Origin of the sequence: Amycolatopsis sp. (assembly GCF_036008905.1) — a bacterium.
In the GTDB taxonomy this organism is placed as follows: Bacteria; Actinomycetota; Actinomycetes; order Mycobacteriales; family Pseudonocardiaceae; genus Amycolatopsis.
Genome location: NZ_DASYMU010000007.1, coordinates 1 through 57,671 on the forward strand (window position 1 = coordinate 1; position 57,671 = coordinate 57,671).

Genomic DNA, 57,671 nt, shown 5'->3' on the forward strand with positions numbered 1-57,671 from the left:
GAACGCACCGGCGAGCAACATCACCGGCCGTCTTCTTTCGGTCGTGACATCAGGTGTGGGGTCCAGGGTGATCCTGATCATCACACTGACGACGGCGCCGATGGCTCCGGCGACCAGGCACAGGACCAGTTGGGAATTCACGTCGCCTGAGGCTTCTTCACCAAGCCGGTAAGGAAACGACTTCACGGCCATGATGAGGCCGAACCCCAGCAGAACGCCGATAGGCAGTCCCCAGAGATAAGACGTGAGCGCGGAGTTCCTCGCCGCCGTGGTGGCGAACTCCCTCGCGTGCCGGATGTCTTCCTCGGCGGCGGCGGTTTCTTCGTCCAGACGTTTTCTGGCCAGTTCCTGATCGAGTGGTTGCCCGTCGGGAGCATTGCTGATCAGATCGAGAACACTCAACAGGTGGACGATCACGTTGTAGATGCTCTGCGCGAAGATCTCTTGGGCTTTCCCGCGGAGCAGTGCGGAATTCTGCCGCTCCTCACGACGGGCGGACCGGAGCATCAACGCGAACCGTGGTTCCGCGATCGTGCTGTCGTAACTGAGCGAGATCCGGCAGACGCTCTTCCACTCACGGAAGAAGAATCGTTTTTTCGTCCGGACGAGCACTGCCGCGGCCGGTGTGCGTGGCGCGTAGTATTCGTCGATGATTTCTCCGGTACTGTTCTCGAAGTTTTCCCGGATATCGTTGAAGTCCGGTTGACCGGGCGTGTGGAATTCCGTGCGCAAGCGGAGTACCGAAGGTCGTTTCGGGAAATTCTTGTCCGGCGCGCGCTCTTTGGACTGCTTCTTGACAAGATCCAGCACGATGAATCCCCTCCCCAAGGGCTTTCCTTACCTTCTTTAGGTCGGGTATCCGGCGGTTCGCGTTAGTGCGGTTACCCCGAACGGCCTACTGGTCTCCTGGGGTCAGAGCCGGAGTTGCAGCTGGGTGAGAAGGCGTTGTGCGGGGTCGTCGAGGTCGATCCCGGAGACCTCCGACGCGCGCCGGACGCGGTACCGCAGGGTGTTGGGGTGGATGTTCAGTCCGCCCGCCGCGCGCCGGACGTCGCCGAACGCGTCGAGATACGCCAGCAGGGACGGCACGAGAACACCGCCGTGTTCGGCGTCGTGCGCCACGAGCTCGGTCAGCCGGGGATCACGGATCCGGGGCTGCTCCCCGAGAAACGCGAGCACCTCCGACAGCAGGACCTCGGCGCGGACATCGGCCAGCGATGCCACGTCGTCCGGCCAATGCCCGCGCGCCATCGTCTCCAGCACACGATCGGCGTCCGCGCGAGAAGCGGCGCTCTCCGAGAGCCGGGGCACGACACCGCCCAGCGCGGCCCGCACGGGGACGTCCAAATGCCGCTTCGCCGCGCCCACGATGTCCTTCGCCAGCGCCAAAACCCGCGCCTCGCCGTTCTCGGGCAGGTCCGGCAGCAGCGCGTAGACCCGCCCGCCGATGACACTCACCAGCGCGCTCCGGCGGTAGGCCGCTGTGTGCACCGAAATGATGTTGACCAGCTCCGCCCGCCTGAGCTGACGTCCGGCGTTGACGCCTTCACGGGCGAGCGCGAACGCGACGACCAGCGCCGGGCGCGCCGGGTCCGCGCCGATGTCGTCGGCCACCGACTCGCTGTCGAGCCGCCCGTCGAGCAGGCTGACCAGCAGGTCTTCGCGCAACCGCAGCTCGGGGCTCGGCAGCGTCCGATGCCGGATCAGCTGCGGTGCCAGCGCGCGGCTCGCGCCGAGCAACGCGACCTCGGCCTGCTCTGTCAGCGGTGTCGAGCCTTCCTGGACCCAGATCGTGCCGAGCGGCTGCGACCCCGCGTGGATCCCGGCCGCGATCCGGCGCCGGATGCCCAGATCGGGCCGCTCGTCGATGCGGACGATGCCTTCGCCCGCACGTAACCGCTGGTAGACGCCCCATTCGCGGAGCATGGCGAGATAGCGCTCCGGTCCCTCGCGGCCGAGGATCGACAGCCGTCGCAGCTCGTCGACCTCGTCGCCCGCGCGCGAGTACGCCAGTACACGGCTGGCCGTGTCCTCGATGCTGACCAGCCCGCCGGTGAGCGTCGCGATCGTTTGCGCCAAGGAAAAGAGGTCACCGAGCAGTTCGCCAGTCTCCGCCTCACCGCCCACACGGGCCGCGTCGACGACACCGCGTGCCAGTGCTTCGACCTGCTCCCAGCGCGCTTCCGGGCGGACTTCGAGCAGCGCGACCCCCGCTTCCGTCGCGGCCTCTACCAGCCCTTTGCCGCCCTTGACCGCCACCGCGGCGGCGTTGCTGCGTCCGGCGGCGCGGATGGCGGGCACCGCGGCCCGGCCGCGCGCGCCGATGACCAGCACGAGATCACCCGAATGTGCGTCGGGGGCGTCCTCCGGGTCGAGGATGACCACGTCCTCGACCGTGACACCCAGCCCCATCGGCGCCGTCAGCACCTCGACCAGCGGTTCGCCGAGGGTACTGAGGATGTGCCGGAGCGAGGTCGACATGTCTCATCTCTTTTTGTCCGTTTTAGAATGCGGCACTGTCCAATCAGACAACTGGTGGACCTCAAGACTAGCCTCGCGGACAAATTCTCGGCTTGCTTCGCGGCCTACCGTTCGGGGTAACCAGTAGGTTCAGCCGTGTCGAGGAGCCGCAGTGGACGCAGTGACCCAGACCCCCGCCCCCAAGAACGAGCCGGTGCTGAACTACGCGCCCGGCAGCGCTGAGCGCGCTGAACTCGAGGGCGCGCTCAAGCAGCTGGGCAGTGCCGACCCGATCGACCTGACCGCGACCATCGGCGGCGAACAGCGCGCCGGCGGTGGCGAGCTCATCGAGGTCGTCCAGCCCCACAACCACCGCCACGTGCTCGGCCACCTCCACGGCGCCACCGCGCAGGACGCGACCGACGCCATCGCCGCGGCCAAGGAAGCCGCCCCCGCGTGGCACGGCCTGTCCTACGACGACCGCGCGGCCATCCTGCTGCGCGCCGCCGACCTCCTGACCGGCCCGTGGCGCGCCAGGATCAACGCCGCCACCATGCTCGGCCAGTCGAAGACCGCCATCCAGGCCGAGATCGACGCCGCCTGCGAGCTGGCCGACTTCTGGCGCTTCAACGTCGAGTTCGGCCGCCGCATCCTCGCTGAGCAGCCGTCGAGCTCCGCCGGGATCTGGAACCGCATGGAGCAGCGGCCGCTCGAAGGTTTCGTCTACGCGATCACGCCGTTCAACTTCACCGCGATCGCCGCGAACCTGCCGACCGCGCCCGCGCTGATGGGCAACGTCGTGCTGTGGAAGCCGTCGCCGACGCAGAGCTTCGCCGCGCACCTCACCATGCGCCTGCTCGAGGAAGCCGGTATGCCGCCGGGCGTCATCAACCTGCTCCCGGGTGATGGCAAGGCCGTCTCCGAGGTCGCGCTAACCCACCGCGACCTGGCCGGGATCCACTTCACCGGCTCGACGGCGACCTTCCAGCACCTCTGGGGCACCGTCGGCAAGAACATCTCCGGCTACCGCGGCTACCCGCGGATCGTCGGCGAGACCGGCGGCAAGGACTTCGTGCTCGCGCACCCGTCGGCCGACGTCGACGTCCTGCGCACCGCACTCATCCGCGGCGCTTTCGAGTACCAGGGCCAGAAGTGCTCCGCCGCGTCGCGCGCCTACGTGCCGCGCTCGCTGTGGGCCAAACTGCGTGACGACCTCGTCGCCGAGACCAACGCGCTGACCGTCGGCGACGTCACCGACCTGCACAACTTCGCCGGTGCCGTGATCGACCGCCGCGCGTTCGACAAGCACGCCGACGTCCTGCTGCGCGCCAAGTCCGACCCCGAGCTGGAGGTCATCGCGGGCGGGACCTGCGACGACTCCGTCGGCTACTTCGTGCGGCCGACGATCCTGGTCTCGGACAACCCGACGCACGACGTGTTCAGCACCGAGTACTTCGGCCCGATCCTGGCGATCCACGTCTACGACGACGCCGATTACGACAAGGTGCTCAAGCTCGTCGACGAGACGGCCGCCTACGCCCTGACCGGCGCCGTCATCGCCAACGACCGCGCGGCCGTCGCGAAGACCATGGACGCGCTGCGGTTCGCCGCGGGGAACTTCTACATCAACGACAAGCCGACCGGTGCCGTCGTCGGCCAGCAGCCCTTCGGTGGCGCCCGCGCTTCGGGCACCAACGACAAGGCCGGCTCGATCTTCAACCTGCAGCGCTGGACGAGCCCGCGCTCGATCAAGGAAACCTTCGTGCCGCCGACCAGTGTCCGCTACCCCCACCAGGGCTGAGTCTTCTCGAAGGAGTTCGCCATGTTGCGTTCACCGCTGCTGGCCGCGGCCCGGTCCTCCCGGATGCGGTCGCTGATCGAAACCGTGCCCGCGACGCGTTCGGTCGTGGGCCGGTTCGTCGCCGGTTCCGCCACCGAGGACGCCGTGCGGGTCGCCCGGGAGCTGACCGAGGACGGTCTCCGAATCAGCCTCGACCACCTCGGCGAGGACACGACCGACGCCAAGCAGGCCGAGACGACCGTCCTTGCCTACTCGGCGATGCTCTCCGCGCTCGCCGCGGAAGGCCTCGCCGAGGGCGCCGACGTCTCGGTCAAGCTTTCGGCCGTCGGCCAGTCCCTGCCGGTCGACGGCGAGAAGATCGCGCTGGAAAACGCGCGGAAGATCTGCGTCGCGGCGGCCGAGGTGGGCGCCACCGTCACCCTCGACATGGAGGACCACACCACCACGGATTCCACGCTCGGGATCCTGCGCCAGCTGCGCGTGGACTTCCCGTGGGTCGGGGCCGTGCTGCAGGCGTACCTGCGACGCACCGAGCAGGACTGCCACGACCTGTCCGGCGAGGGTTCGCGCGTGCGGCTCTGCAAGGGCGCGTACTCCGAGCCGGAGCCGGTCGCCTTCCAGGACAAGACCGACGTGGACAAGTCGTACGTGCGCTGCCTGAAGATCCTCATGGAGGGCAAGGGCTATCCGATGGTCGCCACCCACGACCCGCGGATGATCGCCATCGCCGAACGGCTCGTCATGGACACCGAACGCGTCCCGGGCGACCACGAATTCCAGATGCTGTACGGAATCCGCCCCGAGGAACAACGCCGCATCGCCGGCGCGCGCCAGACCATGCGCGTCTACGTGCCCTACGGCGACGAGTGGTACGGCTACTTCATGCGCCGCCTCGCGGAGCGCCCGGCGAATCTCACGTTCTTCCTGCGTGGTTTGGTCACCAAGGGCTAGGCCGTGTCTGTTCGTGAAGGAGGCCTTCACGGCTTTTGGGTTGGTCGCGCCGGGGTGGGTTGGGCTGACCGTGGGTACGTCGGTTCGTCCCTGGCTTTGCCGTGCAATGAACGGACCGTTCCTTGCGGTATTTGGTAGGAACGGTCCGTTCATAGCGGTCTTGAGGTGTGCGCGGCATCGTCACTGGAGACGCTAGGCCTTCACGTCTTTAGCGGGGCGGAGGTGACGTGGTGCTGGAGTTGGGGGCCTGGCGGCCGTACTTGACACCGGACCAGTAGATGGCGGTGAAGGCCGCCAGGCGGTCCGGCTCGACGCGGATGACGGAGAAGTCGCTCGTGTACGTGGTGCCGTCGTCGCGAAGGCCCAGCAGGTGCAGAACGGCTGTCGTGGGCGAATTACCGCCGGTGTGGTGCTCGAAATCGACGACGGTGGGGGCGAGTTTCCCCGGCTCGTGCTGTGTGATGAGTAGGTGCTCGCACATGTTCTCGACCGCGGCGAGGTTCTTGCAGATGCCGTGGACGTCGCCGGATTGCGCGAGCCGCACGGTCTCCTGGAGCAGAGCCTCGGCTTCGGCGCGCGGGATCGGGCGGCTCAGGTCCGGCCGCGGTGTCGAATCGTGCCGCGCGACGACCACCGCCGCGACGCCGAACGCCCCGGCGGTCATGACGACCACCAGGGCGATTCCGTTCCATATGTTCTTCAAGTCGTACCCCCCCCCGGGGCACGACCTTACTCGGCTTCGGCGGCCTGCTTCTTCAGTTCGTCGACGTCGATTTCCCTTGCCTTCTGGAGCAGGGCTTCGAGCGACGAATCGGGAAGCGCGCCGGGCTGGGCGTAGATCACCGTCTGGTCGCGGATGACGGCCAGGGTCGGGATCGAGCGGACGTCGAACGCGGCGGCCAGCTGCTGCTGGGCCTCGGTGTCGACGGTCGCGAAGACGATGTCGTCGTGCTTCTCCGCGGCGCGCTCGTAGACGGGGGCGAACTGGCGGCACGGGCCGCACCAACTCGCCCAGAAGTCGATCACCACGAAGGGGTTTCCGGACACGACCTCGTCGAAGTTGTCGGTGGTCAGCTCAACAGTGCTCATGTACCTGTCAACACCTGAGCGGTCCGCGCACATTCCCGGCCCACGGCGTACCGTCGAGCCGGACCAACACAGGAGGAAAAATGGCCGACGGTGAGATCCTCAGCCGCATCGACGAGCTGATCGCCGAGGAGCACGAACTGCGTTCCCGAGCGACCGGCGTCGGACTGACGGCGGATGAGCAGGGAAAGCTCGGCTTGCTGGAACAGCGACTCGACCAGTGCTGGGACCTGCTGCGTCAGCGCCGCGCGCGCGTCGAGTTCAACGAGAACCCCGGGGGCGTCGCCGCGCGTCCCATCAGCGAAGTCGAGTCCTACCGGCAGTAGCGCCCCGAAAAATGTGACATGAACGGACCTTTCATCTCGAAAGTCGAGATGAAAGGTCCGTTCATGTCACGGGTCAGGCAGGGCAGAGCGTCCCGTCGTTCGGGACCTTCCCGTCCACCAGGAACCCCCGCATCGCGTCCGTGACGCACGGCGAGACGCCGAGCGCGCCGTGCCCGGCGCCCTGCCAGGAGATCTTCACCGCGCTGGGCATCTGGTCGGCGGCCCGCGCGGTGCCCGCGCCGGGGGTCACCGGGTCGGTTTCGGTGCTCGCGACCAGGATCGGTGGCGCGCCGGGCGCGCCTGCCGCGGGGAGCGCCTCGGTCCGGACCGGCCACGGGCTGCACCAGGCCAGCTGCTGCGCGACGAGGCCGCCGAACACCGGGTACTTCTGCTGCAACGTCTGCGCGACCTGCGCGATCTGGTCGGCGGGCAGCCGGGTGGCACTGTCGTTGCACTTCGTCGCGATCAGGCCGTCGAGCCGGGACGGGCGCAGCCGCGTGTCCTGGACCAGCGGGTCGACGAAAACGAGCAGTTTCGTGGCATCACCGGCACGCGCGGCCGTGATCGCGTCGGCCAGCTCCGGCCACCGCGAGCGCTGGGCGAGCCCGGCGGCGACGGCGTAGAGCGCGATGCCGGGGCCGATCTCGTCGCCGTCCTCGGTCACCTGCGGCGCGCTTCGCAGCGTGTCCGTGAGCGCGGTGACCGAACCGCGGGCGTCGGCGCCGAGCGCGCAACCCCGGCTGGCGCAGTCGACCCCGAAAGCGTCCATTGTGGACTGAAGGCCGGCCGCGACGGTGTCCAGCACAGCGGCGGTGTCGGCACCCGGGTCGGGGACGCCGTCGAGCGCGAACCGGCCGACCTGGCCGGGGAAGCGCACGGCGTACTCGCTCAGTACTTTCGAACCTTCACCGTGGCCGAGCGCGCTGAGCTTGGCGACACCGAGCTGCTGCCGGAGCTCTTCGAGATCCCCGGCCGCGCGCCAGCTGTCGATCGCGTTCTGGGTGCTGTCGAGCTCGATCGCGCACTGCTGCCCGGCCTTCCTCGCCGAGTCGATGACCGTCTCGATGGTGTCCGCGCCCGGGTCCTGTCCCACCAGCTCCTGGCGGACCCCGCCCGGGATGCACTGCGCGGGCATCGACTGGCCCGTTCCGCGCCGGTCCACGCCCACCAGCGAGAACCGCTGCATCAGCTCGGGCGGCAGCACCGACGCGAGCCGCGCGGCGTACAGCGTGCCGGGCTCACCGTCGACGTCGTTCAGCACGACCAGCGGGATCGTGCCCGTGCCGACCTTCAGCACGGAGATCCGCGCGACACCGCGATCGGGCAGGTCGGGGGCGTCCAGCGTGGTGGGGATCCGCGCGCACGAAAAGCTCAGGGTGTCGGGGACCGGGGGCTGGCCGAGCCGGTTGCGGGTGTCCTCGTCGCATTCGGTCCACCGGACCGACGGCGAACTCGGCTCTTCGAGCGGGGGGAGCGGCACCTCGCCCGCGTTCACCGGCGCCCGGTTCGGGGCGGGGCCGTCGTTGACGACCACCTCCGGCCGCATCGACGGTCCCGTGGTGCAGCCCGCGAGCGCGACCGAAGCCAGCGCGACGGCCACGAGCAGTTGAGGCCTCCGGGGAAGACAGGTGAAACCACGGCGGCGCACGGGCGGGTCCTCACTTTCCAGGCACGATTCGTTTGAGCCTCGCACGTCGGATGTAGGACCTCAGTTAGCCCTCTCGTCGCCCTCCACCACCCTCAACGGAGACGCTTCGCGCCGCTAACTTCAATCCAATCGGACTACTTCCCCACGGAACACCGCGTCCAGGTCGTACCGCGCGACCTCGTCGAGCTGGGTGTATCCGCACGACGACGCCTCCCGGTCCGGCCGCCACCGCAGGAACTGCGCGGTGTGCCGGAAGCGCCCGGGATGGCCGCCCTCGGTGTGCTCGTAGGCCACCTCGACGACCCGTTCCGGTCGCAGCGGCACCCACGGCTGCTCGGTGGACCGCCACCGGTTGATCCCGCCCGGCAGCCGCTGGCCCTCGACCGTCGCGTCGCCGAGCCAAGGGTGCTCGCCCTCGGTGATCAACGGCTTGAGCTCCTCGGCCAGCTCACGGCGCCGCGTCACCGGAAACGAGCCCACGACACCGACGTGGTGCAGCACGCCCTTTTCGTCGAACAGGCCGAGCTGGAACGAACCGACCATCTCCCCGGGCTCGCCGTCGATGTGCCAGCGCAACCCGGCGAGCACACAGTCCGCCGTCCGCGAATGCTTGTACTTGAACATGATCCGCTTGCCCGGCGAGTAGGGCTCGTCGAGCGGTTTGCCGATCACGCCGTCGAGCCCGGCGCCCTCGAACAGCTCGAACCAGCTGCGCGCGACGTCGGCGTCCGTGGTCGCCGGGGTCAGCCGGATCCCTTCGGTGGCAAGCTTTTCCAGCCGGACGCGACGACCGGACGTCGGCTCGTCCACCAGCGACTCGTCGCCGAGCGCCAGCAGATCGAAGGCGACGAACACCGCCGGCGTCTCCTTCGCGAGCAGCTGCACCCGGCTGTCGGCCGGGTGGATCCGCTCGCTCAGCGCGTCGAAGTCGAGATGCCCGTCGCGCGCGACGACCAGTTCGCCGTCCAGCACGATCCGCTCCGGAAGCGACGCCTTCAGCTGCTCGATGACCTCCGGGAAGTACCGGTTCAGCGATTTCCCGGACCGCGATTGCAGGGTCAGTTCGTCGCCGTCGCGGAACACCAGACAGCGGAAACCGTCCCATTTGGGCTCGAACAGCAGCCCGCCGGAGTCCGGGATCTTCTTCACCGGACGGGCGAGCATCGGCTTGACCGGCGGGTTCAGCGGCAGCGACATGGCGATCATTCTGCCCCAGAAGGCCTCAGAGGACTCGCTGTTTGTTGCCACTTTCGAGCTCGATCCGGACCGCGGTGGGCAGCACTTCGATGCCGAGCGACTCCCGCGCCCGCCGCAGGACGCGTGTGTCCAGCTCCTCCCAGACCTGCCGGACGTCGGTGCCCTCACGCAGCCACAGCGTCAGCCGCAACGCCGGATGTTCGCTGTCGCCCACGGCCCGCGCACGGGCCCGGCTCACTCCGCCGACGGTTTCCGCGTCGGCCTGCACGGCGTTGGCGATCGCCGAAGACGTCACCGTCACCGGGTTGTCCGAACGGTCCAGCTCCAGGTCCGGCCGCCCTTCGGGCCGCAGCGACCGGAAGAACCACCGCAGTCCCAGCACGAACAGCACCAGGCCCAGCACGATCGCGACGATCCTGGACAGGTTCGTGTGCCCGCCGAGCCAGTCGACGGCGAGCGGGTCCAGCAGCGCCCGCTGCGCCCGGAACTCGCCGAATACGCCGAAGCTGACGACGAACACCGCCGCGGCACCGAGCACCGCGACGAGTCCGACCACGAAGGTGAGCGTGCGTTCGGTGCGGTAGGACCGGGCCAGTGCCCGGGCCGACGTCGATCGCTGGTTCATCGGCGGTCCTTCGGCGAGTCGACGACCACGGAAACCTTGGGGCGCTTGAGCAGCGGCACCTCGTCGAGCAGCGACGAGACGGCCTCCAGCAGCCGCGGCCGGATCTGGTTCTCCTCTTCGAGACGGCTCGTCGCGCGCACGCGGATTTTCTTCGCGCTGGCCGTCACCGACGCGCCCGTCACGTTGTCCTGCGCGCGCACCTGGTGCCCGACGAGCCGGGCCAGCGAACGCGGCGACGTCGTGACGCTGACCTCGGTGACCGGGTCGTGCAGCCGCACATCGCGGCGCCGGGCGGACAACGACATCAGCAGCAGGATCAGGCCCGCGCCGGCGGCGATCCCCGCGGTCAGCCGCACCACGTACGAATCCCAGCCGACTTCGGCGAGCCGGTCGCGCCACTGCGGCCACGGCACGAGCAGCGGCGCGTCCCCGGGCCGCCACCAGGCCCAGCCGACCTCCACCGCGAGCAGCAGCCCACCGGCGGCCACCGCCAGCGCCAGCAACGTCGAAAGCAGACGGACGAACACACGCACTGTTGGCTCCTGGGTTCTATCGCACGCGGGGCGGGATGTCGGGCAGCAGCGCGGACACCGTCACCGCGACCGAACGCACCCGGTACGAGGTGATGTGCTCGACCTCCTCGGTGACCTTCGCGCGTACGTCACCGACCACCGTCCGCACCGGCGCCGGGTAGTGCAGCGCCAGGTCGAGCGCCAGATCGACGTCGTTGTCCCGGCCGGAGACCTTCGCCGTGGCGCCCTGGACACCCACGCCGAGCCCGGCGATCTTGCGTTCGACGGTCGCGGTGCCCGGCACCTGGTCCGCCGCGCGCTGGGCGACCTTGCGCACCACGACGTGGTCGATGGTGAGCGTTCCCCGGTCTTCGACGGCGGGGAGTTCGGCCGTCACCGGTCACGGCCCTTGCCGAACAGGTCGCTGAGGTCGAGCGCGCCGTCGAGCACCCGGCCCACGACCAGCCCGATCACGCCGACCGCCAGGGTGATCAGGAAGGCGATGAAGCCCTGGGTGGCCGCGAGGCCGAGGACGAGGCCGGAGATGATCCCGGTCTGCGTGGCGTTCATGCTCTCACTCCTTGTTGTCATTGCACTCGGGTCACTGCACCCGGGGCGGCCGTCGCCGCCGGTCCCGCCAGCGGCGGACCCGGCCGACGACCCCCTTGGGGTTCACCACGAACGTCACCGGCGCGTCGAACCGCGGGGAGTCCTCCCACGGTGGTCCGTCCTGCTGACGCCGGAGTTTCTCCAGCCCGGCGATGAACTCGTCGGGGTCACCGCCGACGTCCGGGTGGTGTTCCCGGACGAACGCGCGATAGGCCGCCCGCGCGGCCTCCTCCTCGGTCACTCGACCCGCGAAACTTCGCCTTCGCGGTCGTCTTCCGGCAGATGGATGTCGTTGACCGCGATGTTCACTTCGATCACCTCGAGCCCGGTGATCTGCTCGACGGTGGTGATCACGTTGCGGCGTACCGAGCGGGCGACGTCGACGATCCGCGCGCCGTACTCGACGACGACGTCGAGATCGATCGCGGCCTGCTTCTCGCCGACCTCCACCGAGACCCCGGACGTGGTGACCGTGCCCGAGCCCGGGATGCGTTCCTTGATCGCGCCGAACGCCCGCGAAACCCCGCCGCCGAGGGCGAACACCCCGGACACCTCGCGGGCCGCGATCCCGGCGACCTTCTGCACGACCGCCGAAGCGATGGTGGTCTTGCCGTGCGCGCCCTCCTCGTTGAGTGAGGTGACCGTGCCCGCCCGCGTTTCGATCGGCTGCCCCATGGTTTCTGCTTCCTCTCCCTTGTCCTGCGCTTGGTATGACGTCACTGCCCGCCGGTGTGGTGCGCGACACCACCCGAACGGGTTTTAGTTCGGATGAACGTCCACGATGTGCACGTGGACCGGTGGTGCCGGCGCGCCGAGCTGGTCGCCGATGCCAGCACGAAGTCGCGTCCTCAGGAGCGCGGCGGCTTCGTCGGCCGCCACGCCGTAGCGCACGGTGATCAGGACTTGCAGACCGTCGGCTTCCAGCGCTACCGCGGAGACGTGCACGCCGTCGAGTTCCCGGGCGAGTTCCGCCCCGAGCCGGCGCGCGATCAGCACGACCACTCGCTCGCTCACGCGCAGCTTGCCGCCTTCGAAGGGGATGTCGATCGGCGCCGACAGCAAGTGCCCGCGGAGTCCTCGCACCGACTGAAGCACCCGGTTGACGAGACCCGGCGGCGTGGAGACGGTGGTCCGGGCCGCCGCACGGACGAGTTCCCACCGCGGATCGTCCCTGGGGTCGTCCTGCCGTTCGCCTGTGGTCAACGCAGCTCCCTGAGTTTCGCGAGCAAGGCAACCCTTGCGCGGTGCAGCCGGGAGCGCAAGGCGGGCACGCTCACTTCGAGTACTTCGGCGATCTCCTCATAACTGAGGCCCTCGAATTCGCGGAGCACGAGCGGGACCCGCTGAGCGACGTCGAGCCCGGCGATCGCGCGAAGCACCGCGTCGACCTGTTCGGCCCGGACGAACTGGCCTTCCGGGTTGGCTCGGTTGTCCGCGAGGACGCTGGTGTCGAGCAGTTCCCGACCGCCCGAAGACAGCGCCGCGTCGAGGGAAACCGTGGGCTTGCGGCGTCTGACCTGGGCCAGCGCGGCGTTCGTGACCACGCGGTAGAGCCAGGTCGACACCGCCGACTCGTGCCGGAACCCGGCGAGCGAACGCCACGCGGCGAGCCACGCCTCCTGCACGACGTCCTCCGCTTCGGCGGCCGTCCCGGTGATCCGCAGCGCCACGCGGTACATCTGCGGGGTGTGCGTCCGGACGAGGGCGTCGAAAGCGGCGGGGTCGCCGTCGACGGCCTTGCCGACCAGTTCGGCGGGGTCGCCCATCAGCCGGCGCCTCGGCGGTAGCGCAGCATGGTGAACCCGTCCTCGTGCAGAACGGAGGCGAGCTCCATCCTGCGGGCGGCACCCGACAGCCGTCCGGCGGAGATCCGTCCCGCGCCCGCGCCGGCCAGCAGCGGGGCGACGGTGAGGCAGAGCTGGTCCACGAGGTTTTCGGCGATCAGCTCGCCGAACAGGTGCGGGCCGCCTTCGCAGTTGATCCGCCGCAGGCCGCGCTTCGAGAGTTCCTCCAGCGCCACGACGAGGTCGACGGTCCGATCACCGGCGAGCAGCAGCTCCGCACCGGCGTACGCGAGCCTGTCGAGACGCTCTCGCGGCGCGTTCCGGGGCGCGATGACGATCGGCGGGACCTGGGTGTCGGTCAGCAGCGGGCTTTCGGGGTCGATCGAGGCGCTGTTGGTGACGACGGCGATCGGGGGCACCGCGGAGAGGCCGTGGCGGGCGCGGCGTTCCACGTTCACCTTGGCACCGCGGTACTTCTCGGTGCGAGCCGTGCCCGCCCCGACCAGGACGACGTCGGACAGATCCCGGCCCAGCCGGAAGATGCGCTTGTCCGCCGGGTGCGAGAGACCTTCGGACCGGTCGTCCACGGTGACCGCGCCGTCGGCCGACGACACGAAGTTCGCCTGGACCCACGGACGTGTCAACTGCTCCGGATAGCCGTAGACGCGTTCGAGATCGGCGTCGGTCAGCTCGGCTTCGGGTGGGGTTGGCCACAGGCTCTGCACACCGACCATCCCAGCACGCCGCGAAACCCGCCCCGACCGGGGGATACACGTTTCTCGGCCGGGCGACGACGAGGTGACTCCCCGGATATCCTGTCCCTCATGCCGTCTCCAGCTCATCTCACCGATCGACGTCCCGAGATCGGCGCCGACGAGCTGATCTCCGCCCTCGTGCCGCCGCCGCGCTTCGACGCCGTGCGGTTCTCGACGTACGTGCCGAACCCGGAAGAACCGAGCCAGGCCGCGGCGGTCACGGATTGTTCCGCTTTCGCCGCCCGCGTGGGTGAAGCGGCGGCGAAGAAACCGAAGTCGAAGCTGCGCTCGCTGTTCGGTGGCGACACCGCGGACACCGGCCCGATGGGTATGTACCTCGACGGCGGATTCGGCGTCGGCAAGACCCACCTGCTCGCCTCGACGTGGCACGCGGCGCCGTCCCCGAAGGCCTACGGGACGTTCGTCGAGATCACGAACCTGGTGGGCGCACTGGGTTTCCACGAAGCGGTGAGCCGGCTTTCCCGGCACCGGATGCTGGCCATCGACGAGTTCGAGCTGGACGACCCGGGTGACACCACGCTCGTCGCGCGGTTGCTCGGTGAGCTCACCGAAGCGGGCGTCTACGTCGCGGCGACGTCGAACACACTGCCCGACAAGCTGGGCGAAGGACGGTTCGCCGCCGAGGACTTCCTGCGGGAGATCCAGACGCTGTCGCGGCGGTTCAGTGTGGTTCGTGTGGACGGCCCGGACTACCGCCACCGCGGCCTGCCCGACGCACCGCCGCCGGTGAGCGCCGAAGAACTCGAAACCTCGGCCGAGACGCACGCCGGGTCCACAGTGGACGATTTCGACGCGTTGTGCCGCCACCTCGCGAGCCTGCACCCGTCGCGCTACGGCCGGATGCTGGAAGGCGTCTCGATGGTCCACCTGCGGGACGTGCGCCCGGCGCCCGACCAGACCGTCGGCCTGCGGCTCGTCGCGTTCGCCGACCGGCTCTACGACAGCGCGATCCCCGTTGTCGTGTCGGGGGAACCACTGCCGACGCTGTTCACCGAGGAGATGCTGAACGGCGGTTACCGCAAGAAATACCTGCGGGCGATCAGTCGCTTGACCGCTCTCGCGAGGGACGCGGCGAAAGTCGGCCAATAAGGATTCGCAGTGCGAAAACCACTGCCACCGCGAAGAAAGTGCCACCGGCGATATCGGTGAAGTAGTGGTAGCCGAGCTCGATCATGCCGACGGCGGCCGCGATGAGCAGGATCGCGCCCATCGCGGAGATGACCGCGGTGGCCGGTCCCGGCCGGGCGAGCAGCGCCAGCACGGCGAGTGTCGACACCAGACTGACGGTGTGTCCACTCGGGTAGGCCAGCGTGCCTTCGATGCCGAACCCGATGCTTTGCCGGTCGAACAACGGTTTCAAGATCCAGGTGTTGGCCGAGACGCTCACGGCGGGGCCCAGCAGCGCGAGCAGCGCGTCCCGCCGCCGACCCAGCACGAGGCAGACCACGATGACGAGCAGGATCACCGGGATGAGCACGTACGGCTGCGTCGAAAGCACCAGGAACGTCAGCAGATCCCGGCTTCCGGCGAGGTGGGTGTCCAGCGAAGCCTTGATCGAGGCGTCGAAACCGCGCGGCCCGGTGTCGCCCGCGTAGTAGAGCCCTATCGCGAGCGTGGCCAAGGCGCAGAGCACCGCCACGACGGCGAGCTGCCGCTGTGCCGGTGGGCGCGTGCGCTGATCGACCAAGGTCCCTCCCCGTTTCCGAGAGTACGTGAAGCACTTGTCTCAATTGACTCGCGTATCCGGGCCGGATCGGGAACCATGCGCGAGTGGGGTTCCTCGAAGCCAGCTCGCTGGCGTATCAGCTCAATGACGGCCGCCGGCTCTTCGACGACGTTTCGTTCCGCGTCGGACCGGGCCAGGTGGTCGCGCTCGTCGGCGACAACGGCGCCGGGAAGACGACACTCCTGCGCATCCTCGGCGGTGAGTTGACGGCGCTGCGGGGATCCGCGCAGGTACAGGGCGGCTTGGCGGTGATGCCGCAGTTCATCGGCTCGGTCCGCGACGGCCGTACCGTCCGCGATCTGCTGCTGGCGGTGGCGCCGCCCGCTCTGCGCGCCGCCGCCGAGGAACTCGACGCCGTCGAACTCGCGCTGATGGAAACCGACGACGAACCCACCCAGATGAGGTACGCGGAGGCGCTGACCGCTTGGGGTGAAGGCGGCGGTTACGAGGTCGAAGTGCTGTGGGACACCGTCACCGTGGCCGCGCTCGGGATCCCGTTCGAACGCGCGCGTTTCCGCGATGTCGGCACTCTTTCGGGTGGGGAGCAGAAGCGGCTCGTGCTGGAGGTGCTGCTGCGCGGGAGCGAGCAGGTCCTGCTCCTCGACGAGCCGGACAACTATCTCGACGTCCCCGGCAAGCGCTGGCTCGAAGAACGGCTGGCGGAGTCGGGCAAGTCGATCCTGCTCGTCAGTCACGACCGTGAACTGCTCGCCGCCGCCGCGACGCACATCGTGAGCCTCGAAGGCGGCACCTGCTGGGTACACAGCGGCGGGTTCAGCACCTGGCACGAAGCGCGTCTCGGCCGCGCCGACCGGATGGCGGAGCTGCGGCGGCGCTGGGACGAAAAACACGAGCAGCTGCGGGAACTCGTCGTTTCCCTGCAACGTGCCGCGAGCATGAGCCACGAAATGGCGTCGCGCTATCACGCGTCGCAGACCCGGCTCCGCAAGTTCGAGGAGGTGGGCGCTCCGCCGATGCCGCCGAAGGAACAGAAGGTCGCACCCCGGCTGCGTGGCGGCCGGACCGCGGTCCGGGCCATCACCTGTGAATCGCTGGAGCTCACCGGGCTGATGTCCCCGTTCGACACCGAGGTGTTCTTCGGCGACCGGATGTGTGTGCTGGGCGCCAACGGTTCCGGCAAAAGTCATTTCCTGCGGCTGCTCGGCGGTGACGATTCCGTGGCGTACAGCGGGGTTTACCGGCTCGGCGCCCGCGTCGTGCCGGGGCTGTTCGCGCAGACGCACCAGCATCCGGAGTTCATCGGCCGCACCCTGCTCGACATCCTCGGTCGCGGTGAAGGAACCCGCCGCGGCCTGGAACGCGGCGGGGCGACGTCGGTGCTGAGCCGCTACGGACTCGCGGCGTCGGCCGAGCAGCGCTTCGAAAGCCTGTCCGGTGGTCAGCAGGCGCGGTTCCAGGTGCTGCTGCTGGAACTCTCCGGCGCGACCCTGTTGCTGCTCGACGAGCCGACCGACAACCTCGACCTGATTTCGGCCGAAGCGCTGCAGGACGCGCTTCGGGAGTTCACCGGCACCGTGGTGGCGGTCACCCACGACCGGTGGTTCGCGCGCTCGTTCGACCGCTACCTGCTCTTCGACTCCGACGGCCAGGTGTCCGAAGTGGACGAACCCGTCTGGTCGACCCGCCGGGTCGAGCGCGCCCGGTAAGGAGAACTCCCATGCACGTCACGGTCGTCGGTGGCGGGGTGATCGGGCTGAGCTGCGCGCTGCGGCTCGCACACGCCGGGAACACCGTCACCCTCGTCACCGCGGACGGCGTCGCCGACACGACGTCGGCGGTGGCGGGCGGGCTGATCTACCCGCCGGGCACCCGGCCGTTCGCCCGCTGTGCGGGCTGGACCGGCGAGACCTTGGCGGAGTTCCAGCTCATCGGCGCGCCGGGTGTCCGGTTCCTGCGCGGCAGGCTGGCGATGCCGATCAGCGAGCCGTGGCCCGACTGGACCCGCGCGGTGGCGGGCGTCGCCAGGGAGGGTGACTCCTTTGTGTTCACCACCGCCGTCGTGGACACGCCGGTGTACCTGGAGTGGCTGGTGGAGAAGGTGAAAGCCGCCGGGGTGCGGATCGAACACCGGCGGGTCGGCGATCTTCTCGGCTTGCGGGCGGACCTGGTGGTCAACGCGGCGGGCCTCGGCGGCGGCGCGCTCGCCGGGGACGACTCGGTGGTGCCGTACGGCGGCCAGGTCGTGCACCTGGCCGACCCGGGCCTGCGGGAATGGGCCGTCAAGATCGACGGGGACCTCGTGACCTACGTGATCCCGCACGGCGGCCACGTCGTGTGCGGCGGCACGGAGGAGCGCGGCCGGTCCGGCACCGAGCCGGATCCCGAGGCCACGCGCGAAATCCTCCGCCGCTGCCGCGAGCTGGTCCCGGCACTTGAGGACGCCGAGGTGCTGCTCACCAAGGTCGGCTTGCGCCCGCACCGCCCCGAGGTCCGGCTTGAGCGCGTCGGCGACGTCATCCACTGCTACGGCCACGGCGGCGCGGGCATCACGCTGTCCTGGGGCTGCGCCGACGAGGTCACCGAACTCGTGAGTGGCTACGAGTGTTAGAACACTCGTAGCCACTCACGAGCCACCCACCCAAGCCGCGCCTGTTTGGGCGGCTTTCGCCAGTTCGGCGTGGTCCGCCTCGGTCTGGTCGGCGTACCGGACGGCGAATTTGCCGATGGCCTCGTCGAGGTCCTCGTCGTTGTCGAAGTACCCCGCCAGCAGCCGCGGATGGATCGACCGGCTGTGCGCCCTCGCGAGCAGCGCCCCGGCCAGGCGTCCGTAGTCGTCGAGGTGATCGGCCTTGAGCTCGGACGGATCGATGTCGCCCTTGAGGTTCCGGAACTGCCGCACGATGTACGGACGGCCGTCGATGGTGGTCCAGCCGAGCAGGATGTCGGTCTCGGCCTGCACCAGCCGCGCGCCGTGCACGATCCGCTTGCCTTCGTGCTCCGCCGGTTCGAGCCCGAGATACGGCGTCAACGACGACTGCCGGGCTTCTTTCACTTGCAGGATGAGGTCTTCGTCCTCGTTGCCGTGCAGGAGCGCGACGTAGCTCCGCAGTCCGACGCTGCCCGTGCCGACCACCCGGAAGGCCACATCGGACACCCGGTAGCGCGCGATCAGGTTGCGCCGGGACTCGCGCAAAGTGTCCACATAGGACACCAGTCCGTCGACGACGGCGATGGCCGTCGCGTCGTCGACACCGCTGAGCACCGGCCGGTCTTCGACGAACCGGTGCCGTTTCGTCCCGGTCGTGTGGTCGTCGATGTGCTTGGTCCAGCGCGCGGCCACCTTGGCGCTGGTGTTCTTGAGGGCCTTGTCGGCGGCGTCCTCGAAGTCGTCGATCAGGTCGTGTGCCTTGACCTTGCTCAAGACCGACGCGTCGGGCAGCGCGTTCCACGACCGCAGGAACGGCAGCTCCGCGAGCCCGCGAATGGTCCGCCGGTACGACTTGACGGCGTCCTCGGCGGCTTCCAAACACGCGGACTCGCCGACACCGCCTTCGCGCCCGGCGAGCACGAGACTCGCCGACAGTCGCTTCAGATCCCACTCCCACGGGCCCGGCACGGTGTCGTCGAAGTCGTTGATGTCCATCACGATCTTGCCGTCGGGCGTGCCGTACAGCCCGAAGTTCGCGGCGTGCGCGTCCCCGCAGAGCTGGGCGGACAGGCCGCTCGTCGGGGTCTTGGCGAGGTCTGCCGCCATCAAGCCGGAGGCGCCGCGGAAGAACGAGAACGGCGACGTCACCATCCGCTCGATGCGCAGCGGGATCAGGTCCGGCAGACGGCCCTCGTTGCTGGCTTCCACGAACTCCAGCGCGGACGGCCTGTCCTTGCCCGTGGCCGCGTGATCGTGCGCGGAGGTGGGCGCCGACTCCCGCAGCGCCCGGCCCCTCGCGTACATCTCCTCCGGCTCGGCCGTGTCCGCCCCGACCAGCGCCCTCTTCGCCCAACTCACCATCGTCAGCTCCCCTCGTCGCTCAGCCAACGAACGAGAGCCTGCCAGAGTTCACGCAGGTGTGATGGCTTTCGCGATGGCGTCGATCCCCCGATCGAGATCGGCCTTGCTGATCACCAGCGGGGGAGCGATGCGCAGGGTGTAGTCGTGCGTCTCCTTGCACAGGACACCCTCGGCCGCCAGCGTCGTGGACGCCTCACGGCCGGTCGGGCCGCCCGGCGCGATGTCGATCCCCGCCCACAGCCCTCGGCCGCGCACCTCGGCGAGACCGTGGCCGACGAGCTCGCCGAGCCGCCGGTGCAAATGCGCGCCGAGCTCGGTCGACCGCTGCTGGAACTCGCCCGTGGCCAGCAGTTTGATCACCGCGCGGCCGACCGCGCAGGCCAGCGGGTTCCCGCCGAACGTCGAGCCGTGCTCACCCGGGTGCAGCACGCTCAGCACGGCCCGGCTGCCGACGACCGCCGAGACCGGCATGATGCCGCCGCCGAGCGCCTTGCCCAGCGTGTAGAGGTCGGCGCGGACGCCTTCGTGGTCGAGCGCGAGAAGCTTGCCCGTGCGCGCCAGCCCGGACTGGATCTCGTCGGCGATGAGCAGGCAACCGGCTTCGTCACACAGGCGCCGGGCCTCGGCGAGGTAGCCCGCGGGCGGCACGACGACGCCGGCCTCACCCTGGATCGGCTCGAGGAGCACCGCGGCCGTGCGCTCGTTGATGGCGTCCCGCAGGGCGCCCGCGTCGCCGTACTTCACCGTGACGAACCCGGGAGTGAACGGCCCGAACCCGGCGCGGGCGGTTTCGTCGGTGGAAAAGGACACGATCGTGGTGGTCCGGCCGTGGAAGTTGGACCCCGCGACGACGATCTCGGCCCGGTCGGCCGGCACGCCCTTGACGTCGTAGGCCCATTTCCGGGCGATCTTGACCGCGGACTCGACGGCTTCGGCGCCGGAGTTCATCGGCAGCACCATCTCGGTGCCGGTCAGTTCGGCCAGCTCACGGCAGTACAGCCCGAGCTGGTCGTGGTGGAACGCGCGGGAGGTCAGCGTGACGCGGCCGAGCTGTTCCACGGCGGCCGCGACCAGCGCGGGGTGCCGGTGGCCGAAGTTCATCGCCGAATACCCGGACAGGAAGTCGAGATAGGTCTTGCCGTCGACGTCGGTGACGGAGGCGCCTTCGGCCTCGGCGATCACGACCGGCAGCGGGTGGTAGTTGTGGGTGCTCCACTGCTCGTCGAGCGCGATGAAACCGGCTGTGGTGGGATCCGCGGCAAACGTCGTCATACGCCCAGGTTAGATGTTCATCGCGGCGAAGTTCACCCGGGAACGTTGCTTGAAATCGCCGATCGTTGCGCAATTGACCCGATCCAGCGGCGAAACGTTGTGTAGATCTTTGGGACGGCGAGCCGAGCGCGAAGTGGTTATGGTCGCTGGATGAAGAAGTCGGCGAGTCCGGTCCGGGACGCACTCCTGGTCGACAAGGACATCCTGGAGAAAACCGGTCTGCCCGAACCCGCATCGACCCCGGTCGGCCCGGAAAAGAAGGCCAAGGCGGAGAAGAAGCTGCTCGGCGTCGGCGGACGCCTGGAGCAGCTGCAGGAAGCGCTGTACGCCGAGGGCGTCGGCGGTGGTGACCGCACTGTGCTGCTCGTGCTGCAGGGCATGGACACCTCCGGCAAGGGCGGCACCGTCCGGCACGTGCTCGGCCTGGTCAACCCGATGGGCGTGCTCTACGCGTCGTTCAAGAAGCCGACGCCCGCCGAGCGCCGCCACCACTACCTGTGGCGCATCCGCAAGAAACTGCCCACGCCCGGGCACATCGGCGTCTTCGACCGGTCGCACTACGAGGACATCCTGGTGCCGCGTGTCGAGAAGCTGCTGACGGACGACGAGCTGAGCCGGCGCTATACCGAGATCAACGAGTTCGAACAGGAGCTGGCCGACAACGGGACGACCGTGGTCAAGGTCTTCCTGCACATCTCGCCCGAGGAGCAGCTTCGGCGGCTGAAGGCGCGGCTGCTCAACCCGGCCAAATGGTGGAAGTACAGCCCCGCCGACCTCGAAGCCCGTGGGCGGTGGAACGACTACCAGGCCGCCTACCTCGACGTCCTGCGCGAGACGTCGACCGAGGTCGCACCCTGGTTCGTGGTGCCGGCCGACCGCAAGTGGTACCGCAACTGGGTGGTCGCCGAGCTGCTGACCGAAACGCTGTCCAAGATGGACCCGCAGTTCCCGGAAACCGACTTCGACGTCGATGCCGAGCTGGCGAAACTCAAGGGTGTTGGCGTAGCGGAGTGAGTTTCTGAAAGAGTGCGAGCTGTGAACCCCAGCGACTCCTTCCTCCGCAGACAGGCTCGTACGCAGCGCTTCACCTTGGGTGCCCCCAAGGGGTTCCGGGTTTCCCCGGACGGCTCACGAGTGCTGTTCCTGCGTTCCGAATCCGGCACCGATCCGCGCAACAGCCTGTGGTCGCTCGACATCGCGTCCGGCGAGGAGACCAAACTGGTCGACGCCGTCGAGCTGCTCCCCGGCGAAGAGGAGCTGCCGCCCGAGGAACGCGCCCGGCGTGAGCGCAGCCGGGAGTCGTCCGGCGGGGTGGTCGGGTACTCGGTCGACGCCGTTTTCCGGCTCGCGACGTTCTCGCTGTCGGGCAAGCTGTACACCGTCGACATCGCCTCCGGTGAGGTGAAGACGCTGGTCGGCGACTCGGTGATCGACCCGCGGGTGAACCCGCCCGGCACGCATGTCGCGTACGCGCGCGACCGGCGGCTGCGGGTGGTCGACGTCTCCACCGGGGAAGACCGGGTGGTGGCCGGTGAGGACGACGAGCAGATCACCTGGGGCCAGGCCGAGTTCATCGCGGCCGAAGAGATGGGCCGGTTCCGGGGCTACTGGTGGTCGCCGGACGGGCAGCGCCTGCTCGTCGAGCGGGTCGACCAGACGCCGGTTCCCCGCTGGAACATCGCCGACCCGGCGAACCCGGACAAGCCGGTCAACACGGTCGCCTACCCGGCCGCCGGAACATCCAATGTGGACGTATCGCTCGCCGTAATCGGTCTCGACGGCAGCCGCGTCGACGTCTGGCCGGGGGATTGGGAGTATCTGGCCGCGGTGCACTGGTCCGCCGGCGGGAACCCGCTTTTGGCGGTGCAGTCACGTAACCAGCGGCGGCTGGAGATCCACGCGGTGGATCCCGCGGACGGCAAGACGACCACACTGCACGTCGAAGTCGACGCGGACTGGATCGACCTGGTGCCCGGGGTGCCCGCGTGGACGCCCGACGGCCGGTTGGTCCGGGAAAGCTCCGCCGACGGCACGCACCGCCTGGTGGTGGACGGCGTCGCGATCACCGAGCCGGGTCTTCAGGTTCGATCCGTGCTGGACGTCGGCGACGAGATCCTGTTCAGCGCGTCGGACGACGACCCGACACAGATCCACGTCTACCGGACCGAAGACGGCAAGGTCCGGCGGCTTTCGACGTCCGACGGCGTGCATGTCGGGTCCGGTAGCGCGGCGGTGACGGTGGTGTCGTCGTGGAGCCTGGCGCACAGCGGGCCCCGGGTGAGCGTGCTCGCCGACGGCGAGCCGGTGGCATCGGTGACGTCGTCCACAATGGACCCGGGTCTGGTACCTGAGCCGATTTGGCTGTCCCTGGGCGAACGCGGGCTGCGCGCGGCGCTGATCCTGCCGACCGGGCATCAGCCCGGCGAGAAGCTGCCGGTGTTGCTCGATCCCTACGGCGGCCCGCACGCGCAGCGCGTTCTGCGGAGCCGCAACGCCTTCCTGGCACCGCAGTGGTGGGCGGACCAGGGCTTCGCGGTACTGATCGCCGACGGTCGCGGTACTCCCGGGCGCGGCGCGGTCTGGGAGAAGGCGATCGCCGGGAAGCTGGCCGACGTCACGCTCGCGGACCAGGTCGACGCCTTGCAGGCCGCCGCTCTTGGGCACCCCGAGCTGGACGTTTCCCGGGTCGCGATCAGGGGCTGGTCGTACGGCGGCTACCTGTCGGCGCTGGCTGTGCTGCGGCGGCCGGACGTGTTCCACGCGGGCATCGCGGGGGCGCCGGTGACCGACTGGTCGCTGTACGACACGCACTACACCGAGCGGTATCTCGGGATGCCGAGTGAGAACCCGAACTCCTACGAACAGAACTCGCTGATCGCCGACGCCGGCGAGCTGCGGCGCCCGTTGCTGATCGTGCACGGACTGGCCGATGACAACGTGTTCGTCGCGCACTCGCTGCGACTGTCTTCGGCGCTGCTGGGCAAGGGGCGTTCGCACGTGTTCCTGCCGCTGGCGGGGGCGACGCATATGACCCCGCAGGCGGAAGAGGTCGCGGAGAACATGATGCGCACCCAGGTCGACTGGATCAAGCGTGAACTCGGTGTCGTTTCCAGGGAGAAGAGCTCATGAACCGTTGGGGTATCACGATTCCGCTGACCGGGGTGCCGCTGGCCGCGCACCGCGAACTCGTCGAGCAGCTGCCGGATCTGGGCTATACGGACGCTTGGTCGGCCGAGACGGCCGGGGTCGACGCGTTCACTCCGTTGGTGCTGGCTTCGCAGTGGGCGCCTCAGCTGCGGCTGGGGACGGCGATCGTGCCGGTTTACACCCGTGGGCCCGGCTTGTTGGCGATGAGCGCGGCGACTTTGGCGGAGCTGGCGCCGGGTCGGTTCGTGCTGGGGATCGGGGCGTCGTCACCGGTGATCGTGGAGGGGTGGAACGCGCAGAAGTTCGAGGCGCCGTTCGCCCGGTCGCGGGATACGTTGCGGTTCTTGAGGTCCGCGTTGGCCGGGGAGAAGGTGACCGCGGAGTACGAGACTTTCTCGGTGTCGAAGTTCCGGCTGGAGCGGCCGCCCGTGCCGCCGCCTTCGATCATGCTCGCGGCGTTGAGGCCGGGGATGTTGAGGCTTGCCGCGAAGGAAGCTGATGGGGCTATCACGAACTGGCTGGGTTCGGGGGATGTGGCGAAGGTCCGGGGTGAGATCGGGGCTGACGTCGAGCTCGCGGCTCGGATTTTTGTTTGCCCGACCGAGGACGTCGAGGCTGCCCGTGGGCTTGGGCGCATGTTGATCAGCAGTTACTTGACTGTGCCGGTTTATGCGGCTTTCCATGACTGGCTGGGGCGCGGGGAGGCGTTGGCGCCGATGCATGAGGCTTGGGCCGCTGGGGATCGGAAGAAGGCCAACGCGGTTATTCCGGACGCTGTGGTGGACGACTTGATCGTGCACGGGAGTGTGGACGAGTGCCGGGAGAAGGTTCAGGCTTATGCGGATAATGGCCTGACCACGCCGATTATCGCGCTGCTGCCTACGGGCGAGGATCCCTTCGAGCAGGTGCGGGGGCTGGCTCCCCGGTAGGTCACCTTTCGTGAGCCACCACCTGTCGACAGACGGCGATCCCTTAGTTGCTGAGAGACCGCCATCTGTCGACAGGTGGCGAGGGGGTCAGGGCCAGAGGAGGAGGGGGAGGGCGGCGGCGGTGAAGCCGCAGGCGAGGGTGAGCAGCACGTTGGCGCGGAGGGTGTCCGGTTCGGAGCCGTGGAGGGACCAAGCGGTCAGGACGCCGAGGATGGCGGAGCCGGCGGTGTTGACCGTCAGGGTGCCCCAGGGAAAAGCCGGCTTCGTGCGTTTGGTGACGTGGTGGTCGGTCAGGTAGCGGAGGATCGCGCCGAGGGCGCCGCCGATGGCGACGAGCAGAGCCGTCATCGTCGCACCAGGGCCAGCCCTGTGGCGGCTGCCAGTAGCGAGAGAACGACTGAGGCGAACGCGTAGCTCAGTGCGGCCGGTGGTGAGCTGGTCGAGGGTGTCGATCACGTAGGTCGAGAACGTCGTGAAGCCGCCCAGGATGCCGACGCCCAGGAAAGGCCGTAACAGCCGGTGAGGGCGGGCCATCGTGGTCAGGACGCCCATGAGGACGCCGATCAGCAAGCAGCCCACGACATTGGTGATCAGCGTGGCGACGGCGAACCCTCCGCGTGGGTGGGGAATCGCCTCGGAGAGGCCATAACGTGCGAGGCTGCCGAGGGCGCCACCAGCGCCGATCGCGAGCAGCACGTCCCATCGGGTCGCCTGGGTGCCGATCATGACCTGAATCTAGCCACCGCCCGGAACTGCACGCCGATGGCGGACGCGTCGGCGTGGCGGCTCGAACATGATGGTGAGCGGGGACCAACCCGGCCTCGCTTGAACCGGACGGTATCCGTATTGTTGCTGAGGGTAGGCATACCTAAGTGGTTGCGATGGGAAGTTTGTTGGGCCGCCGAGACCCCGACGAACTTCCGATCGTGACCACTATGAACTGGGAGTGGTGAGTTGATGCCCGACGAGGCGGTGTTGTCGTCGCTGTCGTCCTCGCTGGCCGGTGGTGTAGCCGGACCCGGCCGGTTGGCGGAGCTGATTCCGTTGGCGCTCAAGGGGTTCGCCGCCGGGGTGACGGAACGTGGCGGCGCCGCGCCGTCCGGCGGACCGGCGGCGGTGGCCGCCGAGGTGGCCGCGGTCAACCCCCACGAGGGGTTGCCGGCGCGGGGAATGGGGGCTGAGCGCGCGTTGTCCGAATTCAGCCGGCTGCTCGCCGCCGGTTCGGTCGACCCGGCCGATCCGTGGTGCGCCGCGCACCTGCACTGCCCGCCGCTGGCGGTGGCCGTCGCCGCCGACGTCGTCGCGGGGGCGCTGAACCCGTCGATGGATTCGTGGGACCAGGCGCCGGTCGCCAGCGAGGTGGAGCGCGCGTTCACCGCCGGGATCGCCCGGTTGTGTTACCCCGGGGAGGTGTCGCCGGACGCCGTCGTCACCACCGGCGGGACCGAGTCGAACCTCCTGGGCCTGTTGCTGGCACGGGAAAACTCACCCGGACGTGTTGTACAGCCGGTCTGCGGACGCAACGCCCACCACAGTGTCGCGCGGGCGGCGTGGCTGCTGGGGATGCCCGCACCGGTCGTGGTCGCCTGTGAAGCGGACAAAATGGTCCCCTCGGCGCTGGCCGAAGTCTTGGCGGGGCTGGAGAACGTCGTCGTCGTGGCGACAGCCGGGACAACCAATACCGGTGAGATCGACCCGTTGCCCGAGATCGCCGCACTGTGCCGGCAACTCGGCGCACGCCTGCACGTGGACGCGGCGTATGGCGGGATGGCGTTGTGCAGCCCGAAACTGGGCGTTCTCTTGGCCGGACTCGAAGCGGCGGACTCCGTCGCGCTCGACATGCACAAGTTCGGCTGGCAGCCCATTTCCGCCGGTCTGTTCGCGTGCCGGGACGGACACGGGCTCGACGCGCTGACCGTGCGCGCCGAGTACCTGAACGCCGACGACGACACCGAAGCCGGTCTGCCCGACCTGCTCGGACGCTCGATCCGGACATCACGCCGCCCCGACGCGTTCCGGATGGCCGTCACCCTGCACGCCCTCGGTACCGACGGTGTCGGTGAGCTCATCGAACGGTGCTGCGAAACGGCTTCCGGCGTCGCACAGGCCATTGTGGACCATCCGGGCCTGCGGCTCTGGGGTCCGCCGGCACTGTCCACAGTGTTGTTCCGTCCGTCCCTCGCTGACGGGCTGCCCGACACCGTGGCAGACGAGGTGATCGCCCGGATCCGCCGGGTGCTGCTCGAAGCGGGCACGGCCGTCATCGGGCGCGCCGCGATGCCCACCGGGGCAGGCGGCACGGACCAGCTTTGGCTCAAACTCACGCTCCTGCACCCGTATGCCACCGTCGAGGACTATCGGAGTCTGCTCGACCTCGTTGTCGCGACCGAATCCGAAGCGTCGCCGAACCACCAAACTGAAGAGAGTCCGGTCGCTTCGTGAAGCCGCTTGATCTGGCCGGGGTGGGCATCGGCCCCTTCAATCTTTCGCTGGCCGCGCTGGCCGAGCCGGTGGGAGACCTCGACATCGCGTTGTTCGACCGCCGCGCCGAGTTCCGCTGGCACCCGGGTCTGCTCCTGGAAGGCGCCACGATCCAGGTGCCGTTCCTGGCGGATCTGGTGACGCTGGTCGACCCGACGAACCCACTGTCCTTTTTGAACTACCTCCGGGAGAAGGGACGGCTCTTTCCCTTCTATTTCGCCGAACGGTTCCACATCCCGCGCGTCGAGTACGACGACTACGGCCGGTGGGCGGCGTCCCGATTGGACGGTTGCCGGTTCTCCAGTGAGGTCACCGAGCTCCGGTGGCTTGCCGAACAGGCGGCGTTCGAAATCGCACTGAGCGGCGCTCAGCCGGTGCTGGCGCGCAACGTGGTGCTGGGTGTCGGAAGCTCGCCGTCGGTCCCGTTGCCGCTCGCGCACCTCGTCTCCGATCCGGAGGTGCTCGCGACCCACTCGGCCGACTATCTGACGCAGCGGGATCGACTGCTGGCGGCGGAAACGGTGACCGTGGTCGGTTCCGGGCAGTCCGGCGCGGAGGTGTTCCTCGACCTCTTGCGCGGCCGGGCGAGCGCGGTGGGACTCCGGTGGCTGGCCCGCACCCCGGCGTTCGCGCCGATGGAGTATTCGAAACTGGGACTGGAGCAGTTCACCCCGGATTACACGGCGTACTTCCGCAGGCTGCCCGAACCGGTCCGGGATCGCCTCTTGCCCGCGCAATGGCAGCTGTACAAGGGAATCGACGCCGAGACGATCGCGGCGATCCATGACGAGCTCTATCGGCTCAGCGTCGGCGATTCGTGGCCGGCGGTGGTCATGACGCCGGGCGTCGAGGTGCTCGCGGCACGTAAAAACGGTGACACGCTCGAGCTGGACGTCCGTCATGTCCAGCAGGAGACCACGGCGACGTTGCGAACACACGCCGTCGTGGCCGCCACCGGGTACGCCGAGACGCCGACGAACGGTCTGCTCGGCCCGCTCGGGGACAAACTGGAACGGGACGGAAGCGGACGCCTCGCCGTCGACGCGGACTATCGCCTGCGGCTGCCACCCGAGATCACCGGCTCGATCTTCGTGCAGAACGCGGAACGGCACACCCATGGAGCCGGAGCACCGGATCTCGGGCTCGGTGCCTGGCGTTCCGCGTCCATCATCAACGCGGTGGCCGGCCGGGACGTCTACGCCCTGCCCGACCGCACCGCGTTCACCACATTCGGGCTGCACTCATCGGAGGCGCTGTGACCAGCAACGCGAAGGACCGTATCGACGCCGCCGGAGCTTGGCGGGAGGCCGGTGCCTTCATCGTCCACAAGATGCTCGGCGAGCTGTCCTATGAGGGGCTGCTCGACCCGGAACCCGTCGGCGACGACCGGCCGGGGGAGTACCGCGGCTGGCGGCTGTCCCTTCCCGGTGAAGTAGACTACTTCTTCCTTGCCAGGCAAGGAGCTTTCAACTCCTGGACTGTCGCCGCGGGCAGTGCGACACGTCAGGCCGGTACCGCTGAAGCCGTACCCGCCGACGATCCCCGGACGCTGATCGTGGACGCGCGGACTGTCCTCGGCCTGACCGGTCTGCGGCTGGCGGACGTGCTCGCCGAGCTGACCGCGACGGTGTCCAACGAAGCCGCTCGCCTGCGCCGGGCGCCGAGTGCGCACGATCTGTCCATTATGGACTACAACCTGGCGGACGGGCATCTCACCGGGCATCCGCGGCTGGTATTGAACAAGGGCCGTGTCGGGTTTTCGGCGGCCGACCGGGCAAGGTACGCGCCGGAGGCCGGTGAGGACGTCGTGCTGGAGTGGTACGCGGTGCACCGGTCCTTCGCCGAATTCCGGTGCGTGGACGGGCTCAGCGAGCAGACACTGCTGGCCGAGGAGCTCGACGAGACGCAGCGTGCCGAGTTCACCGCGCTGGTCGCCGAGGTCGGGGATCCCGCGGACTACGTCTGGGTGCCGGTCCACCCTTGGCAGGCCGACGAAACCATCGGCACGCTTTACGCGGCGGAGCTGAGCCTAGGCACGATGATCGCACTCGGACAGTCACGGGACCACTACCGTCCACATCAGACGATTCGCACCTTGGCGAACATGAGTGCTCCCGCGCGTCGGGACGTCAAGACCGCTGTCTCGGTGCGCAACACGCTGGTGTACCGGGGTTTGAACTCGGCCGCCACGCTCGCCGGGCCCGCGGTGACGAGCTGGCTGCGACAGGTCAGTGCCGCGGATTCCTTGCTCACCGACGAATGCCGGTTCGGCCTGCTCGGCGAGGTGGCGAGCGTTTCGGTACGGCATCCGCTGTTCGGCACGCTGGAAGAACTCCCGTACCGCTTTCACGAGACGCTCGGCGCGCTCTGGCGGGAGCCGATCGTGCGGCGGCTCGCCGAGGGTGAGCAAGCGATTTCCTTCGCGGCGCTGACCTATCGCGACCCGGACGGTGACACGGTGATCGTCGAGCTGATCCAGCGCTCGCATCTGACCGCCGAGCTGTGGTGTGCACGCGTTTTCGACCTGTTTCTCACGCCGTTGCTCCAATGGCTGCTGCGCTACGGTGTCGGTTTCTGCCCGCACGGACAGAATCTGATCCTCGTGGTCGACGCCGAGGGCAAGCCGTTGAGGGTGGCCATCAAGGACTTCGCGCAGGGTGTCGACCTCATGGACGCCGACGTCGACTGCTATCGGTCGCTTCCCGCCGAAGTGTCGGAGGAGATGTTGCGGTGGGCGCCGCATTTGCTGGCACAGTCGTTGTTCAGCTCGGTTTTCGCCGGGCAGCTGCGGTTCTGGGCGGAAATCCTGGTCGATGACCTCGGGTTCGCGCGGACCCGGTTCTGGGAGCTAGTCCGGGAGATCGTCCTGAAGTTCCGGGACGAGAATCCTGAGTTGTCGGCCCGGTTCGACGCTTGCCAACTGCTTTCGCCGGACGTCGAGCGGGTGACGCTGAATCGGGAACACCTTGCCGGGCAGGGCTTCGACAAGGTCGAGCGAGACGACGAGTTCGACGTCCGCTGGGGTCGCGCGGCGAATCCGCTATATGCGGCGGATCCCGGCGGCGCGTGGTGACCGGCCTGACGCACCATCATCGCCCGGTGGGCGCTCGTTCGCTGGCCGCGCGTTCTTCAGCCGCTCGGACGCTCGAACCGGCGCTGCTGCGGGCACTGGCCGATGGGGCCATCGGCAGGCTGGTCCTCGTTGTGCCGGACCCGCACGCCCGGTTCGCCGCGGTGGAGCTGGACGGGCGGTTCGTCGCCGACGAAGTGCTGACCGGGGGCTACGGCGTCTGCAGCTACGTCTTCGCCTGGGATGTGCGGCGCGAAGCGTTGTCCAATGTGGATATGAACGGCCCGCTGGGGCGGTATCTCGGCGCGTTCGGGGATCTGAAGATGACTCCTGATCTGGCCTCGGCCATTCCGTTGCCGGGGGACGGGCGCACTTGGGCGGTGGTTTGTGACGTCGAGTGGCCGGACGGGGAATCCGTGTCCATCGCGCCTCGGCAGGTGCTGGCGGGGCAGCTGGCGGCGTTGGAGGAGTCCTGGCTAGTGCCCTCGGCCGGGATCGAGCACGAGGTGGTTTTCCGTGACGGGCATGGGAATCCCCTGACTGCGCACGGTGTCGACTACGCGCTGGGCGGGACCGGGCGGCTGGCGCCGGTGCTGCGGGAGGTGCGCGACGCGCTCGAGGAAACCGGGCTCGGCGTCGAATCGGCGCGGGCCGAGTGTCATCCGGGACAGTACGAGATCGTGTTGCGGCACCGCGACGCGCTGGCCGCTTGTGACGACGCGTTGCTGCAGCAGTGGGTGGTCCGGGAAGCGGCGGTCCGCCACGGTGTTCAAGCGAGCTATCTCGCGGCTCCCGAGGCCGGTCAGGGCAGCTCGTGCCATGTGCATCTGTCTTTGTCCACTTTGGATGGCGACGCGGCGTCTTCCGGCGGTGGCACAGCGCTTTCCGAGACCATGGGTCACTTTTTGGCGGGAGTGCTGCGGGACGCGCGGGCGTTGACGGCGATCTGGGCGCCTACGTGGAACAGTTACGTCCGGCTGCGGACGGCCCCGTTCTCGCCTCGGACACTGCGCTGGGGTGTCGACGATCGGACGGCTTCGGTGCGGGTGGCGGGCAAGGATTCCTCGCTCCGGCTGGAGTTCCGGTTCGCCGGTGCGGACGCTCAGCCGCATCTCGTGGTGGCGGCTCTGCTCGCGGCCGGTCGTGCCGGGATCGAAGACCGCCTCCCGGTGCCTCCGGCCGGTACCGATCTCGGCACCCTCGCCGCTACCCCGTGGGAGGCCCTCGCCGCGCTTGCCGACGGCGGCCGCGCCGCGAAACTCCTCGGTGACGACGTCGTCGCTCAGCAAGCCGCCCTCCTCTCGTCCGAAATCGACGCTGCCTGTTCCACGGTCACCGACCTCCAACGCTCGCGCTCCACCCTCCGATCCTGAGGCTTCGCCACCTGTCGACAGGCGGCGATCTCTTAGCTACTGAGAGGTCGCCACCTGTCGACAGATGGCACGCACTTGCGCAGGTGGGGTCCGGTGCGCAGGGTATGAGGTGTGAGCGAGCGCGAGTACGACTACGACCTGATAGTGATCGGCTCCGGCCCCGGCGGGCAGAAGGCGGCCATCGCCGCCGCCAAGCTGGGCAAGCGGGTGGCGATCATCGACAAACACGACATGGTCGGCGGTGTCTGTGTCAACACGGGCACGATTCCATCGAAAACTTTGCGGGAAGCCGTTCTCTACCTGACGGGGATGAACCAGCGGGAGCTCTACGGGGCCAGCTATCGGGTCAAACAGGACATCACGATCGCCGACCTCATGTCACGGACGCAGCACGTGGTCGGCCGGGAGGTCCAGGTCGTCCGGGCGCAACTGCTGCGCAACCACGTTGACCTGGTCGTGGGGGAGGCGAGTTTCGTCGACCCGCACACCGTCGCGGTCGAGGGAAAGCACCGCGGCGACCGGACGTCGATGAGCGCGGCCTTCATCGTGATCGCCACCGGAACCAAGCCGGCGCGCCCGTCGGAGGTCGACTTCGACGCGGAGCGGGTGCTCGACTCCGACGAGATCCTGCGGCTCGAGTCGATTCCGTCGTCGATGGTCGTCGTCGGGGCGGGGGTGATCGGCATCGAGTACGCGTCGATGTTCGCCGCGCTCGGCGCCCGGGTCACCGTGGTGGAGCAGCGGGACTCGATGCTGGGGTTCTGCGATCCCGAGATCGTCGAGTCGCTGAAGTTCCATCTCCGGGACCAGGCCGTCACGTTCCGGTTCGGCGAGAAGGTGGCCAATGTGGTCGCTTCCGAACACGCCACGGTGACCACTCTGGTGAGCGGTAAGCGGATCCCGGCCGAAATGGTCATGTACTCCGCCGGCCGTCAGGGACTCACCGAGGCGTTGAACCTGGAACTCGCGGGGCTCACCGCCGACAACCGTGGCAGGCTGAAGGTCGACGAGCACTACCGGACGCCGGTCGAACACATCTACGCCGTCGGTGACGTGATCGGCTTCCCGGCGCTCGCGGCGACGTCGATGGACCAGGGGCGCTTGGCGGCTTATCACGCGTTCGACGAGCCGGCGAACGAACTCGCGTCGCTGCAGCCGATCGGGATCTACAGCATCCCGGAGATCTCCTACTGTGGCGCCACGGAAGCGGAACTCACCGCGTCTTCGGTGCCGTACGAGGTCGGTATCGCGCGGTATCGCGAACTCGCGCGCGGGCAGATCACCGGCGATTCCTACGGGATGCTCAAGCTCCTTGTGTCCACTGTGGACCGGAAACTGCTCGGGGTGCACGTGTTCGGCACCGGCGCCACCGATCTCGTCCACATCGGACAGGCCGTCATGGGCTGCGGCGGCACTGTCGACTACCTCGTCGACGCCGTCTTCAACTACCCGACGCTGTCCGAGGCGTACAAGGTCGCCGCGCTGGACGCGACGAACAAGATCCGGTCGCTGGAGCGGTACGCCATCTGACCAGGCGTTTTGACATCCGTTAGAACATGTGTTCGACTGGCTGAGTGCGATGGGATGGACAGCGGGCAGACGGTGCCGCCGAGCAGGCGCTGCTGGGGATGGACGGGCTCGTGCGGTCCGTGCGTTCGCCGGAGTTCGACGGCGTCACCTTTCACGAGGTGTACGCCAAGTCCGTGCTGACCAAGGTGCCCTCGGGGTCGCCGATGCCCTTCAGCTGGACGATCAACCCGTACCGCGGATGCTCACACGCCTGTACTTATTGTCTCGCGGGCGAAACCGAAATCCTCATGGCCGACGGCCGCACCAAGGCGCTGTCCGAAATCCAGGTGGGCGACGAGGTCTACGGCACCGAGCAGGAGGGCAGCCGTCGCCGCTACGCCCGGACTCGGGTCCTGGCGCACTGGCCGTCGGTCAAGCACGCCTACCGGGTCGCCCTCGAAGACGGCACCGAACTCGTCGCGAGCGGTGACCACCGCTTCCTGACCGATCGCGGCTGGAAACAGGTCGGCGCCACCCCCGCGCGGGAACCGCATCTGATGCCGGGCAGCAAGCTCGTCAGCTCCGGACGTTTCCCGGCACCACCCCTGGATGACGCCGAGTATCGCGCCGGATACGTCTGCGGCACGGTCAAAGGCAACGGCTCGGCGGACCCCGAGGCGTCCGACCGGTCGCGTATGTACCTGGAGGGCTTCCGCTCGCTGAGCGACCTCTCCGAGCTGCCCGCCGCGCCGAGCGTGGGCTGGCAAAAGGGATTCCTCGCCGGGGTTTTCGACGCGCAGGGCGGCTACAGCCGCGGAGTGCTGCGGATCTCCAATGGCGACGAGTCCGTGCTCACAGCCGTCTCCGAAGCGCTGCGGGCGCTCGGATTCCGGCACACCATCGGCGACTACGAGCAGGCCGCCGCCAGGCGCACCGTGCGGCTTCTGGGCGGCCTCGCCGAGCAGGTCCGGTTCCTGCTCACCGTCGACCCGGCGATCACGCGCAAACGGAGTATCCACGGCCTGCCGATCAGGGCGTCCGCGCGCGTCGGTGTCGTCTCGATCGAACCGCTCGGTATCGAACTGCCGCTGTTCGACATCACCACCGGCACCGGTGACTTCATCGCGAACGGTGTCGTCGCGCATAACTGCTTCGCCCGCAACACCCACACGTACCTGGAATTCGACTCCGGCAAGGATTTCGACACCCAGGTCGTGGTCAAGGTCAACGCGCCCGAAGTCCTGACGGCACAGCTGCGCAAACCGGGCTGGAAACGCGAACACGTCGCGATGGGCACCAACACCGACCCCTACCAGCGGGCCGAGGGCCGCTACAAGCTGATGCCGCGGATCATCCGCGCGCTGGCCGACTCAGGCACGCCGTTTTCCATCCTGACCAAGGGAACCGTCCTCATCCGGGACCTCCCGCTGCTCGGCGCCGTCGCGAAGGACGTCCCTGTCGGGCTCGGTGTCTCCATCGCCCTGCTGGACCGCGATCTGCAGCGGAAACTCGAACCCGGCACACCGAGCCCGCAGGCGCGTCTCGACCTCGTGCGCCGCGCACGCGACGCGGGGCTGTCCTGTGGCGTGTTCATCGCGCCGATCCTGCCCGGCCTGACCGACTCCGAAGAAGCGCTGGACGCGTTGCTCGCGGCCATCGCCGACGCCGGTGCGAGCGGCGTCACCGTGCTGCCGCTGCATTTGCGGCCTGGCGCGCGGGAGTGGTTCGCGCAGTGGCTCAGCGCCGAACATCCGGCGCTCGTGACGAAGTACCGTGAGCTTTACCGCGGTGGCAGTTACGTGAACAAGGCTTACCGGCAAAGGCTTTCCGAGCGGGCCGCGCGGCTCATCCGGCGCCACGGCCTGGAACCGCGGGCACCCAAGCCGGCCCGCGGCGTCCCCGGTGACGACAACGCAGGTTGGCCCGAAGGCGCGATCCCCGCTCCGCGCCGTCCCGCCGACAGTGACGCCTCGATGACCAAAGGCGACCAGTTGCGGCTGCTCTAGATAAACCTGGTGGCGCTACCCCCGGGTGGGTTCGTTAGCCTTTACCGGCGGCGATTGCCGCTGATGACACCGTTCGAACGAGCCTAGAGAGGATCCTGCGTAGTGCTTCGCACCCACAACGCCGGCACATTGCGTGCCGAGCACGCCGGCCAGACCGTCACCCTCACCGGATGGGTGGCCCGGCGGCGCGATCACGGTGGGGTGATCTTCATCGATCTGCGCGACGCGAGCGGGATCTCCCAGGTCGTCTTCCGTGAAGGAGAGATGGCCGAGCGCGCCCACCAGCTGCGCTCCGAATACTGCGTCCGCATCGTCGGCGAGGTCTCCGCCCGGCCCCAGGGCAACGCCAACGACGAGATCCCGACCGGCGCGATCGAAGTGCTCGCCACCGAGCTCGAGGTGCTGTCGGAAGCCGCGCCGCTGCCGTTCCCGATCGACGAGCGCGTCGACGTCGGTGAAGAGGTCCGACTCAAGCACCGCTACCTCGACCTCCGCCGCAGCGGCCCCGCCAAGGCGATGCGCTTGCGCAGCGAGGTCAACCGCGCGGCCCGCGAGGTGCTGCACGCGCAGGACTTCGTCGAGATCGAGACCCCGACGCTGACCCGTTCCACCCCCGAAGGCGCCCGCGACTTCCTGGTTCCCGCGCGTCTGCGCCCGGGTTCCTGGTACGCGCTGCCGCAGTCGCCGCAGCTGTTCAAGCAGCTGCTGATGGTCGGCGGCTTGGAGCGGTACTACCAGATCGCCCGCTGCTACCGCGACGAAGACTTCCGCGCCGACAGGCAGCCGGAGTTCACCCAGCTCGACATCGAGATGAGCTTCGTCGAGCAGGACGACATCATCGCGCTCGGCGAGCAGGTCACCGTGGCGCTGTGGAAGCTGATCGGCCACGACATCCCGCAGCCGTTCCCGCGGATCACCTACGCCGACGCGATGGCGAAGTACGGTTCGGACAAGCCGGACCTGCGCTTCGACCTCGAGCTCACCGACATGACGGAGTACTTCGCGGACACCCCGTTCCGCGTCTTCCAGTCGCCGTACGTCGGTGCCGTGGTCATGGCAGGCGGAGCCGGCCAGCCGCGCCGCACGCTCGACGCGTGGCAGGAGTGGGCGAAGCAGCGTGGCGCCCGCGGCCTCGCGTACGTGCTCGTGAACGAGGACGGCACGCTCGGCGGCCCGGTCGCCAAGAACCTGTCCGAGAAGGAGCGCGAAGGCCTCGCCGAGGCTGCTGGGGCGAAGCCCGGTGACTGCGTCTTCTTCGGTGCGGGCCAGGCCGCCGACGTCCGCCCGCTGCTTGGCGCCGCGCGCGTCGAGATCGGCAAGCGCCTCGGCCTGATCGACGAGAACGCCTGGTCGTTCGTCTGGGTCGTCGACTTCCCGATGTTCCAGTCCGCCGCCGAGGCCGTCGCTTCCGACGACGTCGCCGTCGGTGCCGGCAAGTGGACGGCACTGCACCACGCCTTCACCTCGCCGACGCCGGAATGGACGGACAAGCTCGAGCAGGACCCGGGCAACGCGCTCGCGTACGCCTACGACATCGTCTGCAACGGCAACGAAATCGGTGGCGGCTCGATCCGTATCCACCAGGCCGAGTTGCAGAAGCGCGTCTTCGAGATCATGGGACTGTCCGAGGAGGACGCGCAGGAGAAGTTCGGCTTCCTGCTCGACGCCTTCCAGTTCGGCCCGCCGCCGCACGGCGGCATCGCGTTCGGCTGGGACAGGATCGTCATGCTGCTTTCCGGGGCGGACTCGCTGCGGGACGTCATCGCGTTCCCGAAGACCGGCGGCGGTTTCGACCCGCTGACGGCGGCGCCCGCCCCGATCACCCCGGAGCAGCGTAAGGAAGCCGGCGTCGACGCGAAACCGGCCGCGCCCAAGCAGCCCACCCAGCGGTAGGTGCTTCACCTCAGGGCGGTGTGCCCGCCGGACCAGACCGCTGAAGCGGTCGAAATCCTGCGGGCACACTCCGGAGTCGCGCATCTCGTCGTGCATCACGGCGTCGCGGTCAAACCCGGGGGTGACCTGATCGAGGCCGACATCGCGCGCGAGTCGACCGACGAGATCGTCGACTCGCTGTGCGGGCTGCAGCTGGACCGCACGGGCGGGATCACCCTCGAAACGATCGAAACGGCGTTGTCGGACGCGGCGGACAAGGCCGAAGAGGACGCTCCCGGTGAGGGTGCGGACGCCGTGGTCTGGCAGGAACTGCTCGGCAGGACCGGCGAGGAGTCCCGGCTCAACGTCACCTTCCTCGCGTTCCTGGCCATCGCCTGCCTGCTGGCCGCGGTCGGCATCGTCACCGATTCGCCGGTGACGATCGTCGGTGCGATGGTGGTGGGCCCGGAGTTCGGTCCGCTGGCGGCGATCGCGGTGGGACTGGTGCTGCGACGCGGGGATCTGGTCCGCCGGGCGGCGGTCGCGCTGGGCATCGGGTTTCCGGTCGCGATGCTCGTCACCCTGGGTGCCACGCTGCTCGCGGAGGCGACCGGGTTGTTCGCGGCCTCGGATCTCATCGGGGAGCACCAGGTCGACTTCATCTACCAGGTCGGCCCGTACGCGCTGATCGTGGCGCTGCTGGCCGGCGCGGCCGGGATGTTGTCGATGACGTCGGCGAAATCCGCGGCGCTGGTCGGCGTGTTCATCTCGGTCACCACGGTGCCGGCCGCGGGGTACGCGGTGGTCGCCGCGGTGCTCGGTGAATGGGACAGATGTCTGAGTTCCGCCGGTCAGCTCGTGGTGAACCTGATCGGAATCGTTCTAGCTGCGGCCATTGTGCTGATTTTTCGCCGGAACAAGCAACGTTCTGACGTTGCGCAACGTCCGCTCTCACAAGGCTGACTGCGTTACAACGTCTTTGCCCACAATTGTCCGAATGGAAGTGGTCATGGTTACTCGCTCACTAGTAGGGTCGGTGGCAATGACAGTGGACACCTCCTCTGCCGACGACTCGACTGTCGGAGCAGGAGCCGAAGCTCATGACATCGGAGCGGCTGTCGCGGCTGGTGAATCGGTGCTGGCGCATCGGTTCGGCAGCGCGATCAGGCTGGTCGACGCGGAAGAGCTGGCCGGTAGCGGCCCGGCCACCGTGGTTCGCGCCAGAGTTGCCTCTTCGCCCTTTGAGTTGCCTTGCACACTGGTGATCAAGCATTACCCGGTGCGACCGCAGCCCGGGATGATCGATTCCTTCGCCCAGGAGGCGGTCAGCTACCAGCTGTTCACCGCGCTGGCGCCGGAGGACCGCATGTGCCCCGAGCTGCTCGCGCATGACGGCAAGCACCGCGTCCTCGTCATCGACGACCTCGGCAGCGCGCCGACCCTGCAGGACAAGCTGAGGTCGTCCGACGCCAGGGCGGCCGAGTCCTCGCTGCTTTCGTGGGCACGGTCGCTCGGGCGGCTCCACGCCACCACAGCCAGCCGGGAAGCCGATTTCAACGCTCTGCTGCGGCGGCTCGGTGGTCCGGCGAAGGGCGAGGACACCACGCCGGTGGTGGCCTGTGCGCAGCTGCCCGCACTGCTCGAAGAGGTACTCCAGGTAAAGACGCCTGAGTCGGTCCGTCAGCGCGCGGAACGCTCCGCGGAGTACGCGCGGTCGTCGGCGTACCGCGCGTTCAGCCCCGCGGACCTCAGCCCCGAAAACAACCTCGTCACCAGCTCGGGTGTCCGATTCCTCGACTTCGAGCGCGGCCGTGTGCGCAACGCGCTGGTCGACGCCGCGTACCTGCGGCTGCCGTTCGCGGCCTTCCCGGGCGCGCTCGCGCTGCCCGCCGGGATGAGCGAAGCGATGGTCGCCGCGTGGCGCGCCGAAGCCGCGACGGCCTGGCCGGCGCTGGCCGACGACGTCGCGCTCGCCGGCTACCTGATGGACAGCCAGCTGCTGCTCGTCTGGATGGTCACCTGGGATCTGTTGCCCACCCTGCCCGCGGGTACGGGCGCCGGCCCGCTCAGCAGGCAGGCCGCTCTCGTGTCGTGGTGGCGCGAAGTCGCGAAGCACGCGGAGAGGCTCAAGCTGACCGACGTCGTCGACCACGCGCTGGAAGTAGCGGACAAATTGGACGCTCGCTTCGGTCCTGGTCTGGAATTGGCGCTGTACCCGGCTTTCCGGTAACCCGGGCACCGAGGATTCGCCGAGCCGACCTCAGCCCGTTACCCAGGCATCACCGCAGGTGAGTCTGCATGCCCGATGGTCAGGGTGTGACCGTGGTGAGCGTCGAAGTCACTCAGGAACCCGATCCCCTCTACTCCGTCAGTCCCGCTGAACCAGCCGAACCGGAATCCCCGCGTCAGGCACGCCGTTTGGTCGTGCTCGGGGACTCCACCGCGGTGGGACTGGGCGATCCGCTGCCCGGTGGCGGCTGGCGTGGCGTCGGCCCGCTGGTCGCCGACGCGCTCGGCGTCGAACCGGACGGCTATCTCAACCCGTCCTTCCCCGGTGCCCGGATGCGCTGCGTCCGCACCGACCAGTTGCCGGCCGCGCTGGAGCATCGCGCCGACGTCGCGCTCGTCGTGGTCGGCATGAACGACACCCTGCGCTCGGATTTCGACGCGGTGGCCATGGCCGGCGACCTCGCCGCGGTGATCACCGAGCTGAACGCCGTCGGCACCACCGTGATCCCCGTCCGCTTCCACGACCACGGCCGGGTGTTCCGGCTCCCCGCTTCGCTGCGGCGCGCCCTTTCGTCGCGGATCGGCGAACTCAACGACGTCATCGACGGCGTGGTCACCCGGCTCGGCGCGCCCTGTGTCGACCTGCACTCGCTGCCCGGGGCTTACGAACTCGCGACGTGGAGCGTGGACCGGCTGCACCCCTCGGAGCTCGGACATCGCTTGCTGGCGACCGGTTTCACCGAGCGGATCGCCGACGCCGGGTTCGAAATCCCCGAGCCGGTGAGCATGACCTGCTCGGGCGGCGCGAGCCACGGCACGGCCGAACACGTCGGCTGGCTGATCATCAAGGGTATTCCGTGGCTATGGCGGCGCGGCCGGGATCTGGTGCCCTATGCGGTCTCGATCATGTGGCGTTCGGTACGTACTTCTCGATAGTGCGAAATACACGAATTCGAAATAAGCAAGATCGGAGTTGGCGGACCGCGTAGTTCTCCGGGATGATAGGTGATCGCAATCCCGGGAGGACTACCTTTATGATCATTCCCACCGAGCCCATCGGCAGCATTCCGCGTCCGGCTTTCCTTCTTGAGGCAATGGCGGACTTCGCCGCCGGGAAGATCGATTCCACCCAGTTGGCGGTACTGGAAGGAAAGGCGCTGGCCGACACGGTCAGCCGCTTCGAGCAGACCGGCTCCCCGGTGATCACCGACGGCGAGCAGGGAAAGCCGAGTTTCGCGACGTATCCGCTGGCGGGCTTGGTATCCCTGGCTCCGGACGGCGTTGTCATTCCCTTTGCGGACGGCCACACCCGCCAGCTGCCGCGGTTGACCGAAGGCCCGTTCCGCTACCAGACCTTCGCGGACGAATATCTGAAGAAAGCGCTGGCGCAAGCGACCAAACCGGTGAAGCAGGCCGTCATCGCCGCTTCCGCGGTCAGCCTGATCTATCCCGGCGACGGTTTGCCTGGTTACTCGCGGGAGGAATTCCTTGCCGATTTGGCAGACGAGGCCGAGGCCGATATCCGCCGGAGTCTCGACGCGGGTGCGGACAGCGTGCAGATCGATTTCACCGAAGCCAGGCTCTCGTTGAAACTGGACCCGTCCGGTGGTCTGCTGCGTTCGTTCGTCGAACTCAACAATGTCGTGCTGAGCCGGTTTTCCGAAGAGTATCGGCGGAATATCGGCGTGCACACCTGCCCCGGTGGCGACCAGGATTCGGTGCACAGTCTCGATATCGACTACGCCGGGCTGCTGCCGACGTTGTTCGAACTCGACGCGGGCAATTTCTACGTCCAGCTCGCGAGTGAAGCCGAGCCGCGCAAGGCACTCGAGACGATCAAGAACCACCTGCGGCCGGGGCAGCGGGTCTTCGTCGGCGTGATCGATCCGATCAACCCCGAGGTCGAGACCGTGGAACTGGTTCGCGACAGGGTTCTCCAGGCGGCGGAGTTCATTCCGGTCGACCGTCTCGGCACCTGCGACGACTGCGGGTTCTCCCCGTTCGCCGACGACACCTCGACGTCACGCGACATCGCGTTCGCGAAGATCGCCGCGCGCGTGGAGGGCACCAGGCTGGCGGCCGAAGCACTCGGCTAGCGAGTTCTCAGCAGCGTGGAGGTGGGCAGGGCGGGGCGCCTGCCTCCACGCTTGTCCGGCGGGGCCGACGTGAAACCGGGAGAAACCATGTCCACGAGCGAGCAAACAGTCATCCCGGCGAGGCCGGCGGAGTCCTTTTTCGGTTCCGGGCCTTACCCGGCCCACAAGACACGGGTGATCGCCTGGTCGGTGCTGGCCGGGTTCGTGCTCACCATCATCTGGTCCGCGCCGTTCGTCGATTCGGTCATCGGTGACAGCGTCGCCAACACACTGCTCGGCCACGACGCGAAGGAAACGCCGGTCAACGGCGCGCTCGCCGGGACGTTCTTCGCTTTCGTCTCCGGGCTCGCCGGGTCGTTCACGGCGTGCAACATCGCCGCGTTCGGCGCCGTGGCCCCGCTCGTCGGCGGCGAAACCGCCGGACGGCGCCGCTTCCTCACCACGCTGAAGCCGCTGGGCTGGATTTCGGCGGGGATGCTGACGGTTTCGGTGGTCTACGGCGTGCTCGTCGCGATCGTGGGCGTCCGGATGCCGCAGTTCGCCACCGCGCCGACGACCGGGCTGTCGGCGCGCAGCATCCAGTCGATGATCGCGTTCGGGATCATCGGCCTGGCCTTCATCGTGCTCGGCCTCGCCGCCGTCGGCGCGATCCCCAATCCGCTGGCGGGTCTCACCCGGCGGTTCCCCGCGGCACCGCTCGTCGTCATGGGCGCGCTGATCGGCGGGTTCCTGATCGGGCGCCCGTATCCGCTGTTCCGGATCATGTTCCGCGACGCCGCCGAGTCCCACAACGTGTTCTACGGCGCCGCGGCCTTCGCCCTGCAGTCGGTGGGCAACATCCTGGTCATGGGCCTACTGTTCCTGCTGCTGGTGCACGCGACCGGTGGCCGGGTGCAGCGGTGGCTCGGCGCCAAACCCGCCCGGATCGCCGTCGTGACCGGTGCCGCACTGCTCGTCGGCGGCACCTTCACGCTGCTCTACTGGGACCTGCGGGTCCTCGGCAGGCTCGGCGTGATCTGGTACCCGATGATCAACTGGTAGCTGCAGATGTCCAAGAGCTTTCGCAGCGGGAACCCGGTCACGGTCGCGGTCGTCGGCCTGACCGTGCTGACTCTGGCTGTGCTCACCGCGGTGAACGTCCCGGACCTGCCGCTCGTCGGAGACGGCACGAAATACGCCGCCGAATTCGGCGAAGCGGCGGGTCTGACCGAAGGTGACGCCGTGCGCGTAGCCGGGGTGAAGGTGGGCAAGGTGTCGAGTGTCGAGCTCGCCGGGGACAAGGTCGAGGTGTCGTTCCGCGCCAAGGACGTCTGGCTCGGCGACCGGACCTCGGCCGCGATCAAGCTCGAAACGTTGCTGGGCAAGAAGTATCTCGCGCTGGAGCCGTTCGGCGACGACGTGCTCGACCCCACCGAGCCGATTCCCCGGGCGCGTACCACCACGCCCTACGAACTCACCGACGCGTTCGAGGATCTCGTCACGACGGTGAACGGCGTCGACACGAACCAGCTCGCCACGAGCTTCGACGCTCTGTCGCAGACCTTCGCGAACACACCCGCGGATGTGAAAGGCACGCTGTCGGGACTCTCGCAGCTGTCTGACACGCTGTCCCGCCGAGACAGTCAGCTGTCCCGGCTGCTGGCCAACACCCGGCTGGTTTCCGCCACGCTGGCCGATCGTGATGCCCAGCTCGTCCAGCTCATGAGTGACGGCAACCAGCTGCTCGACGAGGTCACGCGGCGGAAACAGGCGATCAGCGCGCTGCTGACCGGCGCGACGACCCTGTCGCGAGAGCTGCGGGGCCTGGTCGACGACAACGACGACCAGCTGGATCCGGTGCTGACGCAGCTCGACCGGCTGACGACGATGCTGCAACGCAACCAGGTCGCCCTCGACCTCGGCATCCAGCGGTTCGCGCCGTTCGTGCGGATCTTCACCAACGGCGCGGGCAACGGCCGGTGGATCGACGGCTATCTGTGCGGCCTGGTCTTGCCGTCGTTCGGCCCGGTCAACGAGGAAGGTTGCCGATCCTGGTGAACACGGCGAGCGCTTCGGTGTCGGACGCCGGGGACCGGACGAAATCCTGGGCCCAGGTCTCGATATCGGCGTACGTGGAACTGTCCACAAGGGACTGACAGGCGGCCTCGGCGTCGAACCGGGTCCGTCGCAGTTGGACAGCGGGCCCGGACGCGCCGCCGAGCAACGCCCAGTGCGCCCCGACCGAGCCGTACGGCATGCCGACGCTGCCCGGGTTGACCACCAGGCGGCGGTCCACGAGCCGGGTGAACGGCATATGGGTGTGCCCGCAGACCACGGTCTCGGCCTCGACACCGTCGAGCACCTCGGACCACCGGGCCATCGGGGAGTCGACCAGCGCGATCTCCTCGTCGTCGCGCGGGGTGGCGTGACAGAAGAGCACTTCGCCGAGCCCGGTGACCGGCAGCGTCACCGTCAGGGGCAGGGCACCGAGCAGTTCGACGTGGGCGCCGGTCAGCTGTGCCGCCGCCCAGGGCGCGATCGGGTCGGGGATCTTGGTGTCGCCACCGCGCGCGAGCTGGACCAGTTCGCGATCCGCGTTGCCGCGCACCCACACCGCGCGGTCACCGAGTTCGGCCAGTCTATCGAGGGTTTGTGCAGGTAGCGGGCCTGCGGCGAGGTCGCCGGTGAGCACGATCCGGTCCGCGCTCGCGACGTCCGGCTCGGCCAGGACGGCCTCCAGCGCGGGCAGCACGCCGTGGATGTCGGAGAGGACGGCCACACGATCGTTCATGCGCACAGCCTGCCCGTTGTCCCGGGCACCCGGCCAGCGGTGTTCGCAGCGGGCGCAACGGCTACCGTCAAGGCGTGGCACAGGACGAACTCTTCACCGTGAACCCCGATCTGGGGCCGCCTCCGGAGCCGTCGGAGGCACCCCGGGTGCAGGCGGCACGCGCGGAGTCGCCGCTCGCCGTGCGCATGCGTCCCCGTTCGCTGGACGAGGTCGTCGGCCAGCAGCACCTCCTGCGTGAGGGCGCGCCCCTGCGCCGGCTCGTGGAAGGCGCCGCGCCCGCGTCCGTGCTGCTGTACGGACCGCCGGGGACGGGCAAGACCACGCTCGCGAACCTGGTTTCGGCCGCCACCGGACGGCGGTTCGTGGCGATGTCCGCGCTGTCGGCCGGGGTGAAGGAGGTCCGCGGGGTCATCGAGGAGGCCCGGCGGCGGCGCAACTACAACGCCGAGAACACCGTCCTGTTCATCGACGAGGTCCACCGGTTCTCGAAGACCCAGCAGGACGCGCTGCTCGGCGCGGTCGAGGACAGGACCGTCCTGCTGGTGGCCGCGACCACGGAGAACCCGTCGTTCTCGGTGGTTTCGCCGCTGCTGTCCCGCTCGCTCGTGCTCCAGTTGCGCGAGCTCGGCGACGACGACATCCGCGCGCTCATCAAGCGCGCGCTGACCGACGAGCGAGGCCTCGGCGACCGGCTGAAGCTGACCGACGAAGCCGAAGACCACCTCGTCCGCTTGGCTTCCGGCGACGCGCGACGCGCGCTGACCGCTTTGGAGGCCGCGGCGGACGCGGCCTCGGCGACCGAGCACAAGACCATCGACCTCGCCATCGTCGAGTCCACTGTGGACAAGGCGGCCGTGCGCTACGACCGCGACGGCGACCAGCACTACGACGTGATCAGCGCGTTCATCAAGTCGATCCGCGGCTCCGACGTGGACGCGGCGCTGCACTATTTGGCGCGGATGATCGAAGCGGGGGAGGACCCGCGGTTCCTGGCGCGCCGGCTCGTCGTGCACGCCAGCGAGGACATCGGCATGGCGGACCCGACAGCGCTGCAGGCGGCCGTCGCGGCTTCCCACGCGGTGCAGTTCATCGGCATGCCCGAGGGCAGGCTCGCGCTGGCCCAGGCGACCATCCACCTCGCGACCGCGCCGAAGTCGAACGCCGTGGTCGCCGGAATCGACGCCGCACTGGCCGACGTCCGCGCCGGGCGTATCGGGACGGTTCCGCCGCATCTGCGCGACGGGCACTACGCGGGGGCGGCGAAACTGGGGAACGCCCAGGGCTACCGGTATCCGCATGACGTGGCCGACGGTGTCTTGGCGCAGCAGTACCCGCCGGATGAGCTGGTGGGCGAGGATTACTACAACCCGACCCAGCGCGGCGCCGAGCGGACCCTGTCCGAGCGGGTGCCGAAACTGCGGCGGACTATCCGGGGAACTTCGTAAGCCGCGGTTATTACCCCAAAGCGGCGTTGGGGGCGTTGAGTGCCCCCAACGCCGCTTTGGGGTAATGGTGGGGCCCGAAGTCAGCCGCTGACCCCAGTCCGCCCGTCCTCGACCCGCCCGGTCAACGTCCGCAGGAACGAAGCATCACCATCAGCCGTGACCCGGATGTCGTACCACCCCTGGGAAGCAGGCCAATCCACCGCCGCGGACCGCCCCGCCGGAACCCGCACAACCCGGTTGGCTTGCCCATAACGAGAAGCCGTCAACCGCAACGTAACCGCTCGAGAACCGGAATTGACGAACGAAAACTCCACCCCACACCGCTGAGGCAGGAACCGAGTCCACACATCCACCCCGGCCGCCATCCCGGAAGAACTCCCGCGAAGCTCCCACCAAGACCGGTTCGGCCCTTGCACCGCAACCCGATACGTGTCACCGCCCAGCGAAAGCGACGAAGAACCGACCACATCGTGATGCGCGGGCTCAGCCAGCTCACCCGCATACGGGTACACCGCGAAATGCGCCGACGAACGCCCGGAGTTGGTCAACTGCAGAGCCAGCTTCCCCGCGTCAACACGTCCCGAAACCGAGACCTGGTAAGGCAAAGCCCGCGCCGGCCGGGTGCCGGGCTCGGCCACCGGCAGCTTCTGCTCCACCGGCGGAGCGGGATGCCACCGGCTGATCGGCGCCGGCACCGCGCCCGGGCGCTTCAGGTGCGGAGGCCGTCCCTGCCGGGAGAAGTCGAACGCGCCGGTCAGGTCCCCGGCCACCGTCCGCCGCCAGTTCGAGATGTTCGGCTCGGCGACGCCGGTCCAGCGTTCCAGCAGCCGCAGCACCGAAGTGTGGTCGTACACCTGGGAATCCACGTAGCCACCGACGGTCCACGGCGACACCACGGTCATCGGCACGCGCGGCCCGAAGCCGAGGGGCTGCCCGCCGAAGTGGTCGGCGTCGTTCGCGGCGTTGCCCGGCGGCACGGGCGGGGGCACGTGGTCGAAGTAACCGTCGTTCTCGTCGAAGTTGATCAGCAGCGCGGTTTTCGACCAGGTGTCGTGGTCCGAAGCGATCGCGTCGAGCACGTTGTAGATCAGGTTCGCGCTGCCGACCGGCGTCGACGCGCCAGGGTGCTCGGAGTCGACCGCGGACGGCACCAGCCAGCTCACCTTCGGCAGGGTGCGCGCCTTGATGTCCGTGCGGAGCTGGCTCACGAGCGAAAGCGGTTCACCGCGGTACATGCCTTTGCGGAACAGGCTGCGCTCGGCGGGCGTCAGCTTGGCGACGGCCGCGTCGAACTGCGCGCGCAGGGTTTTCTGTTCCTCGGCTGTCTTGCCGAAGAGCGCGAAGTAGAACTCCTCGGTGGTCCGGTAGCCGCCGTCGACCGAAGCCAGGATCTTCTTGCCGATCTTCTTGAACGGCACGAAGTACTCCACCGCGTTGTCGGTGAAGTTGTCCCACTCCTGGTAGATCCGCCAGGAGACCCCGGCCGCTTCGAGCCGCTCGGGGTAGCTGGTCCAGTCGTAACCGGCGTGGTCGTAGGAGTACGCCGCGTTGGTGACCGCGCGCGCGGTGCTGCCGGGCTCGTTGCCGACCGTGCCGGTCCACAGGAAGTTCCGGTTCGGGTTGGTCGAACCGAAGATCGAGCAGTGGTAGGCGTCGCAGAGGGTGAACGTGTCGGCGAGTTCGTACTGCAGCGCGATGTCGGCGCGGTCGTAGTAGGTCATGGTCGCCGGGCTCTTCGCGGCGACCCAGCCGTTGTTCCAGCCGCGCGCCCACGCCTGGCCGGTGCCGGTCCAGCTGTGATCGAGGTCGCCGAGGTACTGGATGTCGGACGCGTTGCGCCCGGCCCGCTCGGCTTCCTTCCGCAGCGAGAACGGCAGCACGGTCCCACCGCCGGGCGTGGGCTGTTCGAAGACGGACTTCCCACCCGGCAATTCGAGCGGGTGCGCGTCGGAGAACCCGCGGACACCCCGCAGCGCGCCGAAATAGTGGTCGAACGAGCGGTTCTCCTGCGTGAGCACGATGACGTGCTCGACGGCGTCGAGCCCGCCGCGGCGCATCGGCTCGGCCATGGCGGTGTGGACCGACGGCGGGAGCAGGGAACCGGCGACGGCGGCGCCGGTGAGGCCGAGCAGGTGGCGGCGTGACAGTTCAGGCATGCGCCGACCCTCGCCCAGTCAGGTGAACGCCGTGGCTTGCCGAGATGGCGAGCGGGTGACTCTTGCCCGGCGTGCACACGGTGCGCAGGGCAGACTGGGACCATGACTTCTCGTCCCACCGTCGCCTTGCTCGGTACCGGCATCATGGGCCTGCCGATGGCCGCCAACCTGCTCGCCGCCGGCCTCACGGTCCGCGTGTGGAACCGCACCGTCGAAAAGGCCCGGCCGCTCGCCGAACAGGGCGCCGAAGTGTTCGCGACCCCGGCCGAAGCGGTCGCGGGTGCCGAAATCGTGGTCACCATGCTGGCCGAGGGCCAAGCCGTCCAGGACACCTTCGACGCCGCGTCCCTGCCGCCAGGCGTGCTCTGGATCCAGATGAGCACCGTCGGCGTCGACTGGACCGACAAGCTCGCCGCGGCCGCCGAAAAAGCGGGTGTCGCCTTCGTGGACGCGCCCGTCCTCGGCACGAAACAGCCCGCCGAGCAGGGAAAGCTGGTAGTCCTGGCCGCCGGTTCCGAAGAGCTGCGCGAAAGGTGCGCCCCGGTGTTCGACGCCGTCGGCGGCCGGACGCTGTGGGTCGGCCCCGTCGGCACGGCCACGCGGCTCAAGCTGGTCGCCAACGCCTGGGTCCTCGCGCTGACCAACGCGACCGCCGAGAGCGTCGGCCTCGCGCAGGCACTCGGCGTCGACCCGAACCTGTTCCTCGAAGCCATCAAGGGCGGCTCACTCGACGTGCCATACGCGCATCTCAAGGGCGCCGCGATGGTCGCCGGGGAGTTCCCGCCCGCGTTTCCCGCGCGGCTCGCGGCGAAGGACGCGCGGCTGGTGCTCGAAGCGGCCGGGGACACCGTCGACCTCAGCGGCACGGCGGCCACGCTCGGTCACCTCGAAGCCGCCGTCGAAGCCGGGTATGGCGACGAGGACATGGCAGCTCTCTATCGGGCTGTCGTGCCGGGGTCGCGGTAAGTGACGACTCGCCGGGCCAGTACGGCTGAACGGTGTGCCGCGCGGTAACCTGACCGCCCATCACACCCAGACTTCTCAGGAGGGCACGTGTCGGCAGGGCAGATCGCCGCGCTGGTTGCCGCAGTAGCGTTCGTCGTACTGGTGGTGATGCTGGTGATCACCCTGGGCAAGCTCGGGAAGACCCTCGACGCGGCCACGGACGCGATCGTCAAGGCGAACGAGAACACCGACCCGATCCTCGTCGGGGCGAACCAGACGATTACCCATGTGAACACCCAGCTCGAGCGCGTCGACGGGATCACCGCGAACGCCCAAGCCGTCAGTGGCAACGTTTCCGCGCTGTCGTCGGTGTTCACCGCGACCCTCGGCGGCCCGCTGGTGAAGACCGCCGCGCTGTCCTACGGCGTCAGCAAGGCCATCCGGGTGCGCCGTAAAAAGAAGGCCTCGAAGCTCGCCGCCAAGGCCGCCCGTCCCGAGCGGAAGAGCAAGAACCGATGAAGCGCCTCTTCTGGCTCGGCCTCGGCGTCGTGACCGGTGTCGCATTGTCCCGCAAGGCCACCGAAACCGCTCGCCAGGTGACTCCGGCGGGGTTAGCCTCGAACCTGGGCGACGCCGTGCGCGAGCTGGCCGGCGCCGTCGGTTCGTTCGGCGCCGAAGTGCGCGCCGGGATGAGTGAGCGGGAGCAGGAGCTGCACAACATGGTCGAGGACCGATCCGGCGTCACCGCGCGGCTGCGCGACGGCAGGCACGCCGCGGCCGAACGCCCCGTCCGGCGAGCTCGCCGGGCGGAGGGCTGATCCAGCCGCGTCCCCGCACGCTGCGCGAAGACCCTCCGCCGCCGTCGGCCGCCCCTCTCGATCCCGGCTCGGCGTATCACCGCCGGCCAGAGCGCAAGGACAGTTTTCAGTGGAAACACACGAGATCAACAATCGCTTCCTGACGTACTTCGAACGCAACGGCCACACCCGGGTCCCCAGCGCTTCGCTGATCCTGGACGACCCGAACCTGCTGTTCGTCAACGCCGGCATGGTCCAGTTCAAGCCGTACTTCCTGGGCGAGGCCCCGCCGCCGTACCCGCGCGCGACCAGCATCCAGAAGTGCGTCCGCACCGGGGACATCGAAGAGGTCGGCAAGACCACCCGGCACAACACCTTCTTCCAGATGGCCGGGAACTTCTCCTTCGGCGACTACTTCAAAGAGGGCGCCATCGAGCGCGCCTGGGGCCTGCTGACGGGTTCGGTCGCCGACGGCGGTTACGGGCTCGACCCCGATCGCCTGTGGGCCACGGTCTACGAGCAGGACACCGAGACGGCCGCGCTGTGGCGCAAGATCACCGGCCTGCCGTCCGAGCGGATCCAGGTTCGCGGTGGCGAGGACAACTACTGGGACATGGGTGTGCCCGGTCCGGGTGGGCCCTGCTCGGAGATCTATTACGACCGCGGCCCGGAGTACGGCCGCGACGGCGGCCCGGTCGTCGACGAGGATCGCTACATCGAGATCTGGAACCTGGTGTTCATGCAGGACATCCGGGGGGAGCAGAGCCCGAAGAAGGGCTTCCCGGTCATCGGTGAGCTGCCGAAGAAGAACATCGACACCGGCATGGGCGTCGAGCGGGTCGCGACGATCCTGCAGGGCGTCGAGAACGTCTACGAGACCGACCTCGTCCGCCCGGTGATCGGCAAGGCCGAAGAGTTCTCCGGCCACAGCTACGGCAAGAGCCACGTCGACGACGTCCGCTTCCGCGTGATCGCCGACCACGCCCGCTCCGGCGTGATGCTGATCGGTGACGGCGTGACGCCGGGCAACGACGGCCGCGGTTACGTGCTGCGCCGACTGCTGCGCCGCATCGTCCGCTCGACGCGCCTGCTGGGTGTGCACGAGCCGGTGCTGCCCGCCTTCGCCGAGGTCGTCCGCGACTCGATGGGCCCGTCGTACCCGGAGCTCGTCAAGGACTTCGGCCGGATCTCGGACATCATGAAGACCGAGGAAGAGGCCTTCCTCTCCACGCTCACCAGCGGCTCGCGCATCTTCGACATGGCGGCTGTGCAGATCAAGGCCGACGGCGGCAGCACGCTCGCCGGGGACCAGGCGTTCCAGCTGCACGACACCTACGGCTTCCCGATCGACCTCACCTTGGAGATGGCCTCCGAGCAGGGCCTCTCGGTCGACGAAGAGGGCTTCCGCACGCTCATGAACGAGCAGCGGCAGCGCGCGAAGGCCGACGCCAAGACCCGCAAGACCGGGCACGGCGACCTTTCGGTGTACCGCAAGGTGCTCGAGCAGCACGGCGAGACCGAGTTCCTCGGCTACACCGATCTGCAGTCCGACGCGAAGGTCATCGGCCTGCTCGAAGACGGCGTCTCGGTGACCCGCGTCGGCGAGGGCAAGAAGGCCGAGCTCGTGCTCGACCGCACCCCGTTCTACGCCGAAAGCGGTGGTCAGGTCGCCGACACCGGCGTGCTCGTGGGCGATGGCGTCGAGCTCAAGGTGCTCGACGTCCAGAAGGTCGTGCCAGGGCTGTTCGTGCACCGCGTCGAGGTCGTCGCGGGCGAGGTCGGTCTCGACACCCGGCTCAGCGGTTCGGTCGACGTGCACCGGCGCTCCGCGATCGAGCGTTCGCACTCGGCCACGCACCTCGTGCACGCCGCGGTGCGCAACGCCTACGGCAAGCGCGCGGCGCAGGCCGGTTCGCTGAACGCCCCGGGCCGGATGCGCTTCGACTTCACCTCTTCGGGTGCGGTTTCGGCCGACGTGCTGACCTCGGTCGAAGAAGAGGTCAACGAGTATCTGCAGACCGACGTCGAGGTCCAGACCATGGTCACGACCAAGGACAAGGCCCTCGAGATGGGCGCGATAGCGCTCTTCGGTGAGAAGTACGGCAACGACGTCCGCATGGTCGACATGGGCGAGTACTCCCGCGAGCTCTGCGGTGGCACGCACGTGGACCGCATCGGGCAGCTGGGCCTGGTCAAGCTGATCGGCGACTCGTCCATCGGCTCGGGCGTGCACCGCGTCGAGGCGCTGGTCGGCACGGACGCGCTGCGGCACGTCCGCAAGGAGCAGCTGCTCGTCTCGCAGCTGGCGGGCACGTTCAAGGTGCCGACCGACGAGCTCCCCGGCCGGATCGACGACGTGCTCACCCGCCTTCGCAACGCGGAGAAGGAGATCGAGCAGCTGAAGACGCAGGCGGTACTGGGTTCGGCGGGCTCGCTCGCCGACACCGCCGAGGACGTCAACGGCATCACGTTCGTGGCGCAGAAGCTCGGCGAGGGCGTCGACGCCAACGGCCTGCGCGCGCTGGCCGCCGACATCCGCGGCCGTTTCGGCTCACGGCCCGGTGTGGTCGCGCTGTTCGCGCCCGCGGGGGAGAAGGTCAGCTTCGTCGTCGCGACGACGGCCGCCGCCCGTGACAAGGGTTTCGCGGCCGGCAAGCTCGTCCCGTCCTTCGCGGCCGCCATCGGCGGTCGTGGCGGCGGCAAGCCGGACCTCGCCCAGGGTGGTGGCGCCGAGCCGGCCGGTATCGAGCAGGCGATCGTCTCGTTGCGTGCCGCGGTGTCGAACGGCGTGGCTTGATAAACGACAGGCGCCCGGATCGTCCTGGTGAGGGCGATCCGGGCCGCGGTCGGCGGCTCGCGGTGGACGTCGGGTCTGTCCGGGTAGGGGTCGCGCTCAGCGATCCCGCCCCCATGCTCGCCAGTCCACTGGTTACCCTCGTCCGTGATGAGCGCGACGACACGGATCTCGAGCAGCTTGCCCAACTCGTCACCGAGCACGAGGTGGTCGAGGTGATCGTGGGTTTGCCCAGGACACTCGCGGACAGGCAGGGCCCGGCCGCTACCATCGCGATCGAGTACGCCGAAAGGGTCGCGACCCGCGTCGCGCCCGTGCCGGTACGGCTCGCCGACGAACGGCTGACCACGGTCACCGCGTCGCGGATGCTGTCCCAGCGCGGCGTCAAAGGACGTAAGCAGCGTGCCGTGATCGACCAGGCGGCCGCTGTCGAAATTTTGCAGGCATGGCTGGACGGCGCTGCGGCCTACCGCGCGCGGACGGGAGAGTCATGACCGAGCCACGGGACGGTTCCGAAAGCACCGGGGGCAGGCGGCGGCTCAGGCCGCAGGCCCAGCCGCCGGCTTTCGCCGAGTCGCCAGAGCCCGGAGAACGCAGATCGCGCCACGGCCGCCGTGAGGCACCGGAGCCACCCGCGCCACCACGGTCTGCCCGGCCGCCGCGCCCGGCGCAGGACTCGCCTCCGCCCCCCGCGCTGCCGCCGCTGCCGCAGCCGTCCGGGTCGCAGCCTTCCGGGTCGCATCCGCTGCCCCCGCGCCCGCGTCGGTTACCTCCGAGGCCTCCCCAATCGGGTGACGCCGGTATCGGCATGCCCGCACGACGACGCGTTCACCCGCTGCAGCCGCCGCCCGACGAGCGTCCGACCGAGATCATCCATCTCGAACCCGAGTTCGAGGACGAGTTCGAGGACGTGGCCGACGGCGAGTACGCGGACGACTACGACGAGTACGAAGACGAAGAAGACTTCTACGACGAGGACGAAGAACTCGAAGAACAAGCGCACGCGGAGCCGGAGTACATCGAGGGCGACCGCCCGCCCCGCAAGCGGAAGCGCGGCAAGCGCGTCTTCGGCTGGGTCGCCGCACTCGTCGTCATCGCCCTGCTCGTCGGCGGTGCCTGGTACGGCGTGAACAGCATCTTCGGCTACGACGACTTCAAGGGCTCCGGCGACGCCGACGTCCTCGTCCAGGTGGCCGACGGCGACTCCACCGGCGCGATCGCCGCCAAGCTCACCGCGGCCGGGGTCGTGGCGAGCAACAAGGCGTTCACCAAGGCCGGCGCGGACAACGGCGACGTCACGAAGATCCGCCCTGGCTACTACGTACTGAAGAAGAACATGTCCGGCGCGAGCGCGGTGGAGCGGATCACGACCGCCGGGTCGCGGGTCGGCGAGCTGCAGATCAAGTCGTACACCCAGTTCGACGACGTCACCCAGCCCGACAACAAGGTCACCCCCGGGATCTTCAGCCTGCTGGCGAAGGCGTCCTGCGCCGACATCAACGGCAAGAGCACGTGCATCCCGGTCGAGGAGTTGCGCAAGACCGTGGAAACGGTGGACTTGGCCTCGATCGGCGTGCCGAGCTGGGCCATCGACGAGGCCAACAAGACCCCGGACAAGTTCCGGCGCCTCGAAGGCCTGGTCGCGCCGGGCGTCTACGACGTTCAGCCCGGATGGTCGGCGACAGAGCTCTTAACGCATGTGGTCAAGGCTTCAGCGGCCGAGCTGCAGGTCGCCGGGCTCAACGACAAGGCGGCCTTCCAGGGGCAGAACCCGTATCAGATCCTCACCATCGCCTCGATCATCGAGCGTGAAGGCGTCAAGGCGGACTTCGCGAAGATCTCCAGGGTCATCTACAACCGGCTGGCCGTGAAGATGAAGCTGGAGATGGATTCGACGGTCAACTACGCGCTCGAGCGGCCGGTGCTGACGACCGACCGAGCCGACCGGAACAAGGGCGGCCCCTACAACACCTATCAGAGCGTCGGCCTCCCTCCGACGCCGATCTCCGCGCCGAGCCCGGAAGCCATCCAGGCGGCGTTGAAGCCGGTGGACGGGGACATCATCTTCTTCGTCAAGTGCGAGAAGAACGGTCTGTCGTGCTTCGCCACGACGAACACCGAGCACAACAAGAACAGGGACGACGCGCAGGCCCGTGGTGTCTACTGAGCCACGCCGGGCCGCCGTGCTCGGAAAGCCCGTGGAGCACTCGCTTTCGCCGGTGCTCCACGGCGCCGCGTACCGCGCGCTCGGCCTGACCGGCTGGACGTACGACCGCGTCGAGATGGACGCCGAGGGCCTTCCCGGGTACGTCGGCGGTCTCGGCCCGGAGTGGACCGGGCTGTCGGTGACCATGCCGGGCAAGCGCGCCGCGCTGGACTTCGCCGACGAGGTGACGCCGCGGGCGGCCGCCGTCGGCGCGGCGAACACCCTGGTGCGTAATGGTTCCGGCTGGCTGGCGGACTGCACGGACGTCGACGGTGTGGTGGGTGCGCTGCGGGTCGCGGGCGGGTACGTCCCGGCCGCGGGTGACGTCGGCGTGGTGCTGGGTGCCGGTGGCACCGCGGCGGCGACGGTCGTCGGGCTCGAAGCGCTGGGCCTGCGATCGGTGCGGCTCGTCGTGCGGGAGCCCGCGCGGGCCGCGGAAACCTTGCAGGCGGCGAAGCTCGCCGGGCTGGCCGTCGAGGTGCTGCGGTGGTCCGAAGTGGACTTCACGGTGCTGGCCGCCGAAGCCGCGGTGGTGGTGAGCACGGTTCCTTCGGTGGCCCTCGACGCGCATGTCGGCGAGCTCGCCGGGGCGCGGTGCCTGCTGGACGTGATCTACCACCCGTGGCCGACACCGCTGTCCAAGGCCGTGGCCGCCCGCGGTGGCCGGTTGGCGACCGGGCTGGACATGTTGCTGCACCAGGCTTTCGGGCAGGTCGAGCACTTCACCGGACTCGGCGCGCCCCGCGAAGCCATGCGGGACGCGCTGGCCGAAGCGACCGGAAATCAGGTCCCGCTTCCGCTGGCTTGAGTCTTCCCGGTTGATCACGCGTGTTAAGCTGGCCGACTGCCTTGGGGAAGGAACAAGCCAGTCATGCCGAAGCCAGACCGCGAGAATTACTCCGACGACGAGATCGAAGCTTTGTGGGTCGAGCAAGCTCCGCAGCTGAATTCGACCGTTACCCTCGCCGACTACGACCCGTCCTGGCCCGTGCTCTACGAACGGGAAGCCGCGCGAATCCGCGAGATTCTCGGCGACCGGGTCCTCCAGCTCGAGCACGTCGGTTCGACGTCGGTGCCCGGCCTCTGCGCCAAGCCGATCGTCGACATCATGCTCATCGTCCCGGACTCCTCCGACGAGAGCACCTACCTGCCCGACCTCGAAGACGCGGGCTACAAGCTCGTCATCCGGGAGCCGGACTGGGAAGCGCACCGGGCGTTCAAGGGCCCGGACACCAATATCAACCTGCACGTCTATTCGCCGTCCAGCACCCAGATCGAGCGCTACCGGCTCTTCCGCGAACGGATGCGGGCCCACGACGACGAGCGTGACCTGTACGCCGCCACCAAGCGTGAGCTCGCTCAGCGGACCTGGAAGTACATCCAGCACTACGCCGACGCCAAGACAGCCGTGATCGACGAGATCATCGCCAGGGCACGGGCCGAGCAGGTGGCGCCGTACGACGAGTTCAGCGAGGCTTACGCGGACCACGCGGCGGACAACCCGTATCAGGCGCTCTACGACCGCCCGGCGATCCTGAAGCTGGCCGGGCCCGTGGCCGGCAAGCGGGTCCTCGACGTCGGCTGCGCGGCCGGGCACCTCACCGCGAAACTCGCCGAGCGCGGCGCGGACGTCATCGGCATCGACCTCAGCCAGGGCATGGTCGACCTCGCCCGCAAACGCCACGGCGACCAGGCGCGGTTCGAGCGGGCGGACCTGGCCGAGCCGCTGACCTTTCTCGAGGACGGGTCGATCGACCTGGTCACGGCCTCGCTGGTCCTGCATTACCTGCTCGACTGGGGTCCCACGCTCGGCGAGTTCCGCCGGGTGCTGCGCCAGGGTGGCGCGCTGGTGCTGTCGGTCCACCATCCGGAGGACTGGCACTGGTTCGACCGGCCGGACTACTTCCGGACCGAACGGGTCACCGACGAGTTCCCGATCGGCGGGAAGCCCCAGGAGGTCCAGTTCTACCGCCGCCCGCTGAACAAGACGTTCGGCGCGCTGCGTCAGGCCGGTTTCACCATCGACGAGATCGCCGAGCCGATGCCGTTGCCCGAGGCCAGGCACCTCGCACCCGCGGTGTACGAGAACCTCAGCACCAAGCCGCGGTTCCTGTACTTCCGGGCCGTCAAGTAGCTTGGCCGGTATGAAGATCGCGATTCTCGACGACTACCAGAACGTGGCGCTCGGCTTTGCCGACTGGGACTCACTGGACGCCGAGATCGAGGTGTTCACCAAGCCGCTCGACGACGTCGTCGAGCGGCTTGGCGGCTTCGACGTGATCGTCGCGATGCGTGAGCGCACCCGGTTCCCCGCCGACGTGCTCGGCAAGCTGCCCGAACTCAAGCTGCTCGTGAGCACCGGCCGGCGCAACGCCGCCATCGACATCGCCGCCGCGCGGAAGCTCGGCATCGTGGTGTCCGGCACCGGGTACATCGCGCATCCGACCGCCGAGCACACCTGGGCGCTGATCCTCGCCGCCGCCAGGAACCTGCCCGCCGAGGAGCGCTCGATGCGCGAGGGCGGCTGGCAGGTCGACGTCGGCAGCGGCCTGCACGGCAAGACCCTCGGCCTGCTCGGGCTCGGGAATCTCGGTGCGCGGGCCGCCAAGGTCGGCCAGGCGTTCGGCATGGAAACCCTTGCCTGGAGCCAGAACCTGACCCAGGAGAAGGCTTCCGAGCACGGCGTCACCGCGGTGTCCAAAGAGGACCTGTTCGCCCGCGCCGACGTCCTGTCGATCCACCTCGTGCTCAGCGACCGCAGCCGCGGGCTGGTCGGCGCCGCCGAGCTCGCCGCGATGAAGCCGACGGCGATCCTGGTCAACACTTCGCGCGGGCCCATCGTCGACGAGGCCGCCCTGCTGGACGCCTTGCGGCGCAAGGAGATCGGCTGCGCGGCCCTCGACGTCTACGACACCGAGCCCCTGCCCGCCGACCACCCGCTGCGGTCGCTGGACAACACCGTGCTCACGCCGCACGTCGGCTACGTCACGCGCGAGGTCTACGACGTGTTCTACGGCGACGCCGTCGAGGACATCGCCGCCTTCAAAGCCGGAAGCCCGCTGCGCGTCATGGAGTGACAGGCAAGCTCGGGAACGCCGTGAAG

At 68.7% G+C, this 57,671-nt stretch carries 53 protein-coding genes and 1 pseudogene; 32 read left to right on the forward strand and 22 right to left on the reverse strand.

Translation table 11 applies throughout. The annotated features are described in order from the left end of the window. Together VGP60_RS00685 and VGP60_RS00690 are read right to left on the reverse strand one after the other, a co-directional pair. Positions 1-828: hypothetical protein (locus VGP60_RS00685; protein ID WP_327545828.1), on the reverse strand; the 828-nt coding region annotated here is incomplete at its 3' end. Positions 829-912: 84 nt separating this feature from the next. After that, complete coding sequence (locus tag VGP60_RS00690) at positions 913-2,481, reverse strand: PucR family transcriptional regulator (protein WP_327545829.1); 1,569 nt, start codon at positions 2,479-2,481, stop codon at positions 913-915. Positions 2,482-2,632: 151 nt separating this feature from the next. On the opposite strand from VGP60_RS00690, the gene pruA reads away from it, so the two are divergent. Continuing rightward, entirely contained in the window at positions 2,633-4,261 is a 1,629-nt protein-coding gene (pruA, locus tag VGP60_RS00695; RefSeq protein ID WP_327545830.1) for an L-glutamate gamma-semialdehyde dehydrogenase, read from the forward strand. 21 nt (positions 4,262-4,282) lie between these two features. After that, a complete protein-coding gene (locus VGP60_RS00700; RefSeq protein ID WP_327545831.1) occupies positions 4,283-5,212 on the forward strand; it encodes a proline dehydrogenase family protein in 930 nt (309 codons plus the stop codon). A 208-nt stretch (positions 5,213-5,420) separates the two neighbouring features. Here the strand turns inward: VGP60_RS00700 and VGP60_RS00705 are convergent, their stop codons facing one another. Beyond that, on the reverse strand, positions 5,421-5,915 hold the full coding sequence (locus tag VGP60_RS00705) for a hypothetical protein (protein ID WP_327545832.1): 495 nt from the start codon (positions 5,913-5,915) through the stop codon (positions 5,421-5,423). 26 nt (positions 5,916-5,941) lie between these two features. Next, entirely contained in the window at positions 5,942-6,301 is a 360-nt protein-coding gene (locus tag VGP60_RS00710; protein ID WP_327545833.1) for a thioredoxin family protein, read from the reverse strand. 80 nt (positions 6,302-6,381) lie between these two features. Here VGP60_RS00710 and VGP60_RS00715 point away from each other — a divergent pair, with 80 nt between their 5' ends. Further along, complete coding sequence (locus tag VGP60_RS00715) at positions 6,382-6,624, forward strand: DUF2630 family protein (RefSeq protein WP_327545834.1); 243 nt, start codon at positions 6,382-6,384, stop codon at positions 6,622-6,624. A 73-nt stretch (positions 6,625-6,697) separates the two neighbouring features. Here the strand turns inward: VGP60_RS00715 and VGP60_RS00720 are convergent, their stop codons facing one another. The 11 genes from VGP60_RS00720 to VGP60_RS00770 form a co-directional block, all read right to left on the reverse strand. After that, positions 6,698-8,272 (reverse strand): alpha/beta hydrolase, encoded by a 1,575-nt coding sequence (locus tag VGP60_RS00720; protein WP_327545835.1) that lies wholly within the window; start codon positions 8,270-8,272, stop codon positions 6,698-6,700. A gap of 120 nt (positions 8,273-8,392) precedes the next feature. After that, positions 8,393-9,469 carry an ATP-dependent DNA ligase gene (locus VGP60_RS00725; RefSeq protein ID WP_327545836.1) on the reverse strand — a complete coding sequence of 359 codons (1,077 nt, stop codon included), beginning with the start codon at positions 9,467-9,469 and terminating at the stop codon, positions 8,393-8,395. Between the two features lie 25 nt (positions 9,470-9,494). Further along, positions 9,495-10,094 carry an alkaline shock response membrane anchor protein AmaP gene (amaP, locus tag VGP60_RS00730; protein ID WP_327545837.1) on the reverse strand — a complete coding sequence of 200 codons (600 nt, stop codon included), beginning with the start codon at positions 10,092-10,094 and terminating at the stop codon, positions 9,495-9,497. After that, positions 10,091-10,627 (reverse strand): DUF6286 domain-containing protein, encoded by a 537-nt coding sequence (locus VGP60_RS00735; protein ID WP_327545838.1) that lies wholly within the window; start codon positions 10,625-10,627, stop codon positions 10,091-10,093. Before VGP60_RS00735 ends, amaP begins: the two co-directional genes overlap by 4 nt. Positions 10,628-10,643: 16 nt before the next feature. Next, positions 10,644-11,003, reverse strand: coding sequence for an Asp23/Gls24 family envelope stress response protein (locus VGP60_RS00740; RefSeq protein WP_327545839.1), 360 nt, complete (start codon positions 11,001-11,003; stop codon positions 10,644-10,646). Further along, positions 11,000-11,176 carry a hypothetical protein gene (locus tag VGP60_RS00745; RefSeq protein ID WP_327545840.1) on the reverse strand — a complete coding sequence of 59 codons (177 nt, stop codon included), beginning with the start codon at positions 11,174-11,176 and terminating at the stop codon, positions 11,000-11,002. Before VGP60_RS00745 ends, VGP60_RS00740 begins: the two co-directional genes overlap by 4 nt. Before the next feature lie 31 nt (positions 11,177-11,207). After that, positions 11,208-11,456 (reverse strand): hypothetical protein, encoded by a 249-nt coding sequence (locus tag VGP60_RS00750; protein WP_327545841.1) that lies wholly within the window; start codon positions 11,454-11,456, stop codon positions 11,208-11,210. Then, complete coding sequence (locus tag VGP60_RS00755; protein ID WP_327545842.1) at positions 11,453-11,890, reverse strand: Asp23/Gls24 family envelope stress response protein; 438 nt, start codon at positions 11,888-11,890, stop codon at positions 11,453-11,455. Before VGP60_RS00755 ends, VGP60_RS00750 begins: the two co-directional genes overlap by 4 nt. An 84-nt stretch (positions 11,891-11,974) precedes the next feature. Continuing rightward, positions 11,975-12,418, reverse strand: a complete 444-nt coding sequence (locus VGP60_RS00760) for a hypothetical protein (protein WP_327545843.1) — start codon at positions 12,416-12,418, stop codon at positions 11,975-11,977. Next, on the reverse strand, positions 12,415-12,981 hold the full coding sequence (locus tag VGP60_RS00765; RefSeq protein ID WP_327545844.1) for an RNA polymerase sigma factor: 567 nt from the start codon (positions 12,979-12,981) through the stop codon (positions 12,415-12,417). The genes VGP60_RS00760 and VGP60_RS00765 overlap by 4 nt, the downstream gene beginning before the upstream one ends. Further along, positions 12,981-13,733 (reverse strand): pyrimidine reductase family protein, encoded by a 753-nt coding sequence (locus VGP60_RS00770; protein WP_327545845.1) that lies wholly within the window; start codon positions 13,731-13,733, stop codon positions 12,981-12,983. Before VGP60_RS00770 ends, VGP60_RS00765 begins: the two co-directional genes overlap by 1 nt. 90 nt (positions 13,734-13,823) lie before the next feature. On the opposite strand from VGP60_RS00770, the gene zapE reads away from it, so the two are divergent. After that, entirely contained in the window at positions 13,824-14,864 is a 1,041-nt protein-coding gene (zapE, locus tag VGP60_RS00775; protein WP_327545846.1) for a cell division protein ZapE, read from the forward strand. Here the strand turns inward: zapE and VGP60_RS00780 are convergent. Further along, complete coding sequence (locus tag VGP60_RS00780; protein ID WP_327545847.1) at positions 14,815-15,462, reverse strand: phosphatase PAP2 family protein; 648 nt, start codon at positions 15,460-15,462, stop codon at positions 14,815-14,817. The two genes, zapE and VGP60_RS00780, sit on opposite strands and share 50 nt — an antisense overlap. A gap of 83 nt (positions 15,463-15,545) precedes the next feature. Between VGP60_RS00780 and VGP60_RS00785 the strand changes: the two genes are divergently transcribed. Both VGP60_RS00785 and VGP60_RS00790 read left to right on the forward strand, forming a co-directional pair. Beyond that, entirely contained in the window at positions 15,546-17,168 is a 1,623-nt protein-coding gene (locus tag VGP60_RS00785; RefSeq protein ID WP_327545848.1) for an ABC-F family ATP-binding cassette domain-containing protein, read from the forward strand. 11 nt (positions 17,169-17,179) lie between these two features. Further along, positions 17,180-18,070, forward strand: a complete 891-nt coding sequence (locus tag VGP60_RS00790; protein WP_327545849.1) for an FAD-dependent oxidoreductase — start codon at positions 17,180-17,182, stop codon at positions 18,068-18,070. A gap of 15 nt (positions 18,071-18,085) precedes the next feature. On the opposite strand, the gene VGP60_RS00795 is transcribed toward VGP60_RS00790, so the two are convergent. Beyond that, entirely contained in the window at positions 18,086-19,471 is a 1,386-nt protein-coding gene (locus VGP60_RS00795; protein ID WP_327545850.1) for a DUF2252 domain-containing protein, read from the reverse strand. Between the two features lie 48 nt (positions 19,472-19,519). After that, positions 19,520-20,743: an ornithine--oxo-acid transaminase gene (gene rocD, locus VGP60_RS00800; RefSeq protein WP_327545851.1), complete on the reverse strand. Its 1,224-nt coding sequence runs from the start codon at positions 20,741-20,743 to the stop codon at positions 19,520-19,522. A gap of 150 nt (positions 20,744-20,893) precedes the next feature. Here rocD and VGP60_RS00805 point away from each other — a divergent pair, with 150 nt between their 5' ends. From VGP60_RS00805 to VGP60_RS00815, 3 genes are read left to right on the forward strand one after another with little or no spacing between them, the layout of a single operon-like run. Next, a complete protein-coding gene (locus VGP60_RS00805) occupies positions 20,894-21,757 on the forward strand; it encodes a PPK2 family polyphosphate kinase (RefSeq protein ID WP_327545852.1) in 864 nt (287 codons plus the stop codon). A 21-nt stretch (positions 21,758-21,778) separates the two neighbouring features. Then, positions 21,779-23,872, forward strand: a complete 2,094-nt coding sequence (locus VGP60_RS00810; protein ID WP_327545853.1) for a S9 family peptidase — start codon at positions 21,779-21,781, stop codon at positions 23,870-23,872. Continuing rightward, positions 23,869-24,819: an LLM class F420-dependent oxidoreductase gene (locus VGP60_RS00815; protein WP_327545854.1), complete on the forward strand. Its 951-nt coding sequence runs from the start codon at positions 23,869-23,871 to the stop codon at positions 24,817-24,819. Before VGP60_RS00810 ends, VGP60_RS00815 begins: the two co-directional genes overlap by 4 nt. Positions 24,820-24,906: 87 nt before the next feature. On the opposite strand, the gene VGP60_RS00820 is transcribed toward VGP60_RS00815, so the two are convergent. Beyond that, entirely contained in the window at positions 24,907-25,167 is a 261-nt protein-coding gene (locus VGP60_RS00820) for a fluoride efflux transporter FluC (RefSeq protein WP_327545855.1), read from the reverse strand. Then, positions 25,164-25,545: pseudogene (locus tag VGP60_RS00825) on the reverse strand (fluoride efflux transporter FluC). Before VGP60_RS00825 ends, VGP60_RS00820 begins: the two are co-directional and overlap by 4 nt. Before the next feature lie 231 nt (positions 25,546-25,776). Between VGP60_RS00825 and VGP60_RS00830 the strand changes: the two are divergent. From VGP60_RS00830 to VGP60_RS00890, 13 genes are all read left to right on the forward strand, one after another. Beyond that, the gene (locus VGP60_RS00830) at positions 25,777-27,261 is read left to right on the forward strand and encodes a pyridoxal phosphate-dependent decarboxylase family protein (protein WP_327545856.1); all 1,485 of its coding nucleotides are present in this window, start codon (positions 25,777-25,779) and stop codon (positions 27,259-27,261) included. Further along, positions 27,258-28,559: a lysine N(6)-hydroxylase/L-ornithine N(5)-oxygenase family protein gene (locus VGP60_RS00835; protein ID WP_327545857.1), complete on the forward strand. Its 1,302-nt coding sequence runs from the start codon at positions 27,258-27,260 to the stop codon at positions 28,557-28,559. Before VGP60_RS00830 ends, VGP60_RS00835 begins: the two co-directional genes overlap by 4 nt. A 71-nt stretch (positions 28,560-28,630) precedes the next feature. Further along, positions 28,631-30,373, forward strand: coding sequence for an IucA/IucC family protein (locus tag VGP60_RS00840; RefSeq protein WP_327545920.1), 1,743 nt, complete (start codon positions 28,631-28,633; stop codon positions 30,371-30,373). A 5-nt stretch (positions 30,374-30,378) separates the two neighbouring features. Next, positions 30,379-31,743, forward strand: a complete 1,365-nt coding sequence (locus VGP60_RS00845; RefSeq protein ID WP_327545921.1) for a glutamine synthetase — start codon at positions 30,379-30,381, stop codon at positions 31,741-31,743. 111 nt (positions 31,744-31,854) lie between these two features. Then, positions 31,855-33,273, forward strand: coding sequence for a Si-specific NAD(P)(+) transhydrogenase (gene sthA, locus VGP60_RS00850; RefSeq protein WP_327545858.1), 1,419 nt, complete (start codon positions 31,855-31,857; stop codon positions 33,271-33,273). A gap of 44 nt (positions 33,274-33,317) precedes the next feature. Then, complete coding sequence (locus tag VGP60_RS00855) at positions 33,318-35,258, forward strand: intein-containing Rv2578c family radical SAM protein (protein WP_327545859.1); 1,941 nt, start codon at positions 33,318-33,320, stop codon at positions 35,256-35,258. A 102-nt stretch (positions 35,259-35,360) separates the two neighbouring features. Next, entirely contained in the window at positions 35,361-37,151 is a 1,791-nt protein-coding gene (aspS, locus tag VGP60_RS00860; RefSeq protein ID WP_327545860.1) for an aspartate--tRNA ligase, read from the forward strand. Beyond that, the gene (locus VGP60_RS00865; protein ID WP_327545861.1) at positions 37,152-38,093 is read left to right on the forward strand and encodes a DUF389 domain-containing protein; all 942 of its coding nucleotides are present in this window, start codon (positions 37,152-37,154) and stop codon (positions 38,091-38,093) included. Between the two features lie 79 nt (positions 38,094-38,172). Further along, complete coding sequence (locus tag VGP60_RS00870) at positions 38,173-39,360, forward strand: phosphotransferase (RefSeq protein ID WP_327545862.1); 1,188 nt, start codon at positions 38,173-38,175, stop codon at positions 39,358-39,360. A 68-nt stretch (positions 39,361-39,428) separates the two neighbouring features. Continuing rightward, complete coding sequence (locus tag VGP60_RS00875) at positions 39,429-40,295, forward strand: SGNH/GDSL hydrolase family protein (RefSeq protein WP_327545863.1); 867 nt, start codon at positions 39,429-39,431, stop codon at positions 40,293-40,295. Between the two features lie 98 nt (positions 40,296-40,393). Beyond that, on the forward strand, positions 40,394-41,455 hold the full coding sequence (locus VGP60_RS00880) for a cobalamin-independent methionine synthase II family protein (RefSeq protein ID WP_327545864.1): 1,062 nt from the start codon (positions 40,394-40,396) through the stop codon (positions 41,453-41,455). A gap of 87 nt (positions 41,456-41,542) precedes the next feature. Then, positions 41,543-42,496 carry a hypothetical protein gene (locus tag VGP60_RS00885; protein ID WP_327545865.1) on the forward strand — a complete coding sequence of 318 codons (954 nt, stop codon included), beginning with the start codon at positions 41,543-41,545 and terminating at the stop codon, positions 42,494-42,496. A 6-nt stretch (positions 42,497-42,502) separates the two neighbouring features. Then, complete coding sequence (locus tag VGP60_RS00890; RefSeq protein ID WP_327545866.1) at positions 42,503-43,492, forward strand: MCE family protein; 990 nt, start codon at positions 42,503-42,505, stop codon at positions 43,490-43,492. Here VGP60_RS00890 and VGP60_RS00895 read toward each other — a convergent pair. Next, positions 43,464-44,225: a metallophosphoesterase family protein gene (locus VGP60_RS00895; RefSeq protein ID WP_327545867.1), complete on the reverse strand. Its 762-nt coding sequence runs from the start codon at positions 44,223-44,225 to the stop codon at positions 43,464-43,466. The two genes, VGP60_RS00890 and VGP60_RS00895, sit on opposite strands and share 29 nt — an antisense overlap. A 74-nt stretch (positions 44,226-44,299) precedes the next feature. On the opposite strand from VGP60_RS00895, the gene VGP60_RS00900 reads away from it, so the two are divergent. Next, the gene (locus VGP60_RS00900; RefSeq protein ID WP_327545868.1) at positions 44,300-45,670 is read left to right on the forward strand and encodes a replication-associated recombination protein A; all 1,371 of its coding nucleotides are present in this window, start codon (positions 44,300-44,302) and stop codon (positions 45,668-45,670) included. An 80-nt stretch (positions 45,671-45,750) separates the two neighbouring features. On the opposite strand, the gene VGP60_RS00905 is transcribed toward VGP60_RS00900, so the two are convergent. Further along, entirely contained in the window at positions 45,751-47,826 is a 2,076-nt protein-coding gene (locus VGP60_RS00905; protein ID WP_327545869.1) for a phosphocholine-specific phospholipase C, read from the reverse strand. A gap of 102 nt (positions 47,827-47,928) precedes the next feature. On the opposite strand from VGP60_RS00905, the gene VGP60_RS00910 reads away from it, so the two are divergent. The 9 genes from VGP60_RS00910 (at position 47,929) to VGP60_RS00950 (ending at position 57,645) form a co-directional block, all read left to right on the forward strand. Beyond that, positions 47,929-48,792, forward strand: coding sequence for an NAD(P)-dependent oxidoreductase (locus tag VGP60_RS00910; RefSeq protein ID WP_327545870.1), 864 nt, complete (start codon positions 47,929-47,931; stop codon positions 48,790-48,792). A gap of 87 nt (positions 48,793-48,879) precedes the next feature. After that, positions 48,880-49,290 (forward strand): DUF948 domain-containing protein, encoded by a 411-nt coding sequence (locus tag VGP60_RS00915; protein WP_327545871.1) that lies wholly within the window; start codon positions 48,880-48,882, stop codon positions 49,288-49,290. Continuing rightward, complete coding sequence (locus VGP60_RS00920; RefSeq protein WP_327545872.1) at positions 49,287-49,589, forward strand: hypothetical protein; 303 nt, start codon at positions 49,287-49,289, stop codon at positions 49,587-49,589. The genes VGP60_RS00915 and VGP60_RS00920 overlap by 4 nt, the downstream gene beginning before the upstream one ends. 109 nt (positions 49,590-49,698) lie before the next feature. Next, a complete protein-coding gene (alaS, locus tag VGP60_RS00925; RefSeq protein WP_327545873.1) occupies positions 49,699-52,365 on the forward strand; it encodes an alanine--tRNA ligase in 2,667 nt (888 codons plus the stop codon). Continuing rightward, a complete protein-coding gene (ruvX, locus tag VGP60_RS00930) occupies positions 52,365-52,856 on the forward strand; it encodes a Holliday junction resolvase RuvX (protein WP_327545922.1) in 492 nt (163 codons plus the stop codon). Before alaS ends, ruvX begins: the two co-directional genes overlap by 1 nt. Before the next feature lie 314 nt (positions 52,857-53,170). Beyond that, the gene (gene mltG / locus VGP60_RS00935; protein ID WP_327545874.1) at positions 53,171-54,529 is read left to right on the forward strand and encodes an endolytic transglycosylase MltG; all 1,359 of its coding nucleotides are present in this window, start codon (positions 53,171-53,173) and stop codon (positions 54,527-54,529) included. 16 nt (positions 54,530-54,545) lie between these two features. Further along, positions 54,546-55,376 (forward strand): shikimate dehydrogenase, encoded by an 831-nt coding sequence (locus tag VGP60_RS00940; protein ID WP_327545923.1) that lies wholly within the window; start codon positions 54,546-54,548, stop codon positions 55,374-55,376. Between the two features lie 63 nt (positions 55,377-55,439). Further along, on the forward strand, positions 55,440-56,702 hold the full coding sequence (locus tag VGP60_RS00945) for a GrpB family protein (protein WP_327545875.1): 1,263 nt from the start codon (positions 55,440-55,442) through the stop codon (positions 56,700-56,702). A gap of 10 nt (positions 56,703-56,712) precedes the next feature. Next, positions 56,713-57,645, forward strand: coding sequence for a D-2-hydroxyacid dehydrogenase family protein (locus tag VGP60_RS00950; protein WP_327545876.1), 933 nt, complete (start codon positions 56,713-56,715; stop codon positions 57,643-57,645). The last annotated feature ends 26 nt before the right edge of the window (positions 57,646-57,671 follow it).

Coding starts and splice junctions, on each gene's coding strand:
- VGP60_RS00690 (WP_327545829.1), bottom strand. CDS start 2,481: ATGTCGACCTCGCTCCGGCACATCCTCAGTACCCTCGGCGAACCGCTG.
- VGP60_RS00700 (WP_327545831.1), top strand. CDS start 4,283: ATGTTGCGTTCACCGCTGCTGGCCGCGGCCCGGTCCTCCCGGATGCGG.
- VGP60_RS00710 (WP_327545833.1), bottom strand. CDS start 6,301: ATGAGCACTGTTGAGCTGACCACCGACAACTTCGACGAGGTCGTGTCC.
- VGP60_RS00715 (WP_327545834.1), top strand. CDS start 6,382: ATGGCCGACGGTGAGATCCTCAGCCGCATCGACGAGCTGATCGCCGAG.
- VGP60_RS00725 (WP_327545836.1), bottom strand. CDS start 9,469: ATGTCGCTGCCGCTGAACCCGCCGGTCAAGCCGATGCTCGCCCGTCCG.
- amaP (WP_327545837.1), bottom strand. CDS start 10,094: ATGAACCAGCGATCGACGTCGGCCCGGGCACTGGCCCGGTCCTACCGC.
- VGP60_RS00745 (WP_327545840.1), bottom strand. CDS start 11,176: ATGAACGCCACGCAGACCGGGATCATCTCCGGCCTCGTCCTCGGCCTC.
- VGP60_RS00755 (WP_327545842.1), bottom strand. CDS start 11,890: ATGGGGCAGCCGATCGAAACGCGGGCGGGCACGGTCACCTCACTCAAC.
- VGP60_RS00765 (WP_327545844.1), bottom strand. CDS start 12,981: ATGGGCGACCCCGCCGAACTGGTCGGCAAGGCCGTCGACGGCGACCCC.
- VGP60_RS00770 (WP_327545845.1), bottom strand. CDS start 13,733: ATGGTCGGTGTGCAGAGCCTGTGGCCAACCCCACCCGAAGCCGAGCTG.
- zapE (WP_327545846.1), top strand. CDS start 13,824: ATGCCGTCTCCAGCTCATCTCACCGATCGACGTCCCGAGATCGGCGCC.
- VGP60_RS00790 (WP_327545849.1), top strand. CDS start 17,180: ATGCACGTCACGGTCGTCGGTGGCGGGGTGATCGGGCTGAGCTGCGCG.
- VGP60_RS00795 (WP_327545850.1), bottom strand. CDS start 19,471: ATGGTGAGTTGGGCGAAGAGGGCGCTGGTCGGGGCGGACACGGCCGAG.
- rocD (WP_327545851.1), bottom strand. CDS start 20,743: ATGACGACGTTTGCCGCGGATCCCACCACAGCCGGTTTCATCGCGCTC.
- VGP60_RS00805 (WP_327545852.1), top strand. CDS start 20,894: ATGAAGAAGTCGGCGAGTCCGGTCCGGGACGCACTCCTGGTCGACAAG.
- VGP60_RS00815 (WP_327545854.1), top strand. CDS start 23,869: ATGAACCGTTGGGGTATCACGATTCCGCTGACCGGGGTGCCGCTGGCC.
- VGP60_RS00820 (WP_327545855.1), bottom strand. CDS start 25,167: ATGACGGCTCTGCTCGTCGCCATCGGCGGCGCCCTCGGCGCGATCCTC.
- VGP60_RS00830 (WP_327545856.1), top strand. CDS start 25,777: ATGCCCGACGAGGCGGTGTTGTCGTCGCTGTCGTCCTCGCTGGCCGGT.
- VGP60_RS00840 (WP_327545920.1), top strand. CDS start 28,631: ATGCTCGGCGAGCTGTCCTATGAGGGGCTGCTCGACCCGGAACCCGTC.
- VGP60_RS00870 (WP_327545862.1), top strand. CDS start 38,173: ATGACAGTGGACACCTCCTCTGCCGACGACTCGACTGTCGGAGCAGGA.
- VGP60_RS00875 (WP_327545863.1), top strand. CDS start 39,429: ATGCCCGATGGTCAGGGTGTGACCGTGGTGAGCGTCGAAGTCACTCAG.
- VGP60_RS00880 (WP_327545864.1), top strand. CDS start 40,394: ATGATCATTCCCACCGAGCCCATCGGCAGCATTCCGCGTCCGGCTTTC.
- VGP60_RS00885 (WP_327545865.1), top strand. CDS start 41,543: ATGTCCACGAGCGAGCAAACAGTCATCCCGGCGAGGCCGGCGGAGTCC.
- VGP60_RS00890 (WP_327545866.1), top strand. CDS start 42,503: ATGTCCAAGAGCTTTCGCAGCGGGAACCCGGTCACGGTCGCGGTCGTC.
- VGP60_RS00895 (WP_327545867.1), bottom strand. CDS start 44,225: ATGAACGATCGTGTGGCCGTCCTCTCCGACATCCACGGCGTGCTGCCC.
- VGP60_RS00905 (WP_327545869.1), bottom strand. CDS start 47,826: ATGCCTGAACTGTCACGCCGCCACCTGCTCGGCCTCACCGGCGCCGCC.
- VGP60_RS00910 (WP_327545870.1), top strand. CDS start 47,929: ATGACTTCTCGTCCCACCGTCGCCTTGCTCGGTACCGGCATCATGGGC.
- VGP60_RS00920 (WP_327545872.1), top strand. CDS start 49,287: ATGAAGCGCCTCTTCTGGCTCGGCCTCGGCGTCGTGACCGGTGTCGCA.
- mltG (WP_327545874.1), top strand. CDS start 53,171: ATGCCCGCACGACGACGCGTTCACCCGCTGCAGCCGCCGCCCGACGAG.
- VGP60_RS00945 (WP_327545875.1), top strand. CDS start 55,440: ATGCCGAAGCCAGACCGCGAGAATTACTCCGACGACGAGATCGAAGCT.
- VGP60_RS00950 (WP_327545876.1), top strand. CDS start 56,713: ATGAAGATCGCGATTCTCGACGACTACCAGAACGTGGCGCTCGGCTTT.